Origin of the sequence: Ruegeria spongiae, from assembly GCF_023502395.1 — a bacterium.
Lineage (GTDB): Bacteria > Pseudomonadota > Alphaproteobacteria > Rhodobacterales > Rhodobacteraceae > Ruegeria_C > Ruegeria_C spongiae.
The window spans coordinates 1-57372 of the sequence record NZ_JAMFMB010000009.1 but is presented as its reverse complement, the minus strand read 5'-3'; the positions used below and the strand labels follow the sequence as shown (position 1 = coordinate 57372).

Sequence of the window (57372 nt, the reverse complement as noted above, 5' to 3'; positions counted from 1 at the left end):
CCGCTGAACCCGCGCGGTACCAGACCATGTGCTGCACGACGGGGGCGCGGTGATCCTCGACCACGACCACATCCATCCCGTTCTCCAGAGAGAATGTGGTCACGGCTTCGTCTTCGGCGCTTGCCAAGACCGGCAGCGTCAACGCCATCGCGGCCCCGCCAACAAGGGAACGTATCATCGGGTGTCCTCCATCCGGCATGGACCCTCGGGCGGCACCCGCCCGGACCACGCCTTGTGTTCCAGCTTGCGCACAACCTACGGTGCGATGGTGCAGGTTCAAGCCGCGATGGCAGAAAATTGAGATTTCTTAACGATCTTCAGGCGGCGCCGAGGGGGTTTCACGCCCAGCCCGGCGAAACACATCTTCGGCGGCATAGGGGTCAATCGCCTGCTTGTCATAAACCTCGCCGTAACGATCCACCTTGAACAACCGGATATTGGCCAGACGTCCCTTGCGACGCCGGAAATCGGCATCCTCCTGCGCCAGAACCTCGCGGGTATTGGCAGGCACGCCATAGCGGCTGGCCGTACGCACCAGCGCCGCATCCGAGGATGGCACCGCACCTGGTTGCAGCGCCGAGGCACGACCGCCCAGCGCCTCGACCGCATCGGCCACCGGTGTCGGGTCGGTCAGGTTTGCACCACCCGGCGTGGGCGCGGGCAGTACCGCATAATCCTGAGGTGCGGTCAGTGGCTTGACCGGCAGAACGGCAAACTCATCCGGCCCCGGTCCCGGAGCGTTAATGACGCGCAACCCCTTGTCAGAGCACGCTGCCAGAGCAAATACGCCTGCAATCATTATCGCGCCCAGCGGACCCCGCATGGTCACCTCCTGCCTGTTTGGCCGGTGTTGTAGCCCATTTGCCGCACCGCGTCACGAGGCCTTTTTCTGAGATTTTTTTGTGCCATCGAACAGGATCAGCCCGAATGCCCCGGCAAAGATGAACACATCGGCGATGTTGAAGACAAACGGGTTGTTGATCCCGCAACAGGACATGTTGAGGAAATCCAGCACATAGCCATAGACCAGCCGGTCCACCACGTTGCCCATCGCCCCGCCGATCAGCAGCCCGGCGCTGATCTGGGTGATCCAGTTGCCCGGTGCACGGCGCAGCCAGAACAGCACGCCCGCGCAGATCAGAAACGACAATCCGATCAGCACCCAGCGCGAGGCGTCGCTGTCGCCCTGAAACAGACCGAAATTGATGCCCCGGTTCTCGCCATAGCGGAAATTCAGGATTGGGGGCAGCACATCAATGCCGCCCAGCCGGTCCACCTCCATCACATGCACCACCCAGTATTTGCTGAACTGGTCCAGCAGGAAGGCCGTCAGGGCCGCCCATATGACACGTGCGCCCGGCATCAGTGACGGAAATGCCGCATACCGGTGAACACCATGGCCAGACCGGCCTCGTCAGCGGCCTTGATCACTTCGTCATCGCGCATCGACCCGCCCGGCTGAATCACGCATGTCGCGCCGTTTGCGGCGGCCTCCAGCAACCCGTCGGCAAAGGGAAAGAACGCGTCCGAGGCCACGGCGGACCCTTTGGCGAGGCTTTCCGGCAGTTCCAGTCCCTCGGCCATGCGCTGCGCCTTGACGCCCGCGATCGTGGCACTGTCCAACCGGCTCATCTGGCCCGCACCGACGCCCACGGTCTGGCCGTCTTTCACATAAACGATGGCGTTGGATTTGACATGTTTCGCCACTTTCCAGGCAAAGAGAAGGTCCGCCATCTGGTCCTCGGTCGGGGCGTTTTTGGTCACGACCTTGAGGTCGGCCATGTCGCGATGACCCACATCCTTGTCCTGCACCAGCATGCCGCCAGACACCTGACGGGTGGTGAAGGCGCTGTCCTGCGGGTCGGGCAGGCCCTCGGTCAGCAGCAGGCGCAGGTTTTTCTTGGTGGCAAACACCTCAACCGCCTCCTCCGAGGCGCCCGGCGCGATCACCACCTCGGTAAATATCTGCACGATCTCGCGTGCGGTGTCGGCGTCCAGCGGCATGTTCAGCGCGATGATACCGCCAAAGGCCGAGGTGCGGTCGCAGTCGAACGCCTTCTGATAGGCCTCTTTCAGAGTCGCACCGCGTGCCACGCCGCAAGGGTTGGCATGTTTGATGATCGCAACGGCAGGACCGTCGGCCGGATCGAATTCCGAGACCAATTCAAACGCCGCATCGGTGTCGTTGATGTTGTTGTAGCTCAGTTCCTTACCCTGCACCTGCCGCGCCGTGGCGACGCCGGAACGGTCCGAGCCATCGAGATAAAACGCCGCTTCCTGGTGCGGGTTCTCGCCATAGCGCAGCGTCTGGGCCAGGCGGCCTGCCACCGCCCGGCGGCGCGGGGCCTGCAGGTTCAGCGCGCCCGCCATCCAGTTCGACACCGCGGCGTCATAGGCAGCGGTACGGGCATAGGCGTTCTGCGCCAACCCCTGCCGGAATGCATAAGAAGTCTGACCGTCATTGGCCTCGAGTTCGGCCAGCAGCGCGTCATAATCCTCGACATCGACCACCACGTTCACAAAGGCATGGTTCTTGGCCGCCGCCCGGATCATCGCCGGGCCGCCGATGTCGATATTTTCGATGCAGGTGTCATAATCGGCACCCTTGGCGACGGTTTCCTCGAACGGGTAGAGATTCACCACCAGCAGGTCGATCGCGCCGATGCCGTGCGTCTCCATCGCCGCCAGATGGGCGTCATTGTCGCGCAGCGCCAGCAGCCCGCCATGCACCATCGGATGCAGGGTCTTGACCCGGCCATCCATCATCTCGGGGAAACCGGTGACCTCGGCCACGTCGCGCACATCCAGCCCTGCCTCGCGCAGGGTCTTGGCCGATCCTCCGGTGGACAGCAGTTCCACACCCCGCGCCGACAGCGCCTTTCCCAGATCGACCAACCCGGTCTTGTCGGATACGGACAGCAGCGCGCGGCGCACGGGGTGAAAATCGGTCATGTGGTCTTGGTCCTTTTGCGGATCAGTCGAATTGCGGCTCATCCCGGTTCAGGTCGCGAATGGCAATCGCCGTGTCCTGCGCCTTGCTCAGCGTCCACCGGGTGCGCGTCGCATACCCCATTGCGCGGCCGGATAGAACAATCTGTTTTGTCGCGCGTGGCTTCAGACGACCTTTTTCCAGGTAAACGCTTGGGGCCAAAGCCAATTTATGCTGACCGTCGTGGCGGAATACCCAGATCTCGCCACTTTTCAGCGCCATCGACACCGCCGCACCGCCCAGATCCACCGCCGCATCCACATCCGGATGCAGATGCAGGCGCAGATCAAAGCCGATTCCCGCAAGCTGCGCCGCATCCATTGCCTTGTCGAAACGCCGCTTGGCCGGATCGCTCATCGCCAGCAGCATATCCTCACCCGCCAGCCCGCGCCCATCGAAGGACAGTTCCAGCGTTCGGGCATGGGTCAGGCCGAACACCGCCTCATAGCCGTCATGTCCGCCCTGAAACCGCACCCCGTCGGGCAGGTCCGACATCTCGACCACGACTTCGCGCGGGGCGGCAATCAGCGCCTCGTTGCCGGTGCCCCGTTCGGGGTCGGCAAGACGCGCGCTGGAATAGCCGTCCAGACACAGGGTTGAATGTGACGGCGTCGCCCGCCCGGCGCGCCGCCATTCGGGACCATAACTGTCGCCCGCGCCGCAATTCACGATCAGCGGGCGGCGGCCCGAGGTCAGCTCGAACGCCAGTGTCGAGGCATGGGCCTTGTAAGACGCCCGCCCCGAAGGTGGCGGGCTGGCATCGACGATCACGCTGGTGCGCCCACCTGCAAGACGCGCAAAGCCCATCGCCAGCCGGTCAAAAGGCGTTGGCTTGGTCTGGCTCGCTGCCAGTGCGTGATCCAACCGGCCTTCGATACCGCGCCCGCCACCATGAAACCGGGCCAGACCACCATCGCTATGGCGCAGGGTCCGCAGGCTGGGCGCGATGCGCAGGATGGCCGCCGCGTGATCGGCCCCAACGCCGCGTCCGGCTTCCTGCAGGGCCGCCGCCGCCCAGGTCAGCAGCGTGAATACTTCCAGCAGTTCTTCGGGGTTGCGCGTGGGCACACCGCCCTGCGCATCGATCTGGCTGCGGCACTCCTGCCCTAGCGCCCGGATCGCCGGATCAGCCAGTTCTTCCAGTCCCTCCAGCGCCAGCGAGGCGTAAATCAGGCCCGTCAATGCCTCGAACCGGGGCAGTCCCGGCGGTGCGGCTTTCCAGCGCCGAGACAGAAACCAGGTCTGATGTGACAGCGAGCGGAAGAACGCATCGCTTTGTTCCGGCTCGACACCGCGCAACAGAAAGAGCGCGTGGTTGATCCAGCGAATCACCCGCCGGCCGGTCAGTTCCGGCGTCCAGCCCGGCCCGCGCCCCCGCCCGTGATGGTCGATCCAGCCCCAAAGCCAGGTCTGCGCCTTTGCCCGCGCCCGCACATCGCCCACTGCGGCCAGATCGTCGAGCCAGGCAAAGCCGTGCCGTTCGTCGTCAAAAGACGGGTTGGGCGAGGCGACCTCCCACAACCCGCTGTCACGTGATTCGACCAGATACCCGGCAAATAGCAGATTGCCCGCCAGCAGTTGCCGGCCACGGGCAAACACGCCAACCGTGCGCGGTTCGGGTTGCGAGACGAATCCGGTCACCGCCGCGCGCCGCTGACTCAGCCGCGCGTAGAAACGGTTCTGGAACCGTGCCCAACGGCTCGCCATCGTATCGGAACTGGACATATTCACTGCCTCTCACGCTCTTTGGCGTTTGTCGCAGAGCTTAGCGGTTCGGGCAATGCGAGTCACCGTCGAACTCGCCCTCAGCCCACTTTGCGCAGACAGGCGATATAGAACCCGTCCATACCGCCGCGCTCGGCCCAGTAATCGGGGCGCAGGCGCAGCCCGCCCTCCTGCGTTATCCAGCCGGGCTTGACCCCGGGCAGATCAAGCGCTGCACGGTCCGCGCTCAGGTCCGGGAATTGCTCCAGCACCTCCTCGATCTGCACCTCGCCCTCGTCCGGCAGCAGCGAGCAGGTGCAATAGACCAACCGTCCGCCGGGTTTCAGCAGCGTGTGAGCATGAGCCAGCATCCGCGCCTGCAATTCGATCAATTCACCAAATTCCGACCCGTCCTTGGCATGGGGCAGATCGGGATGCCGCCGGATGGTCCCGGTCGCCGAACAGGGCGCATCGAGCAGGATCGCGTCATAGCTGCCCTGATGCTCCAGCGCGTCACCCACGACCAGTTCCGCGCTCAGCCCGGTGCGGTCGAGGTTTTCGCGTACCCGCCGCATCCGCGACTCAGAGAGGTCCAGCGCAGTGACGACCGCGCCCTGTGCCGCCAGTTGCAGCGTCTTGCCACCGGGAGCAGCGCAGAGATCCAGCACCGCCTCACCCGGCTGTGCGGCCAACACCCTTGCGGGCAAAGCAGCGGCAGCATCCTGCACCCACCAATCGCCCGCTTCATATCCCGGAAGTGCCGTGACCTGCACCGGTCCATCAATCCGGACCGAGCCCGTCGGCAGCATGTTACCTTCCGCCGCAGTGGCCCCGGGTTTCAATGTCAGATCAAGCGGAGCGCCAGCAAAATGTGCCCGTTCCATGCCAGCCACCGCATTGGCACCCCAGGCTTGCGCCAGAGGGGTGCGCAACCATTTTGGCAGCCGCGGCACCCGCAGCAACTCCCAATGCTTGGACGTGTCCACCGCCACTTTGCGCAGCACCGCATTGACCAACCCTTTGAGCCGCCCGTGACGACGCGACCGCGCGGTGATTTCAACCATGGAATTGACCACCCCATGGGCGGCCTCGCCCCCGGCCAGTTCCACAACCCCCAGCCGCAGCGCATTCAGCACCGGCAGCGGCGGTTTCTTCTGCAGATGCTTGTTCAGCATCCGGTCGGCCCGCTCCAGCCCGCGCAAGGTATCAAGCGCCAGACGTTGCGCCCGCGCGCGGTCCTCGGCGGCCAGCTTGTCCAGAGCGCCCGCGGCCAGGCATTCCGACATCAGCCGATGCTCGCCCAATATCTGGTCCAGCAGATAGATCGCGCTCTGTCGCGCTCGTGTCGCGGTATCGTTCATGCCCCTGATCCCGATCTGTGACGCCATGCCCGCATTGCCACGGGCAGAGGCGGGCGTATATCAAGGGCGAGACCGGAAAGGAACCCGAGGTATGAGCGAGACCCACAAAGACCTGCCCCCTGCCGCCCAACGCGCGCTGGCCGAGGCCGAAGAACGCCGCCGTCTGGCCGAAACGGAAGCCAGCCCCGGGCCCAAGGAACTGGGCGGGCGCGACGGCCCGGAACCCGTTCGCTTTGGCGATTGGGAAAAGAAGGGGCTGGCGATCGATTTCTGACAAGGGACTGCGCTGGACAAACCGGGATTCAAAGGCATGGGGTCAAAAGGTGTCGAAGACATCAAAGCCGCCCGTTCATACGCCATCACAAAGCCGACAATAACCATACCACGCCCGATCCTGAGGCCCATGCTCAGTTCGCGTATTGTGGATGTACATCTGATTGCCAAAGTCAAAGTGCCAATATTCAGATGGATAATTTGCAAAGCCAGCATTGGTCATCGCCCAATACAGCAAGCGGCGATTCAAAAGGGCAGCGTTTTCAGGACCAATTCGCCCCGCAACGCGTTCACGCTCAAGGTGGTCGGTATGCGCAACTGCGCTCAATTCGTCGAAACCCGCCCCCATGTCCAGCACCTCATCGGTATCGAGCGCACGAAGAACAACATCAACCGAGGCGCCCGTCGAATGGGTCGGCCAGGTCGTCGCATCCACCGGGTCGAAACGACGCGGGTCGGAACTGTATTGGCTGGTCAGCGCCTCCAGCTCGGATCGAGGAAGCGCCGGATGGTCCGCCGCCACCTTCGCCAACGCCCATTCCCACAGCCCGTGTTGGGTCGTGATCGGACGATAGGCATCATAAACCACAAGCTCGCAGCCACATGCCGCAAGCGCGTCGTTTGCCGATCGCAACATCGGCACCAGGCTTTCCCTGCACCACATGCGCGGCAGGCTTCCGTCTATCCTTCTGCCATAAGGCGGGTTTGAGCCATCCGACAGGTGATAATAGGGCACCACAGCGATTCCATGCGCACCGACATCAACAAGTCTTTCCAGGGCACGTGGGTCCGACTTGTCAAACGCAATATCGTGATATCCACGCGCATCCTGCCCATTGCTGCAAATGGGGATCGGCTGCAAATCGGTGATGTTCACGAAACCAATTCTCCTCGGTTGGGCTGTAATCTGGAAGAGACCCTACGGAACGGGAAAACAAGGGCAAGTCAGGATTGCGAGACCCTGAGTCAGGCAAAGCACCCACAACTGTCTGACCAAAGAAGAGCAAGCACGCTTTCCCGGTCTTGGCTGTGCCGCAAAAATGGGCATAGTCTTGGGCGGCAGCCAGTTTCACCACCGTCCCCTTCCCGCAAACTTTCGCACGAGCATCACATGCGCCACAGCGCCATCCCTTTGCAAACCGTCTCGACCGGCATTGTGGTCGCCATTGTGGGTTTTTTCAGCTCGTTTCCCATCGTTTTGCAGGGTCTGAACGGTATGCGTGCGTCGAAAGCCGAGGCCGCCTCGGGGCTGATGGCCGCCGCCATTGCAATGGGACTGGCGGGTGTGGTGCTTAGCTTGCGCACGAAGATTCCCGTCAGCGTGGCGTGGTCCACGCCGGGCGTGGCGTTGCTGGCGGTTTCGAAGATGCCCGAAGCCGGATTCGCCGAGGCGGTGGGGGCGTTCCTTTTTGCGGGTCTGCTGACCACCATCGCCGGATTCTGGCGGCCCCTGAGCCGATTGATCGCGGCCATCCCCGCGCCGCTGGCGCAGGCGATGCTGTCGGCTGTGTTGCTGTCGATATGCCTGCAACCCTTCAGCGCAATGAGTCAGGCGCCCTGGGTCGCCCTGCCGGTGATCGTCACCTGGTTCATCGCAGGCCAGATCAATCGCATGATCGCGGTTCCCTGCGCCGTGGTCGTAGCGGCGCTGGTCGTGGTGTTTCAACCGGGCTTCGACTTCACGCTGAACGGGTCATCGGTCATTCCCGCGCCGGTTTTCACCGTCCCGGTCTTCTCGCTCCCGTCACTGATCGGCATCGGACTGCCGCTCTTCGTTGTCACCATGGCAACGCAGAACATCCCCGGCCTCGCCATCATCCGCAGTTTCGGCTATCACCCCGCGCCCGCGCCGTTGATTTCGTCGGTGGGCGGGGCCAGCCTGATCTCGGCCCCGTTTGGCGCGCCCGCGACCTGCCTTGCCGCCATCACAGCCGCCATGTGTGCCAATGACGACTCGCATCCCGACCCCGGAAAACGCTACCTCTCGGCGGTGTTCGGAGGGCTGTTTTATTGCCTCTTCGGACTGTTTGCCGGGATCATCACCGCCTTTGCGGGCCTCGCGCCGCCGATGCTGCTGGGCACGCTGGCGGGTGTCGCCCTGCTGCCGGTCTTTGCCACTTCGGCGCTCGCCGCGTTCGAGGACACATCTTATCGTCAAGCCGCGTCGATCACTTTTCTGGTCACCGCCTCGGGTGTGACCATCATCGGCCTCAGCGCTGCTGTCTGGGGCTTGGTGCTGGGCGGGATCGTGCAGGTGATCAACACCCGAATGACGCGGGATACCCATGGCGCTTCGCGAAATACCTGACTCACCCGATGCTGCGTGAATTCGAAAACTTGAACGCGTTGGGTGACGCTGGGCGGTTCAAGTTTCCTTACGAAGTGCCTCAATCAGACCGCAGGCGAAAATCGGCGAAATCGCCCTTGCCCCGATCCGAGGTAAAGCGGATCTTGCCGCCGTGAACGCGCACTTCCTGACAATTATAGCCCAACTCGCTGCCGCCCCAATAAAGATCGCGACAGAAATAGCCGTTCTGCCAGGTCCAAATCCCCTCGACCGGCCAGCGCAATCCTTTCCCGCTGATTGTCCCATCGGGCGACACCTGTAGCTTGATCAGGGGTCGGGTCAGGGTCTTTCCGGCCACAATCTGTTTGAATTGGGCCTCGTTCTTGACCGTCGTGAAGTCGGCAAAAGCAGGCAGCGCGAGGGTGCAGGACAGCGTGAAGAAGATAAGCCGTAAGAACATGACAACACCGGGGGATGTGGCAATGATATCTGGTCTACGCACAGCCCGCCCGACCGGATCATTATTTCTCCATTCGGATGGCCTGATAAAACGCATCGACCAGCTGGTGCTGCTTGCGACTGATGGGCCGGTCTTCGGGCCAGGTCAGCCAATAGCCTTCGCTGGTGATAAATTCCGGCAGTTCAAGCCGATGTAGCGCGCCGCTCTGCAACAGGTCGCGCGCAAGCGGGACCGAGCCCAGTGTGATGCCCATGCCCTGTCGTGCTGCTGCCAGCGCGTGTTCCATCGAATCGACACTGAGCCAGCCGCTGGTCATGGTCTCGCCGGTCTCTGCCGACCAATCCGACCAGCCCGGCCTTGGGCCACGCAACTCGACCAGCGGCGCGCCCCGGGACAGGCCGGGCGCGGCCATCGGGGCCAGCACTTCGCGCGCGACCAGATGCGCCGCGCGCCCCGGCCAGACCCCGTTGCCAAAGCGCAGCTGCAGCCAGGTCTTTTCTTCGTCGAACCCCGACCAGCGGTCCAGCGAATCGATCACCAGCCGCAAATTGGGATGGGCTGCGTGGAACCCGGCCAGACGCGACACCACCAACGCGCCCAGATGGGAATTGAGCCCGGCAACACGCAGCTCGGTCGGGCTTTTGCCGAACAGGTTCTCGGTATTGCGCTCCAGCGCGCGCAGGCTGTCCTGCACCAGCGGCAGATAGCTTTCGCCCTCGACCGTCAGCGACACGCCGCGCGCCTCGCGGATGAAAAGCGACCGGCCAAGCCAGGCCTCCAGATTGGCGATCCGCTGGCTGACCGCCGCCTGGGTCAGCCCGAATTCGCGCGCTGCCGCCGAAAACCCGCCCAGCCTCCCGGCGGCCTCAAAGACCCGCAACCAGTCAAGCGGCGGCAATCCCACTTTGCGTTTACTCATTAGATTTTCCAGGCCTCAGATCGAATAAGGATTAATTGTCTTAATGCCACGTCACCGGTATCCCCTCAAGTGTTCCCGCGTTGCCATCAGGAGAGCCCCACATGCTGCGCACCGCCACTCACTCCGGCCCCGTTGTCACCGTTACCTTTGATGACGGGGCCACCACCCGCTTCCACGCGATCTGGCTGCGCGACAACGCGCTTGACCCCGAGACCCGCGCGCCAGGAAACGGACAGCGGCTGATCACCATCGGCGACATTCCCGCCGACACCACGGTCGGTAACACGCGCGTCGTGGGCGGGGATCTGGAAGTCACGTTCCAGCCTGAAGGCAAGACCGTGATCTTTCCCGCTGGCTGGCTGGCCGATCACGCCTATGACCGTGACCGGCCCAAAGACGCAGGCCGCACCGCGCCGGGCCTCACCACCTGGGACAGCGCGCTTGCGCCACCGGGCGCTGACTGGAACGCCGTCCATGCCGACCCCCGCGCAAAACGCGGCTGGCTGGCGGCGGTGGCCGAATTCGGCTTTGCCCGACTGACCGGCGGCCCGGTTGAGCCCGAGGCGCTGCTGCGTGTCGCCGACCTGTTCGGCTATGTGCGCGAGACCAATTATGGCCGGTATTTCGAAGTTCGGACCGAGGTCAATCCGACCAATCTGGCCTATACCGGGCTGGGGCTTCAGGCCCATACCGACAACCCCTATCGCGATCCGGTGCCGGGGCTGCAGATCCTCTATTGTTTGGAAAACTCCGCCGAGGGCGGCGATTCCATCGTGGTGGACGGGTTTCGCGCCGCCCAGCGCCTGCGCGCAGAGAACCCCGAGGGGTTCGCGCTGCTGGCGGGTCACCCGGCCCGCTTTGAATATAGCGGCTCGGACGGTGTCTGCCTGCGGTCGCGCCGCCCGATGATCGAACTTGCGCCCGACGGCGAGTTGGTGGCGGTCCGCTTCAACAACCGTTCGTCAGCGCCCTTTGTGGACATTCCCTTTGACCGGATGGAAGCGTATTACCAAGCCTATCGACAATTCGCCGCCATCATCGACGATCCCGCCATGGGTGTCGCCTTCAAGCTGGAGCCGGGCGAGAGCTTCATCGTCGACAACACACGTGTGCTGCATGCACGCACCGGCTATTCCGGTGCCGGATCGCGCTGGCTGCAGGGCTGTTACGCCGACCGCGACGGGTTGCTGTCCACGCTGGCCGCGCTCGAGTTGGCCCAGCCGGAGGCGGCGGAATGACCGGCAGACCTGACCTGACCCGCGACACCATCGTGGCCTTCCTGGCCGACATCTTCGACCGGCGCGGCGGTGAGGAATACCTGGGCGAACCCGTCACCATGGCGGAACACATGCTGCAAGGCGCCACCATCGCCGAACAGAACGGCCTGCCCGAAGACATCATCGTCGCGACCCTCTTGCACGATATCGGCCATTTCACCTCCGAGTTCGGCACCTTCAGCATGGACGACACCGAAGACCGCTTTCACGAGGATGCGGGCGCTCAGGTTCTGGCCCCGTTCTTTCCCGGCGTGGTCACCGATTGCGTGCTCTACCATGTGGCCGCCAAGCGCTATCTCTGCGCCACCAAGCCGGAATATTTCAAACGCCTCTCCGAGGCCTCGATCCATTCGCTGAACCTGCAAGGCGGCCCGATGAGCGCCGAGGAAGTGGCCGCGTTCGAACAGAACCCCAACCTCGAAAAGATCATTCAGGTGCGGTATCTGGACGAGGCGGGCAAGCGCGACGATATGGAAACGCCCGATTTCCACCATTTCGCCCCGATGGTGCAGCGCATCGTTGACCAGCATATGAGGGCCGCATGAACGCTCCGGAATATATCTTCGAGGCCAGCACGAAACCGTCTCTGCCCTGGCATGAAGTGCCACTGATCCGCGCCACCGAGGACAGCGTCAAGGGCTATGGCTGTCTGGTCGACGACCCCGAAGGGTTCGAGATCGAGATCACCCGCTGGCCGCAACAGGGCTGGCGGCCCATCGACGAGGGCACCGGCGACGAAGGCGGCTGGGTCGAGGGCACCTTCAAGGGCGACTGGAAGGGCGATGTTCTCTATGGCGAGAACGAGGCGGTGAACGGCCATTACGTTCTGGGCTGGTCCACCGATCCGCAAAAGGCCAGCGCCGAGGCACAGACCGCACCGCGCGATCAGGTGCTGCTGTGGCACATGAACTATCACCCCGATGGCGGGCAGATGTTCTTTCCACTCGACCGCAGGCCGTTTGTCATCCCCGCCGCCCTGCCCGGCGACAACCTGACGCCCGACAAGGTTGTGGCCTTCTGGTGCGATGGCTCGCGCGGGCTCTATATCCATCCCGGCATCTGGCACGAGGGGATCTTTCCGGTCGAAGACAGCCAGCGTTTCCTGGACCGGCAGGGGGCGGTGCATGCGCGCGTCAGCGCCGATATCGGTCAGGAATTCGGCGTCTACCTCGCCTGCCCGCTGCGCGAAGACAGCGTCAAAGCGCTCTGACCGCGCGCGCGAGATGAAGAAAGCGCAAGACAGTCTTCACATCCAATTGAGATGGGTGACGATTTCGGTCTTATATTGGCCGTGACCAATGCGCATTCGGAGGGAGATCAGAGCATGACCATGGACCGACGCGAGGTGATCAAACTGGGCACCGCCGCAACGCTTGGCGCAGTCCTTCCCTCGGTGGCGCGGGCCACGCCGCAAAACGCGGCATTCGAAGCCTCTTATGACGACGTTCTGCAGCGCCTGCGGACAGGTCTCAACGCGCAAGGCCTGCAGGAGGCCGCGCCACTTTCGATTGTATCCGGTGATCCGGCCTATAATGGCGGGCTGCGCCATGATTTCGACCAATCCGCCTTGCCGCAGGGTGGTTTCGTGATCCAGCCTCTCGCCCGCGTCGAAGATATCGGGGAACGCGACCGTGCCGATGTCCTGCCGATCTTTCACGAGGTCGGCTGCCATCCCCCGGACGACCTCGACAAAGCCGCGCAGACCCGCATGCTGATCCGCCTGCTGACCGAAGAGTTCGGGCTTGATCCGGCGCGGCTGGCCTTTGTCAGCGTCCCCGCCTCCGAAGAGATGCGCCCGGTTCTGGATGAGGTCGGGTTGCCGTTCTCGGAAAAGGTGATCCTGCGCGATGCCGAGGAGGCTTTTGAGGCGCGCGACGGATCGGGTTATTTCTTTCCCAACCCGGATGGCGAGGATTTCTTTGTCACGATGGGGGTTTACTACCGCGTGGGCGAGACCGACGAACCCGCGCCCTCCGCATATCCCGCCTCTGCCAACTGGACAGAACTCGGTGAGATCGTGATCGCCGGCGAGACCGCCCCGCTGGGGGTTTCGCTGGGGGCCGAACGGCTTGCACTGGCGGTGTCGGGTCAGTTTCCGACATGGGATGAACGCCTCGGCCAGCTTTTTGCGCAGGTCGAAAGCGATGCGGGAGGCTCTGGCGAGCCCGCCGGGGTCGCGGCGTTCCGATAGGCACAGCAGATGCAGCGGCGCGACTTTCTGGCCAGCCAGGCCCAACTGGGTGCCTTTTGCCTGTTCGGAGGGCCCGCCATGGCGGCATCAGATTCCACCTTCACCGTGCCGCCGGAAGAGGCCGCGCATGAGGCGACCTTCATGCAATGGCCCGCCAGCCCCCGCGTTTACCCCGATCGCGTGTTTCTGGAGCTTCTGCAGCACACCATCACCGACATCGCCAACGCAATCGCTCAGTTCGAACCGGTGATCCTGCTGGCCGCCGCGTCCGATCATCCCAACGCCCGGAAACTGCTGTCGGACCAGGTCACGCTCTGGGACATCCCGACCGAAGATCTGTGGTGTCGCGATTCAGGACCACTTTTTGCGATCACCTCCACCGGAGAACGCGTCGTGAGTCATATACGGTTCAATGGCTGGGGCGACCGTCAGGTCCATAAGCGCGACGGTCGGATCGCAGCCGAGGTTGCACGGCGGCTTGACTTCGACCTGATCCCCAGCGGCGTCATTGGCGAGGCGGGCGGGGTCGAGCAGGACGGCCACGGCCTGCTGATGGCGCATGAAAGCTCCTGGGTGAATGACAACCGCAATCCGGGTCTGACCCGCGACCAGATCGAACAGCGCCTGCTGACAGCTTACGGCGCCGAACGGATGATCTGGGCAGACGGGGTCCGGGGTGAGGATATCACCGACTACCATATCGACAGCCTCGCCCGGTTCACCGGACCAGGCCGCGTGCTGATCAACCTGCCCGATGATCCCGACCCACAGGACCCGTTCCACATGGCTGCGCTGGACACATATGACCAGCTGATCGCCGAGGGGCTGGAGGTCGAAATCATCCCTGAGCCAGACGACCGCCGGGTCAAAACCCTCGATTTCGTGGCCTCTTATGCCAATTACTATGTCTGCAACGGCGCCGTGATCGCCGCGCAGTTCGGCGACCGCGAGACCGACCGGATCGCACAGGACGCCTTGCAACGGCACTATCCCGGTCGCGAAGTCGTCACCCTGAATGTCGATGCGTTGGGCGAGGTTGGCGGCGGCATCCATTGCGCCACGCAACAATTGCCGACCTCCTAATCACGTCTGTAGCTCAGCCCTGCGAGGCAACCCAGCTTGCGACCAGATCGGCCACTTCTGCAATGGCCGCCGCCTCGGCCTGTGCCCCATCCGCGTGCTGAAATCCGTGATCCACACCCTCTATCAGGTGCAGCGCGACGTCGGGCCGGGCCGCATAGGGGTCGAGCAACTCGGGCAGGTTGCAGGGATCTTCCGTGCCCAGCACCATGATCGAGGGCAGGCTCTGCTTTGACAGCGTCTCCGCCAGAGGGGTCTTGAGCAGGCCGGGCGTCAGCCAGACGCCCCGGACATCCGGCACGGCCTGCGCCTGCGCCGCAAGAGCACCGGCCATGGACAGGGTCCCAAGCGATTTGCCGATCAGCCAGACGCGCCGGTACGCACCCAACGTCAGGGCATGGGCCAGAATGTCCTGCCCGTCCGAGAATATCTCGGCGAATTGCGCCTCGTCCTCGGCATCCAGAAACCGGTGATCATCGGCATAGCGAAACTGCAGCCGCAGCACATCGCAGCCCTGCCGCGCGAACACCTCCGCGACGCATTGCAATAGCGGGCGGTCGCAAGTGTATCTGAGCCCCGGATAGATCAGCACCAACTCGCGCCCCTGCCCCCTGCTCAGATCGGCATGGACCGAGCGCGCGCGCCCATAGGACAGCGGTATCTGCATCTGCTCGGCCATCTACAGCCCCAGCACATCCACCATGTCATATTGCCCCGGCTGCTTGCCCTGCCCCCAAAGCGCGGCTTTCAGTGCGCCGCGGGCAAAGATCGCCCGATCGGTGGCCACATGGCGCAGGGTGATACGCTCGCCAGCGGCGGCAAACAGCACATCATGCTCGCCCACGATGTCGCCGCCCCGGATCGCGGTGAAGCCGATATCGCCGCGTTTGCGGGCGCCGGTGATGCCGTCACGACCCCGATCCGAGACATCGGCCAGTGCCACGCCGCGCCCCTCGGCGGCGGCCTCGCCCAGCATCAGCGCGGTGCCAGAGGGCGCATCGACCTTGTGGTGGTGATGCGCCTCGATCACCTCAATGTCGAAATCCTCGTCCAGCGCAGCGGCGACTTTTTTGGTCAATTGTGTCAGCAGGTTGACACCCAGGCTCATGTTGCCCGCCCGCACGATCACCGCATGGCGCGCGGCGGGTTCCAGCGCAGCAATTTCCTCCTCACTCATGCCGGTGGTGCCGATTACATGCACGGCGCGCGCCTGTGCCGCCAGTGCTGCAAATTCCAGCGTCGCGCCGGGCGCGGTGAAATCGATGATCGCCTGCGCGGGCGCAAACGCCTCGAGCGGATCATCACTGACAATCACGCCCAACGGAGCACCGCCCATCGCCTCGCCCACATCGCGCCCGACCCAGTCATGGCCCTTGCGCTCGACCGCGCCCACCAGCCGCGCCTTGTCACTGTCACGCACGGTACGGATCAGCATCTGGCCCATGCGGCCCGATGCTCCGGTGATGGCGATGCCGGGAATGTGGCTCATGTTCGGTATCCTTGCGTCAGATCGGCTTTATGCCTCCTACCCGTTCGGGCAGCGCTTGGCAAAGCCTCTCGTTCGGCTTAGATCGGGAAGTATGGCAAAGAATAAATTCCACGATGGCCCCGGTCCCTCACAGCGTCAGCTTCGCGTCGGCGAGTTGATCCGCCGCACCCTCTCCGAGGTGCTGGCCCGCGGCGACGTGCATGACCCCGCTCTGAACCGCATGTCGATCACCGTGGGTGAGGTCCGCACCTCGCCCGACCTCAAGATCGCCACCGCCTTTGTGCTGCCTTTGGGCGGCAAGGGGCAGGAGGACGTGCTGAAGCTACTGGCCCGCAACAAGAGCGAATTGCGCCGGGTGATCGGCAAGAAAGTCGGGCTAAAGTTCTCGCCTGATCTGCGCTTTCGGCTGGACGAGACCTTTGATCAGATGGACGAAAGCCGCCGCCTGTTCAATCAGGACGAAGTGCGCCGGGATCTGGACGAGTGACACGCCTGCTCGCCGCTCTGCTGATGCTGCTGGCTGCGCCCGCCACGGCGTTGACCTGTTCGGATATGGAGCATGAGGGCAACCGCTTCACGGTCTGCGAGGCCGATGCGGGCACCGAGGATCTGCGCCTGTTCCTGCGCGATGATCAGGGCGAGATTCTGGGCCATTTCCAGACCGTCGACGCCACGCTGGCCGATCAGGGCAAGCAGCTGGCATTCGCGATGAATGCCGGGATGTATCACGACGACCGCTCGCCGGTTGGGCATTACGTCGAAAACGGCACCGAAGAGATGCGGGTGATCCCCAATGCAGGCCCCGGTAATTTCGGCCTGCTGCCCAACGGTGTTTTCTGCATCCGGCAGGGCCGCGCCGATGTGTTCGAGACGCTCAGCTTTCAGGACCAACAGCCACAGTGCCGCGACGCCACCCAATCCGGCCCGATGCTGGTGATCGACGGCGAGTTGCACCCGCGTTTCCTGCCCGATTCCACCTCGCGTTATATCCGCAACGGGGTTGGCACCAGCGCTGACGGGCAGCGGGTGGTCTTTGCGATCTCGCGCAATGCGGTGACTTTTCATCAGTTCGGCAGCTTGTTTCGCGATGTGCTGAACACCCCCAACGCGCTTTATTTCGACGGCAATATCTCGCGCCTTTATGCGCCGCAGATCGGGCGATCAGATGCCGGGTTCTCGCTGGGTCCCATCGTGGGCGTGGTGGTGGATTCCGAGTAGCATGTTTGACAGCGCACGGGCGATCGGCTAGGTCGCGCGCCTCAGACAATTCCCGAGAGACGACATGGCACGTAAACGCAAAGGGCGCGATATATCCGGCTGGCTGGTGGTGGATAAACCCGCTGGCATGACCTCGACATCGGTGGTCAACAAGGTCCGCTGGGCGCTGCAAGCGCGCAAGGCAGGCCATGCGGGCACCCTTGACCCCGAGGCAACCGGCGTGCTGGCCGTGGCGCTGGGTGAGGCAACCAAGACGGTGCCTTATATCACCGACGCGCTAAAGGCCTATGTCTTTACGGTGCGCCTGGGCCAAGCCACCAATACCGACGATGCCGAAGGCGAAGTGATCGCAGCAAGCGACGCGCGGCCCGACGACGCCAAAATCAAGGAAGCGCTGCAGCCCTTCCTCGGCGAGATCATGCAGGTACCGCCAAAGTTTTCAGCGGTTAAAGTCGATGGTCAGCGCGCCTATAAGCTGGCTCGCGATGGCGAAGATGTCGACCTTGCCGCCCGCCCGCTCTGGGTCGAGGAACTGGTGCTGGCCGACCGCCCCGACGCCGATCACGTGGTGCTTGAGATGACCTGCGGCAAGGGCGGCTATGTCCGCTCCATCGCCCGCGATCTGGGCCAGGCGCTGGGCTGCCAGGGCCATGTCAAATCGCTGCGCCGCATCTGGTCGGGGCCATTCGACGCTGAGGACGGACTGAGCATCGAACAGATTGACGAGATGGCCCACAGCCCCGATCTGGATAGCTACCTGCGCCCGCTTGAGGAAGGACTGGCCGACTTGCCAGAGCTCAAATGCACCCCCGAGGGCGCCGCCCGTCTGCGCAACGGCAATCCAGGCATGGTTCTGGCCGCCGATGTGGATTATGGTGACGAGGCCTGGGCCTCTCTCGACGGTCAGGCAGTGGCCGTGGGCATCTACAAGGCGGGCGAATTGCATCCCAGCCGGGTGTTTGTTCATACCCATTGAAATGGTGGGGCCAATCTTCAATCACGACCAACAGGACAAACCGGTCAAATTCACGGGCGTAGCCGCCCGCCAAGCGCAAAGGGACCTGGTGCGCGGAAACCATCAGGGCCAGCAGCGAGGAGCCGCCTCAGCAGGCCGAACACACCGCTGCTTCTGACCACCGCCCTCCAAACCTCAAAAACTTATTTTGCGGGAACCAACCACACAGGGCTTTGCCGCCTCTGTCTTACTGGTCGCGAGTAGGAAGCGTCGCGGTGGTCAGTGCACGAAATGGAGCTTCGAGAATTCCTTGCGCCACGTCGAAACTTCCGAAGCAATGGGCTTGTTATCCAATCCGCGCTTGATCAGCTGTGCCAAGCGGTCGGCGTCTCGTGCCGTCATGCCCCAGCGAACCAATTCGGGGGTGCCAATTCGCAGGCCGTTCATATCCCTGTCGACTGCAGACACCGGCAGGCCAATGCCGCAAGCGAGGAAACCGTTGTTGCGAAGCCGCTTCGATGCCGTTTGTCCACCCCCGAAACGTTCTGCCAGGACCGCGAATTGATGAGAATTGGTGAACCCTTGCGTTCCTGCAAAAACAGGTACCCCCTGTGCATCCAGCGCCGCTGCGAGGGCCTGTGACATCGCGATCATTTCCTGCGCATAGGCCTGGCCGAATACTTTCCAATCCAGCATGGTTACAGCCAGCGCAGCCGTCTTAGCCGCATCGAAATTTGCGGTCATACCGGGAAAAGCGATGGCATCAATGGCCTGGGCAATCTCGGCATCATTTGAAACGATCAAACCGCCCGCCGGGCCGCCGAGGCTTTTGTAGGTGCTCATCGTCATGAAGTGCGCCCCCTCGGCCAGGGGGTTTGACCACGCCCGGCCGGCGATGATCCCACATTGATGGGCCGCATCAAACATAACTTTTGCCCCAATCTCATCGGCGATAGAGCGCACTTCTGCCACCGGATGCTCGAACAGATTCAGGCTGCCCCCGATGGTGATCAGTTTGGGGCGTTCCGACAGTGCCAGTGCTCGCAACTGGTCCAGATCGACGGTGTAGCCATCGGCGTTTACGGGGGCATCAATAGTGCGCAGACCGTAAAGACCCGCACAACCCGCCACATGGTGGGTCACATGACCGCCGATAGAAGCTGGCGGCGCGATGATGGTATCACCGGGATTGCAGGTGGCCATGAAACCATAGAGGTTGGCAATCGCCCCTGACGGTATGCGGACCTCGGCAAATTGCGCATCAAAAACCTCGGCACAGAGCTGTGCCGCAATAACTTCGATCTCTTCAATAGCCTCAAGGCCCATTTCGTATTTGTCGCCGGGATACCCCAATGACGGACGCGACCCGATGCCAGAGGCAAGCAGCGCTTCTGCCTTGGGGTTCATCACATTGGTTGCGGGGTTGAGGTTGAAGCACTCGACCTCGTGAATCAGGCGGTTCTGCTCGGCAAGTTCTGCAATCCGGGCAAGAAGGTTATCGGACGAAGTTGTCGAAGCCTTCAACGCTATGTCCTGAACCCGTGTTTCGCTTGTGCCGGGCACCCAATCTCTTGGTGCAAGGGTCATCTTATTTGTCCTCCATCGTTGCTCTGATCTTGAAAGCAAGTGAGTGACAGTGCAAAGCAGATTTGCTATTTCTTGCCGTAGGAAAACTAAGGCAAGATGATGAGCGTCGCGCCCAAGCGCCCCAAGGGGCCGCCCCTGAATGCCATGCGTGCCTTTGAAGCGGCGGCGCGTCACATCAGCTTTGTCGCGGCGGCGGAAGAACTGAATGTCACCGCCGGGGCAATTTCCCAGCACATCAAAACGTTGGAAGGCTGGGCAGGAATGCCCCTCTTTCGCAGAAATGCCCAAGGGGTTGAACTGACCCGAGAGGGACAAGCTCTGCTGGCTGATTTCACCAAGGCGTTTGATGCCCTTGCGGACGCCACGCGTGCCCTGCGAGACCTCAAGCCAAACGCCGATTTTCAAATTGCCGCGCTCCCGTCGATTGCTCAGCTTTGGCTGCCCAAACGGCTTGGTAAAATCAGAGAGTGTTATCCGCAGATCAACTTCTCGGTCACGGCCATGGAAACCCCGCCAAGCCTGTCGCGGGAACTGTTCGATTTGTCGATTTTCTTTTCGGTCCCAGATGGCTCCCCGAACCAGATCTGCATTTGCCAGGACAAGATTATCCCCGTTTGCGCGCCGTCACTTCTGAATCGCAAGCAGGGCGATCAGGGTTTTGAAGGCATATCATTCTTGCGGGATCAAACTTGGGCAAACGATTGGCCCATGTGGTCACAGAATTCTGGCGTTCAGATTCGAAACAGTGAAAACGGGCCTCAGTTTTCGCTTTACAGCCTTGCCGTGGAAGAGGCCAAGGCGGGCGCGGGCGTGCTTATGGGGCACCTGTGTCTGATCGAAGACGCGCTTACCGCCGGGGCGCTGACAGTTATGCATGACGTGTCGTGCAGCACAGGAAATTCACTCGTTATTCAAGTGCCTCGAATGCCGCGACAGCGATCCGAAACGAAACGGATCGTCCAGTTGCTCGCCAATTGAAGCCATGCTCGTTCCCTGCCAATCATGGGCAGCGCTGCAGCATCACCGCCGCTGGGTGATGGTCTGAGCGCTGAGGGCTGCCCATTAAGCCGTTCGAACAACTTGCCAGTTCTGCGGTGCAGCGCACGTATGCTGTCTTTCGCAACGGAGCACTGGTGCACATTGTATATGCCTACAGCCCGCCCGACTTTGTCGGCTCGAACACCCGCACAATCGGAAGCCGACTGAAGGGGCGTAAACTACACTGTTGATTGCGATCTTCCTACTGCTAAGGTGATCCTGTCGACCGAACGCCCTTACTGTTTCAGATTATTCACTTTTTTGGAGGTTTGCTTTATGGCCACCCGTTTGATTGCCCTCGGAGCGATCATCGCTCTGATCCCGCTGCCCGGGATTGCTCAGGATGCACCAGAAATGAAAGAGCCGCTGGGATATCCGGGCTTTAACGGGAAAATTGATCTGGATGTGCGCGATTCATCGCCGGACTGGACCCCATTTACCCCCAAAGCCGCGCCGGAAGGTTCGCCAAACATCCTGTTCGTTCTTTACGACGATACCGGGCTTGGCGCCTGGTCCCCTTACGGCGGCAAGATCAATATGCCGACAATGGACGATCTCGCGGCTGAAGGTCTGACTTTTACTCAATGGCACACGACCGCGCTGTGTTCGCCGACGCGCTCGACCCTGTTGACGGGGCGCAACCATCACCTCAACGGGATGGCCGCCATTACTGAAACCGCAGACGGGTTCCCTGGCGCAAGCGGGCGGATACCTCCGCAAGTGACCACGATTGCCGAAGTGCTGCAGGCAAATGGCTACAGCACTTTTTGGATCGGCAAGAACCACAATGTCCCGGAGCAAGACGTTGCGTCGGGTGCAAGCCGCACAGAATGGCCTCTGAATCAGGGATTTGACCGCTTCTATGGCTTCCTGGGTGGTGAGACCAACCAATGGTATCCCGATCTTGTCGAAGACAACCGGTTCATTGAACAACCTTATGGTCCTGAAGACGGTTACCACCTGTCCAAAGATCTGGCTGATCAGGCAATCTCAATGTTGCGCGACCAGAAGGCAACGAACCCGTCCAAACCCTGGTACATGTGGTTCAACCCCGGCGCCAACCACGCACCGCATCATGCATCGCCTGAATGGTCCGACAAGTACAAGGGCGTCTTTGATGAAGGCTACGATGTCTATCGGCAAGAAATCACACAGGCAATGATCGATAAGGGCATCATGCCCGAGGGCACGGTCAATACCGAGTTGAATTTCTTACCAGAAGATATTGCCAACCCCGCTGATGCCGTTCGGCCCTGGGACAGTCTGAACGACGACGAAAAGAAACTGTTTGCCCGCATGGCCGAAGTGTACGCCGGGTTCTCGGAATACACCGATAGCGAGGTAGGTCGCATAATCGATTACCTCAAAGAGACAGGGCAATACGAAAACACCCTTATCATCTACGCGGCCGACAACGGAGCGTCAGGTGAGGGCTCACCGAACGGGTCGGTCAACGAAAACAAGTTCTTCAACGGCTTTCCGGATGAGCTGGAAGAGAACATGAAATACCTCGACACTCTTGGTAGCGCGGATACCTATAACCACTACCCGACCGGCTGGGCTGCCGCGTTCTCAGCTCCGTTCAAGATGTTCAAGCGGTATTCGAACTATGCTGGTGGCACCAATGACCCGTTGGTCATGTCCTGGCCCAACGGCATCAAGAACGGCGGCGAGATCCGGCATCAGTATCACCACTCGGTCGACATCGTACCAACGATACTGGAGATTACGGGACTGGAGATGCCTACGACCAATAACGGCGTCGATCAGTACCCGCTGTCGGGTGTGTCCATGGCCTACACCTTTGATGCCGCGCCAGATGATCCCACCCAAAAAGATGTTCAATACTACACCATGCTTGGCACCCGGGGCATCTGGAAAGATGGCTGGAAGGCGGTCGCTGTGCACGCGCCTCTGACCGGAACAAGCAATTTCGACAAGGATGTATGGGAGTTGTATCACGTTGATGTGGACCGCTCCGAGTCCAACAACCTCGCTGACCAGGAGCCTGAAAAACTCAATGAGCTGATTCAGGTCTGGTTTGACGAGGCGGCCAAAAACAACGTCCTTCCCCTGGATGATCGCAGCGCAGTGGAAATCCTGACAATAGAACGCCCAACATCGGAACCGGCCCGCGACACCTATGTCTACTATCCGCACACCGCTTGTGTGCCGGAAGGCGTAGCAGTCAACATACGCGGCCGGGACTACAAAATTCTCGCCAATATCGAGATCGAGGACGAAAACACATCTGGTGTGGTCTTTGCCCATGGGTCGCGGTTCGGTGGTCATTCACTCTTCATCAAGGACAAGAAGCTTTACTATGCCTATAATTTCCTCGGCATTCAGCCCGAGCAGGTGTTTGAATCGGATGTCGAACTTCAGCCAGGTGCGTATACCGTAGGTATGGAATTTGACGCGACCGGCACCGGCGACAGCGGAGAGGTTCTGGGTTCGATGAAGCTATATGTGGATGACCAGGAGGTTGCTTCGGGTGATATGCGGGCGCAATCGGGCAAGTTCACCCTTTCAGGTGACGGCCTGTGCATCGGCTACGATAGCGGCGATGCTGTCAGCCAGATGTACACCACGCCAGGAGAATTCACCGGTGGCACAATCCAGAAAGTAGCCGTGTCTGTTTCGGGCGACAGCTATGAGAGCATGGAAGCTGCGGCCAAGCGAATGCTGAAGCGCCAATAAGAGAGAGCCTTGTGAGATACAGGGCGCTGCCTGGGGCAGCGCCCTCAGAATAAAGGGCTGGCAATCGCAACTTTGCATTGCAGTCGGAACCGTCGTTTATTTTCCAGCGTAAGGACTATCTGACCCCAGGTGTTCAAACACCTAAACATAACGGTGGGCCCATTCAGATGGGGAGGGCCACTTGTTGGGAAAGATGCATCGCGCGACTGGCTGGAGGGGTTCAGCCCTCGGGAATGGTAAAAATCAGGTGACGGATTTTTTTGCCACGGCGTCGCATTAGGTTGGCGCGATGGTTGAACAGGCCGTTCTGTTCGCGCTAGCATCGCCACGAACAAGCAAGCACTGGATCACCCCTTGGCCGCAGATACCGCCCGCCCCCTCACGCTCCGCGATGTGTCCGAGGCATCCGGCGTATCGGAAATGACAGTCAGCCGCGTGTTACGCAATCGCGGCGACGTATCGGACGCCACCCGGGCCCGTGTTCTGGCCGCCGCCAAGGAGTTGGGCTACGTCCCCAACAAGATCGCGGGCGCCCTGGCGTCGAGCCGGGTCAATCTGGTAGCGGTGATCATTCCGTCGCTGTCGAACATGGTGTTCCCCGAGGTACTGACCGGCATCAACCAGGTTCTGGAAGATACCGAGCTGCAGCCGGTCGTGGGTGTCACCGATTATCTGCCCGAGAAAGAAGAGAAGGTCCTCTATGAGATGCTCTCGTGGCGGCCTTCGGGGGTGATCATTGCCGGGCTGGAACATACCGAGGCGGCGCGCGCGATGCTGGACGCGGCGGGTATTCCCGTGGTCGAGATCATGGATACCGACGGCAAGCCGGTGGATGCGATGGTCGGTATCTCGCACCGCCGCGCCGGGCGCGAGATGGCCAAGGCGATCCTGAAGGCGGGCTATGAACATATCGGGTTCATGGGCACCAAGATGCCGCTGGATCACCGGGCGCGGAAACGCTTCGAGGGGTTCACCGAGGTTCTGGCCAAGAACGGCGTCGAGATCGAGGATCGCGATTTCTATTCCGGCGGCTCGGCCTTGGCCAAGGGTCGCGAAATGACGCAGACCATGCTGGAACGCTCGCCCGAGCTCGATTTTCTGTACTACTCCAACGATATGATCGGTGCGGGTGGGTTGCTCTACCTGCTGGAACAAGGGGTCGACATTCCGGGGCAGATCGGTCTGGCAGGGTTCAACGATGTCGAGTTGTTGCAGGGCCTGCCACGGCAATTGGCGACGATGGATGCCTGCCGATTGGAGATCGGGCGCGCAGCGGCCCAGATCATCTCGGCACGGCTGGAAGACCCCGAACAGGAGGTCGAGACGCGGATCACCCTGACCCCCAAGATCAGTTACGGCGACACGCTCAAGCGGCGCTGAAGCGTTGGCATTGCGCCGATTGGACAACCGCACCGCGCGGTATGTGTTTCTGGACCGCCATGCGCTGGCCGAGACACCCGCTGGTCCGGGCAAGGGCGATGACCTGAGTGCTCTGATCCAGCGCCTGGGTTTTGTGCAAGTGGACAGCATCAACACGCTCGCCCGCGCCCATGACATGATCCTTTATTCCCGTCGCCCGGCCTATCGGCCTGCCCATCTGAAACGGCTTTACGAACGCGACCGGAAATTGTTCGAACACTGGACCCATGACGCGGCGGTCATTCCGATGGAATTCTATCCGCACTGGCACCTGAAATTCCGCCGTGATGCGGAAACGTTGAAATCTCGCTGGCAAGCCGCGCGGCGCGAAGGCTATGAGCGGCAGTTCCAAGAGGTTCTGTCCCATATCCGCGATCACGGTCCGGCCTGCTCCTCTGATGTGGGCAAGGATGAGCGCAAGGGGTCGGGCGGCTGGTGGGACTGGCACCCATCGAAAACCGCGCTGGAATATCTCTGGCGGTCGGGCGTGTTGACGGTGATCGGGCGCGACGGGTTCCGGAAACGCTATGACCTGACCGAGCGGGTGATTGAGGCGCATCTTTGCCCTGGTGCGATGGACTGCGACGCGGCTGCCACCGTCGACTGGCTGTGCAACGCCGCGTTGGACCGGCTGGGCTTTGCCACTTCTGGCGAGCTGGCCGCGTTCTGGGACATCGCAACGCCGGTCGAAGCAAAAGACTGGTGCGCCCGGACTGAGCAGGCCGGCGAAATCGAGACGCTCGAAGTCGAGGGTGCGGACGGCGCGTTGCGGCGTGTCTTTGCACGGCCCGGGACGGGGGTGGCCGCACCCGATGCACTGCCAGGACGGATGCGCGTCCTGTCCCCGTTCGACCCGGCGTTGCGCGACCGTAAGCGGGCCGAGCGGCTGTTCGGATTTCACTACCGGATCGAGGTCTTTGTCCCCGCTGCTAAGCGCAAATATGGCTACTATGTCTTTCCGCTTCTTGAAGGCGACCAACTGGTTGGGCGGATCGATATGAAGGCGGCCCGTGATCGCGGCAATCTCGAGATACGTGCCCTCTGGCCCGAACGCGATTTCCGTTGGACCAAGGGGCGGATGCGCAAGCTTGAGGCCGAGATGGACCGCCTGCGTCGCTTTGCGGGATTGGATCGGGTGACATTTCAGGATGGCTGGCTGAGGGAGAGATGAGCTTTTCCGCATTCCTTCGTCGTGCATTCTCGCAAGGCAGCTGACAGGCTGTCGAGTACTTTAGCCCAGTTTGCCGGCCAGCTTCGACATAGCGCTGATAAGACTGTCGCTTTCCTTTGAAACATCGGTGTAGTCGGCCATGATCTTGTTCCAGCCGCTACGTCGGGCGGTAGCTTCTGAGGCGGCCGCTTCCACAGCGCCGATCGCGTCGGCGATGCGTTTCTCAAGACTTGCTTGCGCCACGATCGTCTTGTGCAGGGCTTCGACCTTGAAAAACTGATTGTCCACACCCGCTCGGAGTTTCTTGATATATTCCCCTTCCTTGACGGCTTTTTCCGTCTTGGCGCGCGTCTCCAGTTTTTCCAGTTCCTGACGCATTTTTTCCAATTCCAATTGAGCGGTAACCATCTGAGCGGCAGTTTTGGACTGGGCACCGCCAAGCATCTTCAGATGTGGTTCGAGCTTGTTCAGCGCGCTTTGGGCGGTACTCAGCCCGTCTTTGATATTGTTAAGGTTGGTTTGCACGTCCACTGACTGTTTCTGCGCGATTTTCCATGCGCTGCGGTACCCCTTGCCCAGCAGTAATACTGCCGACAGGCCTGCGCCGATCCAACCCAAGGGGGTGGTTGCGGCACCGAATACGGCCGCGCCGATCAGCGATCCCCAGATACCAAGGCGACTTTCCTTGAGGTCCTCGGACCAGAATTTGATCTTGGATTTGCCGATTTTTTCACCGGCCTTCTTTGCTTCATTTTTGGCCAGCGCCTCCACAATCGACAGAGCAGTGGGCTTGGCGATTTTCTGGTTGTATTCGTTCCAGTTGGCGGTGATCTGCTTTTCTGCGGCTTTGACCAGAGCCTGCGCCTTTTGTTCCGTCATGTTTTTGTGTTCGAGCGCCGTGCCTGTGTCCTTCCAGATCTTGATGTTGCGGTCATCCCATTGCTTGCGACGCGAGTTCAGATCGTTGTCCAGCACTTTGGGAAAGGCTTTGAGTATGGCTTGACCAACGGCCGTTTTAGGGCCTTGTCCGGCCAGTTCAATTTCGATCTTGTAAGTGTCTTTGAGCGCTTTTTCCGCAAGTTTTCCGGATTTCGGCAAGGTCAGGGTGCGCATGACGGTCGCGGTTACGCCGCTCATAGTCGTCTTAAACATAATAAGTCCCGGTTCAAAAAAGTTGGTCATATGATACTGGCATTGCGTCTTCGGATCGGTCAACGGACTCTGAGCGTGGTCAGACTGTTTCCGATGATCGACGGCCTTTCATCATTGCCAAAACCGAAGGCGTGGCACGTTTAGACGATTTCCGACGCAATGCTCTCTATCCCCGGAACGGGCTCATTCTGAACGTTCCGGCGATCCTGAACAGATGGCCGCATTGACGCTGAACGGCTTGCGCTATAGGGCGATGTCGACAAATTCGCAAGGAGAGCCCTGATGTCCAACCCTTCGCTTCTCATACTGCCCGGTGACGGGATTGGCCCCGAAGTCATGACCGAAGTGCGCAAGATCATCGGCTGGTTCGGTGACAATCGCGGTCTGGCATTTGACGTCAGCGAGGATCTGGTCGGCGGCGCAGCCTATGATGCCCATGGCATGCCGCTGCACGATGACACGATGGCAAAGGCGCAGGAGGTGGATGCGGTTCTGCTGGGTGCCGTGGGTGGTCCGAAATACGACGATCTGGATTTCAGCGTGAAGCCCGAGCGCGGGCTGCTGCGTCTGCGCAAAGAGATGGACCTGTTCGCCAACCTGCGCCCGGCGCAGTGTTTCGATGCACTGGCGGATTTCTCGTCGCTGAAGAAAGACATTGTCGCTGGCCTTGATATCATGATCGTGCGCGAGCTGACGTCGGGCGTCTATTTCGGTGAACCGCGTGGCATCATCGAAGAAGGCAACGAGCGGGTCGGCATCAACACCCAGCGTTACACCGAATCGGAAATCGAGCGCGTCGCCCGTGCCGCGTTCGAACTGGCCACACGCCGCAACAAGAAGCTCTGCTCGATGGAAAAAGCCAATGTGATGGAATCAGGCATCCTTTGGCGTTCGGTAGTGTCTCGCGTCGCCGCCGATTATCCCGAGGTCGAGCTGAGCCATATGTATGCCGACAATGGCGCGATGCAGCTGGTGCGCGCACCCAAGCAGTTCGACGTGATCGTAACCGACAACCTGTTTGGCGATATTCTGTCCGATTGCGCCGCGATGCTGACCGGATCGCTCGGGATGCTGCCCTCGGCCAGCCTGGGTGCCCCGATGGCCAATGGCCGCCCCAAGGCGATGTACGAGCCCGTCCACGGCTCGGCCCCCGATATCACCGGCCAGGGCAAAGCAAACCCGATCGCCTGTATCCTCAGCTTTGCCATGGCACTGCGCTACAGCTTCGATCAGGGCGCCGAGGCTGACCGTCTGGAAACGGCAGTTGAAAATGTGCTGGGCGATGGCGTGCGCACTGCCGATCTGCTGGGCGAAGAGGGCGTTCAGCCGGTGTCGACCTCGCAGATGGGCGACAAGATCGTCGAGGCACTGAACGCCAGCCTCTGAAGGCGCGGCATCGCGACAACAACAAGCGCGGGCATATGCCCGCGTTTTTTTGTTCGGATGGTCTTTACCCTGATCGCGCATTACCCGATGATAGCGCCAACATCCCTCTCTTAGAAAAGCCATATTACCATGCCGCAGCTGGGCAGAAATCTTCAGGGCAGCCTGTTCGGGCTGCTGGCCTTCGGGATTTTTTCGACCCATGATGTGTTCGTCAAATTCCTTGGCGGCAGTTACTCTCCAGTCCAGTTGCTGTTCTTCTCCGGCCTGCTGGGATTCCCGCTGGTCGTGCTGATGATGATGGGCGATGCCTCTGAAGGTCATCTGCGACCGGTGCATCCCTGGTGGATCGCCGGGCGCTGCGCGTCGATGATCTGCAGCGCGCTTGGAGCATTCTATGCCTTTACCATCCTGCCACTGGCACAGGTCTATGCGATCCTTTTCGCGGCCCCACTTATCATCACGGTTCTGGCCATCCCCGTTCTGGGCGAAAAGGTGGGCTTTCACCGCTGGGCGGCGGTGATGGTGGGTCTGATCGGTGTGATCATTGTGCTCCGCCCCGGCGACGCGCACTTGTCACTTGGCCACTTGGCGGCACTGATCTCTGCCATCGGCGGGGCAACCAATTCGGTCATCGTGCGCAAAATCGGACGGGAAGAACGCAGCGTAGTGCTGCTGATCTATCCGATGATGACAAGTTTCCTCCTACTGGGCGGCGCGCTATTTTTTGTCTATGAGCCGATGCCCGCAGCAGATTTCGGCAGGATGGCCCTGATCGCTGCACTGGCCTTTCTGGCGATGCTTGGCTTGATCCGGGCCTATCGGTTCGGAGAGGCGGCTATCGTCGCGCCAATGCAGTATTCACAGATCCTTTGGGCCACCGGATATGGCTACCTGATCTTTGACGAAACCATCGACCGGACCACGGCGCTTGGAGCCTCGGTCATCATTGCCAGCGGTCTCTACATCATATTCCGCGAAAGCCGCGGGCCGACCTCTAACACAACGCCTGTCCTGCGCACCCGGACCCGTGGCGGCACCGGCAATTCCTTGCGCGCGGGTGCAATCCTGCGCCGCATGCAGAGCCGCGAGGAGGACAGCGACCCGGAGGCGTGAGGGGCCATCAGGCGCGCATCGAGTGTTTGCCGAAAGGCGCCTTTTTTCAGAACAGATGGTCTTGCCAATCAACTCACATGGCTATATTGCCCAGCGAACGGTCGGAGTGTAGCTCAGTCTGGTAGAGCACTGTCTTCGGGAGGCAGGGGTCGTGAGTTCGAATCTCGCCTCTCCGACCAATAAAATCAAGAACTTACGCGAAAACTGAAACTTGCAACTGATGCAATCTTGCATGAGTTGCGCAGAATCGCGAGGATGTTCTCATGAAGAACCCTGTCCCCTATGTCCGCCAACGACCTGATTCTTACTGGGAAATCGTCTATGACGATCCCACTACGGGTAAGAAGAAACGCAAGGCTACAGGTAGCAAGGACCAAGCTGAGGCGGAGAAAAAGCTATCCGAGTTTGACCCGGTCGTAACCGCTGACGCGGTCGATCCCGAAGCGCCGCGCCTGCGTAGACGGAAGGACGGATACTGGGAAACTGTCTGGGTTGAAGATGGAAAGACCCGGCGCAAATCACACGGAACGCGGTTGGAAGTAGAAGCAAACCCAGCCCACGATATCTTTGTCAAAGAACTGTCGAAACCAGAGATACCAAGCCGTCCGACAATCGCTTGGGTGGTAGACCAGTATTACGACTACATCTGCCGTGAGAAACCGGAGAAAACATCTGGCCCAATGGCTGCAAACGTCGGACCGCTTAAAGAGCATCTTGGGCACTTGCATTGGGATGAAATCGTGCAAGACACGGTGGACGAATACGTTGAATGGCGTATGGAAAAACCTCGCTGGAAAGCGCACCAAGACTTCAACGGGCAGTACGGCAAAACTAGCAGAAACACCGCTTGCAAGGACCTTCGGACTCTACGTGCTGCACTGAACCGGGCGCGAAAGAACCGATACACAAGCTATCCGCCGGACTTCGCCATCAAGGAAGGCGAACCGGTCCGTGAAACCAAGGTATGGCTGACTGCGGAAGAACTGGAACGGATGATTGCCGCATGCGAACCCAAGCCGATCTTCGTCAACGGAAAGAAAGTTGACCGGGAACGCGACCGGTCCCACTTGGAAGCGTTTCTGCTGATCGCGCATGCGACGGGCGCAAGGAAAGAAGCCATTCTTTCATTGACGTGGGATCAGGTCTACATCCCCGAGCCGGTGTTGAAAAAGGCCAGTGAAATTCGCAGTACCATTGCCCATGACGCGGACGGCAACGAGGCAATACCTCACAAGTCCGCGCTACTGGAGTACGAGAATTCGCCGTTAAACTATGAGACGGGCGAAAACGTCAGAGGGGCTTACATCGACTTCGGGGCGGGCAGCGGGAATAAGCGGCGACCTCAAATTCCGATTAGTCAGAACTGGCGCTTGATGAACTACTTGCTTTCCGGCGGCGACAGAGAACAGCCCTACGTAATTTCCTACAAAGGCAAGCCGGTAAAGAGCTTGAAGAAGGGTCTGGCAGAGGTAGCCAGAGAGGCGGGCGTAGACAAACCGGTTTCACACCACACAATGAAACGCACCGCGATCACGCACATGGTCCGCGCAGGGGTGCCGTTCAACATCATTGCAGAGGCGGTCAACACTACGGAAGAGGTGTTGAAGAAGCACTACAGCATGCATCGCCCTGACATTGAGGAAGCACTAGGGGATGCTTTGTCGATCAGGTGAACTGGTTAGGGCGGGCGTTAGCCCGCCTAACTCATGGCTCTGACTGACTTACATGCAGCGGTACATCTCGGCATCAATCAGCATGTCACCTAGAAGACTTGTGGCCCGTGTTTCAAGCAAAACCAAATTCGCTCCACGTGAGGCAGCTTGGCGCTTGATTTCGTTGATAGCACGCGTCTGAGAATACTTGTTCGATCCAACCTGCGGTATCAGCCCGATTTCTTGCGCGTTTGTGCAGTTAGGCGTAGCGGCGAAGGAAACTTTAACTTGCTCCGGCGCGACAGCGGGGTAGCTTGCCCCGGTTTGAATAACTGGTTCAGTGCATGCTGCCACCGTTGCAGTCAGCAGAATTGCTGCGATTGCTTTTTTCACTTAAGCCTCCAAAAATAAATGGTATTTCTGGTGACTAGGAGCGAATTGAGGCTCTACTTTGACGCGAAGGTGGCGTTTTGCGTGTAACCCGCGTTAGCGGGTCTCGCCTTCGTCAGTTTCATCCCGTTCAGGTTCCGGCCTGATAGGTTGCCCGTCTTCAAGACCCCGTTGTTTTCTTATTTTGTCAAACGCGGGCTTGTGCAGCCCCGTTGGATGCGGGCGACCTTTGTAGACATATTCTGACATTGTGTTGCTCCTAGATCAGCGAATTTTTTTCATCGCGCGTTGTGTCGCGACGCCCGCATCGGCAGCAATCTGGCGCTGGCTGCGGCGGAAGGAATCCGGGTTGTCAGACTGAACGTTGAAATTCTGGATGACGCTCACGCTGGTCCCTCCTGCACCTTCGGTGGGCATTTCGACAGGGATTTTGCGCCCTTTGCTCAGCGGAATTACCGCTTCGTTGGGGTGGAGGATAGACGGGATGCCCGAAGTGTTCGGCGTGCCCGACGAGAAGTGCGGCGCGTGGCGGAATGCGGCAGGTGATACCATCGGCCCTGCGTTCACCGGCGACGGGTTACTGGTCAAGCCGCCTTCGGCTGCGAAGAATGAACCGATGACCGCGCCGAAGTTGAAGCCACCACTGCCACCGGAACCCGCGACATTGCCGCCAAGCATCCCGATCATCTCCTTCACCGCCATATCTGCAATAACCCTTGTGGCAGTTGAAAGGATGGACTGCCCGAGGCTTTCAAAGTCAACTTTGCCAGTCATGGCGAAATTCGCGATTGCGTTGGACAGAGAGTCGAATACTTGCGTTTCAATCTGGCGTCCGGCCTCTGTCCAAGACGGCACGGACGCAATCCAATCCTTCACCGGGTCGCGCGCGAGGCGTTTCAACTCTTCATTCAAAACCTGCGCGGCTTCGAACTGACGGATCATTGCGTAGGTCTGCCCATCGATAGCCCCGCCGCCCAAGGACATTGCCGCCGCCATCAGTTCGGCAGACTCGCGGGTTGATGCCTGTCCGGTAGCCAACAGGTCCAATGCGGCGTTTTCCTGCCCCAACTTGAACACACGGTCGTTGACCTGCTTCGACAGCTTTTCAAGCTGGCGGGATTCGCCGCCCTTGCGTTCGGATTTGGACAGGTCAGAAATCAGTTTTTCCACTGACGTGTAACTTTGGTCTGCCTGATAATTCGAAGCGGATAGGCGTCCACCGTCACCGAACAGCCGGGGGTCTTGGCCACGCCCGCCGTATTCTTTAGCTGACTGTGCGTTGCCCAACGAAACAGCCGCCTCAAGCGCGACTCCCAGATTGCGCGCGAGGGTGGCAGCGGCCTGCGATGCGCTTGAGATGTTGCCTGCCATGTTGGACGCCGCAACACCGTTTGCCGTCTCCCATGCATCCATAAGCTCCGCCTTCATGGATTCCAACACATCCAATGTCTTGGTGCTTTCGGCAAACACTGCGCGCTCAGCGTGAATGCGGGCTTCGGCGACTTGCACGGAGTCGCGGCCATAGGTGGCGATGAGCTTATTCGTGTCCGCCTGCTGACGCAGGCTCGCAAGCATTTCATTCGCGGTGGAAGTTGCCAGTGCGGATTGGGTGCGGGTCTGGGCATAGAGTTTCGCCGCCGCGCCGATCTTCTTGTTTACGTCTGACTGAACCTCGCCGATTTCGGCGACCTGCAAAGCCACAAGAAGGGCCTCACGCTGAACATTCAGAAGTTCTTCCGGGATCGCTTCGACCGATCCGAACACCCGAACAAAGGACTCGTTGAGCGCGTTCGCAGCGTCCACCTTGGCCTGCATTGAGTCCGCCGTGGCCAAGCCTTCCAGCGACCGGACCACTGCCGCAGCCTGTACATCAGTGATGGCAAGCGTGTCCTTGAGGTTCAGGAAAGTGGCTTCGATCTGTGGCATGACAGCGTCGGCATAAGTCAGTGCCGACCGGGACAGCCCCCCGAACCGCTCTGTGAGGGCAGCAACGGCGGAATCTGCCGAGCGGATAGCATCCAACCGTCCGATAGTCGCGAGTGCCGCACTTGCCGACCCGGCCTGCGTCCCGAACGCCCCGAACTTGGCGATAAGTTCACTGGTGGACTGCGATGCAGTGTCAGCGTAACCGCGATAGGTGGTTACAGCCGTCGAAAGGTCTTTAAGCCGATCTTCGAAGGATTTGGTTTCCTTGCCTGCCTTAAGCGCAGACGCCCCCCAAGACACGGCGGCAGCCGTCAGACCGATGACCCCTGCCACAACGAGGTTAGTGGGCGTCAGCAGGTTCAAAAGTGCGGTACGGACAGAATTCAACGCCTGAGCCTTACCCCCTGCGATATCCATGGCCTGTGAGACCTGAAAAATCTGGGAGGCGACTACTTGCATTGGGCTAGCACCAAGCGCGGCCATCGTGAATACATCGTTGATCTGGTAGCCCATCTGCTGCGCCGCCATGCCTGCGTGGCGCGAGGAAGCCGCAAAGGCAGTATTCGCCGCTGACGTGGACAACAGCGCTTGAGAAGCCCGTTCACGGGCCTGCCCAGCCGTTGTGCTGGACAGTATCCCAGCTTTTTCTAGAGTTTCGATTTCCTTGAGGCTGGTAGCGTAGCGCATCGAATTGGCCCGGATCGGGTCATATTTCTGAGCCAAATTTTCAAGCTGGGCTTTGTGGGTGTTGGCCGCGTCAGCAGCTTGACGGTGCGCCCGCGCCTCTGCTTCCAGATCGTTGGCAAGCCGTTTCAACTCACTGGACGTGTCAGAAAACCCACTGCGAGCGGATCGCACATCGAGGCCAGATCGCGCACCGGTGAGATTGGATTTCAATTCGATCAGTTCACGGTTCAGCCGGTCAATCGCGTCAGTTTTATCAAGCGCAGCGAAACGTTCTGTAAGGCGCTGAACCTCGTTCTGGCTGGTCCTGTATGACGATGACGCCGACAAGGCCGTGCGCTTCATCTGATCGGCAAGGCGCTTGGTTTCGCGCTCTACAGCAGTCGTGGCCTTGGCTGTATTCGTGGCTTCCCGCGTCACGGTCTTAAGGCCGGATGCATCGACTCGGCGCAGCTTGGTGAATGCGCCGGAACTGTCGCGATCCAACTCGCGAACCGCACGCTTTATCGATTCAACGGCACCGGTAAATTTCTTCGCGCCGGATTCCGCACCAGTCGCGTTTATCTTCAACCTAAGTTCGTGGGTCTCAGCCATATCAGTCCTTTTTGTGTGGAAAAGTGGCTGGGTGGTTCGCACCCACACGTGCAAAGACACCCAGCCTAAGTTGGCAACATCGAAGGGGCGAGCATCCCCATTTCGATGGCTCCATTATGCCACAGGTATGGGTGGTCACCTAATTTCCAGTTGAGAACGGTTCCTAACTGGAAACCGGGGATCGCTGCGCGTACTGCAACCCTATTTGGGAAAATTTGGAAATTTTTTGGGGCCAAATTTTGGGAAAAATTCGAAAAACGGTCGGGGGCAAAAAACGCTTTCGATATGCAACGGAACCCCGTTAAAGGCACTTAACAAAGTTGCATAGCGGTCTGGACCCAGTACCCGCGCGCAAAATTTGACCCCACCCCTAGTGCCCCTTTGGGTCCCCGGCACCATATATATGGTCTGAAATGCTGTTCTGCCGCTGACGCGGTGGCGACTTCTCACTTGAATGTCGAGTTAAGTCCTATTCGGTGGTATCCTGACCTGCGGAAATCAGGCAAAAGCAGCCTATAACGCTCATTATGTTAAATTCGTGGAATCGTGAATTAGCCTTGTTTATATGGCAGAATCGTTAGATTCGTGGATTTTTGAGATGCGCGCGAAATTCGCGCAATATTATTACTCGGGCGATATCCATCTAACATGCTGAAATTGCTGTATTTTTGAGATTCATCGCAGATAGCGTGGTGAATTGGTCGTGCCCGCGTCAGCGGGGGCGGCTGGTTAGTTATGTCTATACATAATATGCAACTTTTTGGATGTTGGTGCTCGCCGCGTTAGCGGCGGCTGTAGTACCTAAGGATGGTGTGCAGTCGAAAGAAGCTACTGAGTCAACTTCAGCACTGACTCGTGAGCGTAGCAGCCTTCGAGTTCGATCATGATACGATAGTCTCCTTCAGGGAGATTGTGTTTGGTGAAGTAATCTTGGTTAGGGCGCAGAGCCTGCGAAACCAGTTCCACTGAGTGGCCCGAAAAGTCATCGATCACGGTGATACTCGTCTGAATGTCACCCGGATAACGCGTTTCTCTCAGCTTGAATTTGATCCTTCCGGGTGCGGCGTCAACAAATTGCACCGCTGCATATTCGTGCAGGAAGACAGCATTGTCCTGAGACCTTCTTACCAACGGAATGAATTTCTCCAAGCCCTCTTGCATCAAGCGATACTTGATTGTCGCGACATCTGCATCCGTTCTCACGACTATCGCCCTAAGCGTAGATGCGAGATTAAGAGGGCTACTTGCGAGTACCTCCGCACAGCGCTGGCTTTTCTCTTCATCGGAAGGATAGGCTTCGTCGTGATATATGCCTCTAAAATCCAGCTTTTCGAACCCAGTATCGCCGTCAAGAATTTCCGACAGGTGCGATTGCATGTTGCGGTTAGAAAACCGGGTATCCCCCAGCGTTAGTACGCTTTCTCGATTGAAAGCGAGCATAACAAGAAAACCGGCGTGCTTGCCCCTGTAGAAGTCTGCCTCTTTGCGAATGCCTTCTATGTGGTATTGAGTGGGGGTTTTAGGGCGGAAATAGAGGCGAACATACTCATGAGCATCGTTCCGATGCTGAATAATGTCGTCGGGGGCAATGTCAATTCGCAGCGCGTTTCTTGCGACCGCATCCTTCCGAGAAAGCAGTTCTCCACTCTTTAGAATATCAATAGCTGCGTCGATATTTGCGTGATGGAAGAGGTGCTTTAGCCACTTTCTTTTGTAGTTGGAGAATTTCCCTAACCACTCGACAACATGCGCTTGATGACGCGCAGCGCTGATTCCCATAAGCGATGAACCTATTAGTGAAGCCCGACAGACACGGGCGCTGAAGTGCTATTGCGAATACACTCAACCGCCAAATTGACGCGACCATGGCGGTCTGCGATATTCACCGGCCTCACATAAGGCAGATGCGACAGGACTGAGAATACCTTAAGCGCAGAGCTTTGTACTGTTTCGGGAAGATCGAAACGAGACACTGGGCTAACTGACAACAGACTCCATATCCGAAACAGGTCTTCTTCTGCCGCTAGTAGTTGATCACAGCCTTTCGCTCCCCTGAGTTCGCATTTTTCGTTCAGAGCCACATAAAACGGCGCTGACATCATCAAAGGTCGGATTTCTCCATCGTGGCTTTGAATAAGTTCCCGAATGTCTTCGTAGAATCCTTCAAAAGAGATGGGCTTGCGCGACTGCAATAGAGGAAGTTCGTGTTCCAACTTCCCGAGTTTCTTTTCAAAGTCGTGAATGTAAACGGTTATGGGCAGATCATGTAGCAGATCGACCATTAGTGGACGTACCACTTCCCAATCCAGTCCCCCGTTTCCACAGCCCAACCGGGGAAACGCTATTTCACGGATTCCCATAGCCTCATAGGTCCTGCGGAACTCAACTAGACCGTCGTGAATGTATTCAATCTTGGATGGGTTGCGCCAGTGCTTCTTAGTTGCAAAATTTAACACCCACTGATCAACGCCCTTCCAGAGCCAGGAAGACCCCGGAGCTAGCTCGCCCTGCTTACAGAGTATTTTGTACTCTGCGAACATGTCTGGATAGCGTTCCTTGAAAGCTGCCGCGAGGCCCTTGCCCATCACACCTACGGTGTTAACGGTGTTGACGACGGTTTGCGCGGAAGAAGTCATCAGGCTGGTTCTGTGAAACTGCAACATGCCTTAGTCCTCCCTATTTTTGTCGTCTTGGGGTCAGAACACGTTACACAAAAGAACAAAAAGAGAACACCCCAAGAATCAAGTTCTTTCCTATCAACATATGGTTGGTTCGCCCCCGGCGTCTACCTTTTGTATGCTAAAATCGCAAATACGGACTCACAATTCCAACAGGGCTTGATGCGTTAGGCGAGCGGATGCCCTGATGCGAGGCCTACGTCTCAGCCTCCAAGCCTCCAACCAATCTCCAAGGCCTTGGAGGCGGTTTGGGCCATAAGAATAAGGGGGTGAACGTACCTGCCTCCAAACCTCCAATGAAATATACCTCAAGAAATTTAGAATTAGACACACACACCAAGAATTTCGGGTGTGTCCGTCCCCGTCTGTATTCCGTCAGGTCTGATGCGCGTTGGAGGTTTGGAGGCAGAGAGTGTTTAGCCCAATGAAATAAGGCGCTCCTGCGCCTCCAAGCCGCCTCCACTGCATCACGGCTTGGAGGCTGTACGGCTCACGCGGCCCCCAACAGGACCCTATCTACATTCTTGCCCAAAATCTCAGGCGGAAAGACCCAAAAGCGCATATCGCTGTTGTCGCCGACCTTCCCACGCTTTTCGGTGATCTCGACTCCAAACAAGCGCCGAACCATTGCTACCACGTCCACGTCGTCAGCATCGTGCTTGTTCGCCATCGCCTCAATATACGTACGGAAGGCAGCCTTCGGGAGCCGCAAACCGTCCTGACCGGGAACAAACGTCTCGTCGTATCCTCCCACCCTCAGCGTCACTTCACGATCACGCAATACGGTCAGCAGACGCCGCTGTGCAGGACGCATCGAGTGCCAACCCATGACCTTCCGCTCGGGCGTCTCGGGTGCAGTACGCACATCTGCCCAGCTCTTACCCGCTGACGCGGGGTCGTACCTCTCCAGATAGTCCAGAAGATACGCCATTTCGTCGCCTTCTATGGCCTTGGTCAGGTCTTCAAAGTACCCCGTATCGCCATGCTTCTCGGGATTGAACTTCAACACGAAGTAGCGACGCTCGGAACCGTTGTTTTCGATCAGGACGGGCACGGCGTCGTTTGAGTCGAAGTAGAAGCGCGTGAACGATGGAACAGTGACGAGACTCAACCCCTTCGCCTCCACCTGAATGGACACGGCGTCGACAAGAGCTTTAGGGGTGCTGGATACCTTTCGACTCGCACCAAAGACGGCTTCGTTGACCACCACCAGCACACACTTGCTGAGGTGTTCACCCGCAAATTGCCCGACCACATGACCTTCGTTTTCGAGTTGCTTGAAATTGGGCGCTGCCAGCCTACCCAAAAGCGCACCGAACCGCCCTTTACCAATCCCACCTTCTCCAACGGCGATCACGGAGGTTCCCGGCTTCTCGCCGGGGCGCTGGACCATGTGGGCCATCCAAAGCAACATCCAACTCAGTTTTTCGGCATCGCCATCACAAACAATCCGAAGCATGAAGTCATGCAGGAACGGAAAATCCTGTGCGTCGCCAAACTCTCCAGTTTTGGCTTTCAGCTTTCGACCCTGATACATGTTAAAATCGTTCTCGCCCGGTACCGTCGGCGGCGGAGCGAACACCAAACCACTCTTTCGCTTTGCCGTTTCAAGAAAGACCTTCGCCGGGTTAACCAACTGCTCGCCTTCAACGATCTGTCGATCAAGGTGCAGGTTCAGGAAGTCTTCTTTACGGTAAACGGCAATTGTTGAGTCAAAGTCGGAATTAAACGCGTCATAGTCCGGCTTGCGAACTACCCCGAACCGCCCGCCCAAGTCGCAGACGGCGTAGCGATAGCCAAGCGTTGCCAATGCGCTATTCAGATCGTCGCCCAATGGTTCTGCTGGGTCCAGCGATATATTCGCAGGTGTTTCACTCAGGGCTGCAACATTCTCCTCCCTTCGCTTTTCCGCTTTCTCCGCCGCGTACTCCGCCTTCTTTGCGTCCAGCAGTTCGCGCCCGTGCTTCTCCGCACTCTTCCGTCCATTTGCGTCAAGATGGGGCTTTACCAGTTCGTTCCATTTCTCGACGGCCTTCTGTCTTTCACCGCCTTGGAGAATCCCGGCATAGATCGCGGCCAAATGGTCCTTTCCAGCGTTAGCGGACAGTGCCGCAAAAGCCCGCTTCACAGCGGCGGGCGTCTTGAGCCACTCAATCTTGATTTCTTCATCCACGTAGTCCGCACGGTCTACCGCAATCGTTTCACCGTCCAGCTCATCTGGGTAGAACATCGGGTCGCACAGCAGAGTGGAGAACGATTGCCCATCCGGCATTTCCGTCTGCTCTTCAATCAGGCGCAGAAAATCGCAGGTGTAAAGGCCATCACAATGGTCGTGGTGGCAGTAGATGATCGCGCGCTCATCTGCGCCGTCGCCTTCTGCTGCCCAAGCCATGTCTTCACCGGACGTATGCGCGTCGGCATTCGGGCAGAGAATATCGATGCCCCGACCAGCCTCGCCCCGCACGTCCCAACCGATCATTTCAAGGAAGTCGGGCAACAGGAAGTATTCACCGTGATCCTGCCACCATGCCAGCAGGTCGAAGCCATCGGACAGATACGCTGGCTCGCCACCAACGGCACCGCTGCCACCCTTAGCGCCTGACGGCGCGCGGCGAGTATACTTGCTGACGTCTCCAGCGGGCATGTCATCCAGTTTCAGTCCGCGACCCGCAAGAATGTAGTGTTTGAAATCTGCACCCGATGGTCGCGCCGGGGCGTGCATCATCTGGGAGGGCAAAGCGCCCTTTGCATCAATCTCACCGCCATCCGGGATCAGCTTTTCAAGGAAGCCGAAATACCGACTCTTCCATTCCCCTCTTTGGGCTTCCCAAGCATCCGGGTCATCCTCACGAATACCAAGTTCAAACGGCTCAGCCAGCGGGATGACAATTCGAAAACGATCACTGCCCACCCCACCTTTGCTGCTGTGAGAGTGCGTCGTGTAAATTATCGCAAACAATCCAAGCGCACGCAGTCGCGGGATAACCTGTTCAACAGTACACCCGCCGTCGATATCCGCAGAAAGAGCGTAGACCCTCAGGATTTTCTTTTCGAGCTTGTAGCAGTATTCAACGCGATTTCTCCGCTTCCCTGTCTTCTGACCTTCGGCAAAGAAGAACGCGTTTCCACCTTTCTCGGCCTGTTCCGGGTGGCGGGTCAGAAACGAGAGGATTGCATCTCCCAAGGGCTGTTCATGATGTTCCCACTTTTCACCGAACGTAGTGGGTGCAGTGTCAGTAGTTCCAACAACGACCGTTTGAGCCAGCAGCGCGTCGCACTTCTCAAGGTCGCCGATGATAGTAGCGTCGTTGATCTTCGAGGTTTGAGGCCGTTTGAACTTGACCACATTCTCTTCGCGATAGTGATCATACATCCAGAGAGGTGGTTCAGATCGGTTAGGATGATCATGCAGCAGGCCATCTCGCCACATCCGCGCGAACTGGAGCACATTCAGCCCAGCGACTTGGAAAGGGTTTTTGTCCTCCATGCCATTTGTTGTGGAATGGTTGTCTTTCATTTTGCTCGTTTTCTCCTTGTGTTGACGGCCCGCTAACGCGGGCCTGCCAAATTTATTGTGCCGCCTGTTCCAGCAAGGCGGTCAGTTCGTCGCGAAGCCGCACCAACTCGTTGGCATTACCTTCCAAGAACCCTTTCAACCCCGTCTGCGCCAATTGATCCGTCACTTGGACCAGTTCTTTCTCCATTTCGTACATTCGTATGTTTCCTGTTTTAAATTTGTCGGTCGGAACCATTCCGCCGACGCCTCAATAAATGCGGTGGTCGAGGTCATGAGTCAACGGTTTTGTGCATTAACTTCAAGTAGTTACGCATCGACTTGAAGTGAATCTATCGACTTCAAGTGAAATCTTTTCGCACAGTTGAAATTCTGGAATCGAAACAATAGGAAGGCCGCTTTTCATTCAAAGATGGCATTCGGTCATCTCAAAACGGTAATTCGACAGATATTTCACTTTCATTGTTTCGATATTGGAATTTCAACTGTGCGAAAAGATTTATGGCATGATGCCCAGATTCACGCAGTTTGGCGGTCAAATTTTTTCTACCGAGGTCGGTAAAAACGGCTACGCAGCCTCTGATCCGCTGTCAGATGCGACCGAATCGTCTGGTCCGTACATCGCCACGATGGCGCGAAGCAGGGGAAAAAAACGATGCCCCGGTTCCCATTTCGACACAGGCTCTCCGCCATGTATCGTCCGACCACCAGTCACCCAATTCCCCGGATTGCGGCGGGGGTCACCGGTTATGTCACGATAAAAACCCGCATCTTGCATGATCTCAGAGAAGTTGCTGCTCATAAGTCTGGCGGAGTCGCCGTCAACGATGTCTTCAATCTTCTTTGCGACAGTTCGTGGCACCTTGTAGGCTGACCGGCCTCTGTCGGCATCCTGTGCCAGCGTGAAACACCGGATCAGGCGCGAGCACTCGCGCCGGAGTTTGGTCCGTTCGGCATATTTCATTTTCAGTTTCTCGTTTTGTTTGGAGCTTGTTTGTGCGCCCCCGGCGTCCCGATAACGCCGGGGGCACTGTCGCTTGCACGCGGCTCGGGGAAGCACGCGCAAGCGGGTGTCTCTATTTTTCGCCGAATTCCGCCGCCAAGGTTTTCGATACCCTGCGCTCGACCTCATGCAGTGAAGCCTCAAACTGCGCCCTACCAAGGCGCATACGCTCGGCAAACCACAACTGAGAGCGGCGCTGTGCCTTTTTCATGGCACGTTTGCCCATCGCGTCACGCTGCCGCGCGTTCAAGCCATTCCGATACTTCTTTTTCAAGGCGAATGCTTTCCTCTTCGAACTGTTTTTTTGACCATGACTCGCGAACCGTGAGTCCTGCGCGGATGCGCGTGTCGCGCTCGCGCTTCCGCTCGGCCTGTTCCTTGCTCAACCGGGTCGATCCAGCAGGAAAATCATCGAAGAAGCTCATCGCCCGCGCCTCCGCTTTCTATCTGCGAGTTCGTCGGCGCGCTGCATCGAGCGCATCGCTTTGTCACGCTGTCGCCTACGCTCATCCGACATCGCGTAGGTAGGTTGCTCGGGCGCGGCATCCTGTACTCTGTTGGTAGCAACGGTTGGCTCTTCCGGCGTCGGTTCGTGTCCTTCCAGCCAGATTCCACGCCGCGCCAGTTCATCCACAACTTCCTGCTCTTGCGGCAGGTCTGGGAAACGTTTCAGAACTTCAACAAATTCGCGATCTGAAATCGCAACGCCGCGAAGCATGACCGACTCCCAGCCGATATCCACCGGCGTAAAAAAGCGCCACGCATTGCCGCCGAACTGTCTGATTTCGGTGCAGAGCTTATCCAAATCAACGCGCATTGGTCAGCGCCCCCGCATACGGCGTTCGCGCCGATCTGAAACAGGTGCGCGTCCGATTCCAAACGCATTAGCAATCCGCAGGCGCTCAACCGGATTTTCGATCTGCAGCACTACTGCGAGTGCTTGAGATTCGGAAAGTTCATCTACCGCGCTCAACTGTCCACGTGTCTGTGCAGCCCGCACGGCGTTCATACGCTCTGTTGGTGTCGTGTCCGCCAATGTCTGCTCATCGCCAGCTTGAAGAGCTTCGAAATGTGCAACCTCTTCTTTCTGCTTGGCGACGGGGACAAGCTCTGACAATTCGTCATGGTAGTCGCCAAGCTTACCGTCTCCGAGCGCTGCACAGCGGGCGGCTCTGACGGAAAGGACGTCCGTTTCATCCAAATCAACGCCGTGGATGTTCTTTGCATCCGCCGCAACCTGCTGGGCTATATTTGCCCAACGCTCTGCCACGGCTTCCGATCCGCTGAGGATGTTCAAAAAGTTTGAGTAGTCTTCATTCGCCGTCATCAGGCAGCAATCCTTTCTTCTACAAGATTTTCATGAGACGTGTTGCAGATAGCCCAAGGCACGCAGAATCCGGGCCAGTTGGGTAGTTCACGGGGATCGCCCATCATGGTGTATCGAAGCACGCCATGGTGCAGCGGCAGCTTGAGGCGCAAGACGTCGATGTAGCGAAACAATTCGGAGCTTCGCAGAGACGATGAGAGAGCGCTTGTCAGGCTCACTTCGCATTCAAACAAGCGCGTACTTTCCTCTGGCGTCAGGGCTTCCCTGAACCGTTGGCAGATCAGCGTGACATCATCGCCAACCCAAATCGTGTCATCCGTGGTGGCGACGTCGAACAGATGCTTTACAGCGTCACCACCGCGCTCACGCGCGGTCAGCGTCGGGAGTACCGCCGCCAAGTGATACTGGCGGTTGCGTTCACCGCCCGTATACTGAACGTCGCGCAGTCGGCGTGACACCGTGTCAGCGTGGACTCCGACTGCGCGCGCGTATTCTTTCTGTGTTACCGTGATCGGCAAAATTGGCCTCCATTTGGGGGGAAGTTAAAATAAGTATTGACTTTCTATAACATTTCGCGGGTTCGAGAGTCAAATTTCCGAATCACAACGGGTCAAATGATTAGGCTGGGCGCAAACGGGTCAAGGAATTGAACACAGAACGACCCCGCTAACGCGGGAGACGCATGATATGTCGGAGCGTCAACGATACCTTAGATTGAGGAAGATCAGGCCTGCGAACCAATCAACCCTTCCTTGCGCGCCACCCCAAATAGTGCTTGAGAGCGGTGATTGCACCACATATAGTCCACCGCATGGCAAGATGCACAGCACCAGTACGCGGACATCGATCAGCAGCCGCCGCAGCGGCATGCCCCGCATGTGGTGGCCGCTATCGCGGCTACGGTGGCTACGGGTCGTATTCCACCCCATCATACACCCCGTCCTACACCTCTTCAGCGAGCAGCGGCGGCGGACGGAGCAGCGGAGGGTCTAGCAGCAGTAGGCCTAGGTGGTCGCCAGCGAATTCATCCGTAACCTACACGCCTTCCGAGGTGCGGGCACTATATCCAGTCCGCCGAAAAGTAGAGACTCGTACCCCGCCACCTGACCCGCGAGATGTGTTTCTCTGCCACGCTTGGGATGACCGGGGCGGAGCGGCCAAGGATCTGCACGATCAATTGGAGTCACTTGGTGTCTCGGTCTGGTTCAGCGAAAAGGACGTCCTCCTCGGTTCGCCGTTGCTACGCGAGATCGATAAGGGATTGGCGAAGTCGCGAGTCGGGATCGTGTTGGTGACGCCCGCATTTTTGAGCCGCATACGTGGAGAAGGTATCGCCGACAAAGAGCTTTCGGTGCTTCTTGCGCGTGACTTGCTCGTCCCCATTGTTCACAATACGACGTACGACGCCCTTCGCGATGTCAGCCCCCTGCTCGGCTCGCGCACTGGCCTGAGTACAGCGGAAGAGCCGATGGCAGATGTAGCAACCAAGCTAGCCGAGTTGGTTTCACTCTAACTACCAACTAAAAGGCTAGGCCGGGTCGACCTGTTTCAAGCTATCAAACAGGTATCGCATTCCCGCACCGTCGCCATAACCGCCTTCAACGGCATCCCCTATTGGCGTGACCTGTCAGGTAACGGCGGTGGGGGTCGGAAATGTTGGCGTTGTCGCACGCGCCCTGAAAGCTTAGGCAGCGGAACTACTAGTTCCCTATGCGGGCGAATTGGAATTGCTAGGCAGCGGAGTCGATCTAAAGTCGGAGCCAAGTGCAGTGTGACTTACTCAGTCTTGTCGACTGATGAACGCTCTTGCATCGTTGTGCAAGTCATGCAAGAAGAATCCATGCAATCCGTGCAGGATTGCACAAGATTGCGTATGTTCTACAGGTGTTTGCGAGATGTTCCGTGCAGGATTGGACGAAATGTCCTTTATATAAAGGATAACCCCTGTCTTCGGGAGGCAGGGGTCGTGAGTTCGAATCTCGCCTCTCCGACCAATATAGTAAGGACATTCAGCCATTTCGGCGTAGTGCCAAATTGCTGGTTTCTGTGAGCCCTCACACTTTCAGCAATGAAGTGGCATGTATCCGCTGCCAGTTTGGCGATTGGATGCATCCGCGTCGCAAGATGCTGAACTGCAAGCAGAAGCGTAAGAAACCCAATAGAATTTTACCGGTTTCGGTGACTGAATTTTCCGAAATCACCGATTTACGGACGGGGCGTATATATATAGCACCCGCGATTCATTCTACGTACCCAGTCAAAAGGGTTTCGCACTCAACACTATCTGACGCACCACCTGTTGAAGCGCCAGAAAGCAGCATCTGCGCACTAGGCTCTGGACCCATTAATATGGTTGCCGCGATCTTGTTTGCATGATTCAAGCCCCTGAGTTTTTGAGGGGTGCATGGTGAGTAATCTATTCTGGTTGACCGACGAGCAGATGGTTCGCCTTCGGCCCTATTTTCCGAAGAGCCATGGCAAACCGAGGGTCGATGATCGACGTGTACTAAGCGGGATTATTTTCATCAATCGCAATGGGTTGCGGTGGTCCGATGCGCCTCGCGAATATGGACCGCCGAAGACGCTCTACAAAGTCCACCTCAGACGGACCGGTGCACGCACCTTCATGGACGTGTTCGATGCCCTTGCCGAAATCTGCGATCTCTTCTCACCAGAAGAGTGCTGGAACTACTTCAAAGCTGCCGGATAGGCCACCGCGGAGGCTGCCCGTGCTACCTTCGACCAGTTGCCGCGTATCGGCGCACCGCATCATAGCTGAAGTCATAGCCGCGGTTACGCAGGTCCTCGCAAATCCGGACGAGCGTCAGGCGTTCACGCTTCGGCCGACGGGCATCTTCAGCCAGCAAATCGCCAAGCACCGACCGCCAAGGGTCGATCTTTGGGCAGGGCTGCGTCGCGCGGTCATAGGTGAACTCGGTGGCACCTGATCGGATCACCTTGCGCACCGTGTTCCGCGACACCCGAAGCTCGCGGCAAATCTGCTTGATCGGCTTGCCGTCGATGAAATGCGCACGCCTGATCTTCGCAATCGTCTCCACAACCAACATCCCCTGACTGCTCCCTCATGCTTTTGAGGAAGCATCTGATCACAACTATCAGGGGGATCACTTTTGGACGCCGATCACCCCAATACCGGGGTCAGTTTTGCATGCCGATCCACACTCAAATAACCTGTTCGAAATTTTTCGACCAGTACAAACCTCAGATCACGCAGGCTCATCAACTAGACCCCAGAGATTGCGACACATCCACACTTGCTAGGTATAGTGACGGATCACTTCGACTGGGGCGCATTCACGATGGCGTATTGTATTGCCCTGGCTCGTATCTTTCGCATAACGACCCTAACTGAACGCGAAATTGCGTCCAACATTTGCATTCTTTGCAGACATGGATAGTCGTTGGCCCATAGCTCAAAGCAATCAACGAGGTTATCATGAAACTTGAGATAGTAACGAAATCCAAGGAAGTCAGAGAATTCTTCACGGAGCACTAGGCTAACCTCATCGATCAAGGCCGCGAGCAAGTCTGAAACTGACAACGAGAGATTTTTGGCCCAGCTTTGGTCGACCATAAATCTTGAGAGCGAGCAGTGCGCCGTAATCGATATTACGTCGAAGAAGTTAGGCGCAGCTGTCGACCGCAAGAAACCATGCGGCTGCAAGCTACCAAAGTGTGGCACCAGAGCGTCCCAAGCTCCGAAAATGGTTTCGGCTGGAAAATCCAGTACTTCGACCAAATCAGTACGTGAGAAAAAAGAAGACCAAAGGTCGAACTCACACATTTGTCATCCTCTTACCTTCGGGTAGCAAACTGTGCTAAAATAGTTGGCTTTCCGTTGCGAATTGTAGGTTGTTCAAGGTTCAGTCGAAGTCGCCTTGGACTGGTCCAACCGCTGTACCTTGATCGCATTGCCTAGGGATGAACGCCTTCTAAGCGTCCTTGAATTTTGTTGCTTTCATGTGTTTCGCCGCCATCGTGGACACATCCCTGTCAGGCTTGTGGGCGGGATTGGGAATCGGATAGGATCGCTGATATCAGGAGGTATCTCTGCATGGCCGCCGACGATGAACCGCCATATTGGTACGACTTGGTTGCCTTGGCGCAGCAGGTCGTGGAACATTCTGGCTTCCGGACGCATTTCTATGGCTGCCCTAGCGGCTAACGCTGATTTCAGGCCCTTTCTAAGCCTAAAAAGTAGGGCCAGAGATTGTGAAAGCTCAGCCCATGGTGCCAAGGCAACTCTTGGCAGCTTCTGAAGCTGGTTCTAAGTGAGAAACAAGGTTTCTTAAGGCCATAGCATCTCTTGGTCCGGACGAAACTAAGTCTAAGGCTAGCACCAAGTTGTCATAAATCTCATCCCAGGCTTGGGAACTGATCGACCCTTCGCGACTACATGCCTGCATGGTAAACTCCTGATTATGGCAGTCAGTTTCTAAACAGACCTGGTTAATTTCTGGTTAGCTCAAAGATCTGGTTCCGGTTCTTGAGCCGTTTAACACTGTTGAGCCTCCCCAACTGAACTGGTCCGCCCCTATGTTTAGGAAACGGAGGACCAGAAATGGCAAACAAGCGACCGAAGCCGGAAGAGATAGTTTCTAAGTTACGGCAAGTTGAGGTGTTGATGGGGCAAGGTATGTCCCGCCTGTCTGCAATCAGACAGATTGGTGTTGTTGAACAAACCTATTATCGCTGGCGTAAGTGCGGGGAGCATACCGTTGTGACGAACGATGTTGTCTCAGCACGCGACAGGCCCTGCGCTCCGACACTTTGAACTGACTGCGCACGTGATCAATGCAAGCCCGGCGACGAGCGGGGCTCAGAAGTTTCCCTTCGCTGCTTCCTTCAGGATCAATTTGTCCAACGTCAGATCAGACACAGCTCTTCTGAGCCTGTCATTTTCCTTTTGAAGCCGCTTCAGTTCTTTCAATTGATCTACGCCCATTCCACCGTACTTCTCGCCCGGATGAAGACAGGCTGGTGGCCGATATGATCGAACTGGCTCGTCAGTTTGGTCGATACGGGTATCGTCGAATTGCCGCCTTGCCAAACACTCTCGGCTGTATTCGTCGATGATGTTGAGCGTGCGGAGCGCCCTTCCGTCATCAGTCCGGCAATGCACGAAGTCATAAGACCAGACATGGTTACGATGCTCCGGTCGAAGCCGAACGCACGATCCGTCATTCAGCCAGAGCCGCCCCTTCTTTGGTTGTTTCGTTGGCACTTTCAGCCCCTCTCGTCGCCACAGCCTTTCGACCCGCTTGTCGTTCACATGCCAGCCAACATCTCTCAGCAGCGCAGCGATCCGACGATAGGCGTGCCGCATGTAACTGTTAACCTTCATCGCTGAAGCAATTCTTACGCATCGAAGCAACCGTCTCGCGCCGGAAACTGACCCAAAAGTTCGCACTCATTTCGGATCAGCTTCACGACTTTCGCCATCATAATCACGACGGAGGACAGCTTCTGTGGGGTGGACGCAAAGTCACCTAATCAGTTTCGGCCAGTGTATCTGCATCGCCGTTTTGCGTTTCGGCTGCAAGTAGCGCACACTGCACGTGCGCCTCCAACTCAGGCATGCCATTTAACTTTGCAAATTCCGCGATATCCAAAAGAACCTCATTAATCCAGTGTGTATGCATTGACCGTTCCCATTTGTTGGCTGGAAAGAGGGTTCATCGATATGATTTCTAAATGATAAAGCATCAGTGCGTTGCGCCCTGAAGGGTGCCTGTTCCCATCTATTCGCCATAGGAGCCGCCGAAGCGAGGCAAAGTGCAAAGAGGTCTAGTCGATGGTGTGTATGCCTATTCCTGGTGGCATAGCAATGTGTCGACGCGATGTTGGCAGAAGCCATCACAAAAGGAGAAAGCAATCACTCCAACAACAAATTTTATTAAATTGGCAAGATCTAGTAGTGTTTTCACTCAGTCTTGTTAAATTTGAATACTTATTTAATGTTATTCATCCCGCGGTTAAGACTCCTTAAATCTCTCACGCCCCAAAATATAAATAGTTGTGAGAGTGAAGTAATGAAAATACATCAGGTATATAGTTCGGTGGAGTCCGGGCATTTTGGGTTAAACCACGTATTCAACTATGAACGAATAGGGGATCGTGGCTGGGAAAAGTACGATGAGGTTGTTGAAGCCTTAGGCGCTAAAAACTTGCGATATCCCGGCGGCATAGAGAGCGAAACAGTATTTGATATCAGGAATCCAAATGCTGCTACTGGCTTAGACTCCTCAGGGCAAGAATATAGGCTTACTCCTTTAAACGAATTCATAAGATTTGCTCGAAGTGTTGAGTCGAATATTACGGTTGTAATCCCAACAGCACAATTTCTGACGTCTGAAAAGGAAGCAGGACATCGTGAGTTCGACTACTCAAAAAAAGCTGATCTAGAGACGTTTATTCGAAACTCACTGATCGAAGGGTCTGACGTGATAACAGCCTTAGAGGTGGGTAATGAATACCAGACATTTATGACGTCCACAGAATACGGTTTGGTTTTAAACGAGATCGCAAAACTGACACAGGGTGTGATTGATGACTTGATTTCGGAGGGACTTCTACCCAAAGGCTTTGTGGAGCCGAAGATACTTGCTCAAATCTGGGGCCAAAGCGCAAACGGAGGCATGAGCTACGACAGCTTGGCGCAGCGGAACTCTGTCGTTTTAAGTCAGTTAGACGCAGAGGCAATCGATGCCATCGACGGCGCGGCGATGCACTTTATCTACAAGGAACACAAGGACAACGGCGATGACCTAATTGCGCGCTTTGAAGACATTGAGAGTGCTGTGCATTCGGGTCTACGTTTTGTAGAAGCTTGGGAAGCTGTGAAGGGTGAAGAGTTAGCCATTCACGTTACGGAATGGAACGTGAATCACCTCCAAGACGCGATCTTCGGCCAAAAGCAGGCTCACTTTGCTATGGAGATGTTTGTGTCGTTTGTGAAAGCAGGAGCAGACGAACTGAATTTCTGGTCCGCGATGTATCATAGCACGAGTATTGCAACTGCCAACGGAACGCTAACACCGCTAGGCGAGTTCCTGGTTAATCTTCAAGAAACGGCACTAGGAAAGGAATATGTGGAAGTTGAAACTGGAGTTTCCAATGTTGCCGCTTACGGTTTCGTCGGAGACACTTCACTGGACATATTTTTTATGAACCAAGGCGCGTCTTCCGCTGATTACGATTTTAGCGAATGGCTGATGCAAAATGACTACTATGTTATTTCTTCTTTGAGCTTCGAAGTGGATGAATCATCCACTGATGGATTCTTTAAAAATATGACCGGACTTCCGCCATGGCTTGAACCTGATGCAGCAGTAGCTGTCGCCCGCAACCAAACAAAAGGGCTTGAGGGTGACCTCGGCTCTTTTGGCTACGATATTGTCAGGTTGGGACGTATGATTGAAGGGACTGATGACGCCGACGAGTATTCAAGTGTTGTCAATACTGACTGGGTGGACGGAGGTGCGGGTTTTGACCATGTTAGTTTTTTGGATATGGCAGATGGTGTCGCCGTCGACTTGGGTAGTGGTTCATTTGGAGTCGGATCAGGAAAGTTGATATCCATAGAGTCCGTCTCTGGGACGTCAGCTGGGGACTTACTGGTGGGAAGTCGCGGATCCAATGGTTTGTTTGGTCGCGGCGGAGATGACATCGTCCATGGCGGGAGTGGTGATGATAAGCTAGGCGGGGGAAGTGGACAGGACACCATCGGAGGTGGCGATGGGAATGATACAATTTGGGGAGGAACAGAGAACGATCAGCTTTGGGGCCTCAATGGTGATGACGTCGTCCGTGGCGGGAGTGGTGATGATAAGCTGGGCGGGGGAAGTGGGCAGGACACCATCGGAGGTGGCGATGGGAATGATACAATTTGGGGAGGAACAGAGAACGATCAGCTTTGGGGCCTCAATGGTGATGACATCGTCCGTGGTGGGAGTGGCGATGATAAGCTGGGCGGGGGAAGTGGACGGGACACCATCGGAGGTGGCGATGGGAATGATACAATTTGGGGAGGAACAGAGAACGATCATCTCTGGGGCCTCGACGGTGATGACATCGTCCGTGGCGGGAGTGGCGATGATAAGCTGGGCGGGGGAAGTGGACGGGACACCATCGGAGGTGGCGGTGGGAATGATACAATTTGGGGAGGAACAGAGAACGATCATCTCTGGGGCCTCGACGGTGATGACATCGTCCGTGGCGGGAGTGGCGATGATAAGCTGGGCGGGGGAAGTGGGCGTGACACCATAGCGGGAGGCAACGGTAACGATGTCTTGGCCGGTGGTTCAGGCACCGATGTGTTTGTGTTTTCAGCTGGTTTTGACGTCGTGCTCGACTTCGAATCTGAAGATGTGATTGATCTGTCTGCTGTTGCGGCGGTCAGCAATCTTACTGTCTTTCAACGTTTTCACCTGTCGGCTGATCCGAATGGAAACACGGTCATCGCCGATGGGCTGGGCAATTCTCTGACGCTAAACGGTGTAGACTTCTCAGGGCTGGAAGCGGATAACTTTCTTTTCTGACCTTGAACCTGTTTGCAACGCTCACAATCGCGCTAGTTCTTTGACCCAAACCGAGGCGCTCTCCCCCAAGTTGTGGAAAGAGGTGCCCGGTTCGGTTCAACTACGGATGACTGCCGTTGAAGCCTTGCGAAGGGGCGATTGTACATTGAGTCTTCGCGCCTTAAGCTGACCTGCGAGCGGCATAGCCCGGTATGATCCGTTTGTGCTTCCAGCCAGGCGAACGCGGCTCCAACTATATACACTGCGGGTCGAGGTCATCGTTTGATGAGCAAAGTAGCTTCAAAAATATTGGATATGACGGGTAATGGGGCACTCAAAGTAATTTGCCCCGGCGAGGGCTTCCCCAATTTAAAGTTGATGCACTTGGAAGAATTGGCATCGCGCCTGGTCGAGCCTCGCCAAGCTGATATTGCTAGTCAAGCGGTTACAGAGAGCTACGACAATACTCATGCGCAAAAGGTCGTAGCCCCTCTCATTTTGCTCAAATCCTCCACCACGGAGTTCAAAAGTGCTGTTGAACGGTATAGTCCCCTGATTGTCGAAGAACCTCGCAGAAGCAATATCGATTTCCCGGAAGTTGGAGAAATCCATCTAGCTGGCAAACAAGTGGTGGAAGTACAATAGAATGCCCAACATTGCATTTCATCTGGGGGCGCATCGAACAGGCACCTCATCTTTACAGTCGTTCCTGAAGCACAGTAAAGATACTTTGCACCATGCAAATATTGAGTTGTTCACGCTACCCGACACCAGATCTCTAGATACCGCACAATTCACGCCCGACGCTCCACGCCTAATACTAAGCGAAGAAAACCTGATTGGAACCATGGAAGAAAACATACTGCTTGGCTCCCTGTATCCAAGAATTGCTTCCAATCTAAAAAAGAGAGCCCCTTCCAATCTTCAACCCGATGTTGTTGCCCTATCCATTCGAGAATACTCCGAATGGTGGGCATCTTCTCTTCTATATCTCTTATTCCGGCAAAAGAAAGACTATTTGAAAGAGTTAGGTAATATAAAGTTTTTTGAAAGAACCTGGGTAGATGTAATTGATAGCATACGCGCCACTTACCCCGGCGCGATGATCGTTGTCAGAGAATTCCGTTGGAAGCCGGACAATCCCAAACGATTTGTTTTAGAATTTACAAAGTGGACAGAAGTTAAATCCCTAAAGTCTTTCCGAAAGCGGCGAAATGCAATACCCTCCCAGCTTGGAGTAGCGTCATCCCTGATGGAATTAGGATACACTGATTTAGGTAATAGCGTCGCTAGTTGTGGAAAGTACTCGCTTCTCCCAAAAAAGATCATAGACGAACTTAAAGAGCAATATGAGGCCGACCTAAGGCACATCAAAAGACTAAAGAACACAAAACTACTCTTGGGTCAGCAAGAATGAGAGCGTTGAGATAAACAAAATGCAGAGAGTAAGAAAACTGCCGACGCTCTGTTTGTTACATGTTGGCAAAACAGGTGGCACATACCTAAGGAATCTAGCGCGAGAAGATGCCTACAAACAAAGGAACATCGTGCGGTGCATACATGGTGATACGTTAGAAACAACAGCACAGCAATATGGCGACAATCGCAAGCTTGCTTTTTCGTTCAGAGATCCTGCGGAACGTTTCGTATCTGCGTTCTATTCGCGACAAAGACAAGGCCGCCCCAGGTATCAGGCAACCTGGACGCCGGGAGAAGCGATTGCTTTCAAGTATTTTGAAACACCGCAACAGATACTATCGGATCTGAAATCGTGCTCGGAAGTTGCCAAATCAGCCGCACACTTTGCGCTGGCGCATATACAGCACATCAAGCTTGGGTACGTTCATTACTTTCACAGCGCTACTCGTTTACTACTAGAACATCAATCGGGAAACATTTTACTTTGCATCGAAACCCCAAAAATATCGATGAATCTGTTGCAAATATCAACAGCCCTTCGGGATCTACCGATCAACCCTTCATCGGATAATTTACATGCAAACCCGCTTGACGTTGAGCAACTGGACGAATCTGCTCACTCTACCATGAGAGACCACTTTGGGCAAGAGTACAAGATTTTTGAAGCCGCGCGACAAGTAGCTAAGGATATCGGATTCGCGTGAAATTATGGACCTAAAAAGTTATCATCTTCACATAGGTGCGCCGGGGGTATTCGTAAATGTCGTGCGAACTTTATTCAAAGACGCTGGCAACCTCAGAAATCCTAGCGTTGCGTTTCGTTTTGCGAAAGTCATTGAAAAGTGGAATATCATTCGTAACTCTAGTAACTACGCCGTTACTCCCAAAGATCTAGACTTCGATGGACCGATGTTTATGTCAATTCCTCAACTGGCATTTAAAAACCTACCAGTGGATGAAAACTATACGATTGATGTAGCTCGTGAGCACCTTAGTCAACTGGTTATCCCGGCTTCAGATTTCCCAATACAGGTCTACTTCTTTATTTGTAACCCACTGTTTCTGATTGATGCCTCGGAGAGTTCTAAGGTCAGTGAATTGAACATTCTCGACTTTAGTTGGTTTAGTTACGTAAATCTGATCGAAAATTCTTTGGGGAACAAGTACAACCTAATGGTTTTCGATGTTCATGATTGCATCCGAAATACAGATATTATAGATGGCTGTTTCTTTGAAACGGAGGTTGTTAGCGATCCAAACAATCCTTTGCGCATGAAGCTTCAAACGCTATTGCGCCGCGCTACTGATAAACGCATGCGTTCTCTTAGGCAGACTATCGAAGACTTCGACGATGTCAGCGCGAGAGTCAGTAGCAAGTATGCTTTGGAAAAAAGGCTGCTTTGGGAGACCGGATTCCTTCTCACAGGTTATTGATCTGCTTTCCAAGGTCGGTATTCCCGGTTGGAGAATCCTCGACTTTGTGAACTTATTCCTGACGCTGGACCTCTGCCCCGAGAATCTTCTCACTTTCTTAGTTATCGGCGGGCAGACCACGTCGATTGCCCGTAATTACGAACTGTCAAGCGGCGATGGTTTGCGTCAACCTTTGCATTCACGCTGAGAGGCAGAAAGGTGGATTGGCGCGACAGGTCCTTCGCTCCGCGAAATACCTCTGCTAGCAACATTGATCGGATTTAGAGCATGTTAGGGCAGTGCCCCTTACCTCGTTCTTAGAACACAGAAGGGAAGCTAGAGCTTTCTGGATTGCGCTCATTGAGGAACGGCCGTTGGCCCTCCTTGCGAGTATTTGGGTAAACTTGACGAGCGCGCGAAAGGCTCATTTTCCAGAGGGTAAGGTCATGCGATATGACACCGGCAAACACTGCGTTTTCTATCATCGCTACCACATCGTCTGGTCGACCAAGTATCGCTGCAAGGTGCTGACCGGGGCGTTGCGCCTGCGGGTGCGGGACATCCTTCGCCAGGTCTGCCGCGAGAACGAGGTCGACATCCTGCGCGGGGTACTGTCATCAGACCATGTACATATGTTCGTATCGGTGCCGCCGAAGATCGCCATTTCCGATCTGGTGCGCAGGATGAAGGGCCGTTCGTCTCACAAGGTACAACGGGAATTCCCCGCGATCCGTAGGCGCTACTGGGGCCGCAGGTTCTGGGGCAGGGGATACTTCTCCACCACCAACGGCGCAATCACCGAAGACATCGTGCTGCAATACCTCGAAAACCACATCGCTGATCCTACCGACGCCAGTCGGTAGTCGTTCAGTCGCACGAGAGGAACTAGCGTTACTGATTCTTCACACGCTGAGCGAGCTCAGGTCACAGCACATACTTTTGACTAATAGCCAGTCGTGGATTGTTGCTAAGATTGAATATATTTGGTTCGAGAACCGCCACGGTAAGGAGCACTCGGCGGGCACTGGAATTGATAGTGCTTATAGTGCACGTGGCCAGCTAGGGTGATGTTTTGAATTGACCAGCGCGGACGTGCAGTCGCGTGCGGCGGTTAGAGCGATTCCACAACATACATGCAGACTACTATCCGCTATACCACTGCCGATTAATCGCAAGCTAAGGTGCCTTATCAGGCAATGGACACAATCTATAGGTGTGCAAGGACGAACATAGGCAAGATTTGGCCAATTGGAGGTTCCAGTTAACCGATTTTTAAGGAGACCGGTCGAGGTTAACCGCCAGTAAAAGCGTGGGGACGTTCTGCATGGATAAAGAGACTATCACACAAGCAAAATTGGCCATACATAGACTTAGGCAAGAGGGCCTTGATGCTACAGCAAATGCGTTGCAAGACCTGCTCGATGATTTTCAGCCAAGGGCTCAAAGTGAAACGAAGCTACAACACCCTCATTGGTGGCCCAAGTCAGCAAATACGCGTTAGTCAACTATTAACCAATCTGCCCCTTTGATCCCCACAATGCAACGAGGGGATCAACAATGCAGAAAGACCATTGGTTTACGGAAAAGTTGGTAATGATTGCCAGCAATGTGAGTAACGAGTTCCCAAATGCAAGCATGGAAAAGGTTCGCGCGATGGTTGACGTGTTTGCGGAAGAGGCTTCACTAACTCTCCGGCAGAAAGCAGCGCTTTTGAAAAGGGCCGGATTGAGAGGCGACTTCAGAAGATGCGCGACCTCGCCATGTGATGAAGGTTATGACGTCAGTCAACCAAATCGTTCGGCGTGAGCCTCCCCAACTGAACTGGTCCACCGTTATGTTTAGGAAACGGAGGACCACGAATGGCAAACAAGCGACCGAAGCCCGAAGAGATTGTCTCGAAGGGCTGTGTTGCAAAGTTTCTTGCTAGCCAACGAGATTACGGCGTGTCTTCAAGTTAAGCGGCCAGTTCAGCGAATTGTTGAAAGGGACAGAGTCCAGGCGTGAATTGGCCCTTGCGGATCATGTTCGCGACTTCGATTCCAGCGAGGGTTGCTGCAGCAGAATCGAGAGCTTTGAACCCCAGCATTGGCCGAGCGCGTCTCTTGATGAATCGGTGATCCTGCTCAACGATGTTGTTTAGGAACTTCTGCCTCACCATCTCGATTGGATACGGACATCCAAAGCCCTTCAGCATTTTGTTGACCCCACTCAACAAATCCAGCGGTGGCAAGGAACGTCTGGGCAAGATCACGAAGCAAGGTGATCGCTACATTCGCAAGCTGTTGGTCGTAGGCATGACATCGCGCGCGGTGAAGCTCGTTGATTTCCTACCTTGAGGAGATAACGAAATCCTTTTGCAGGATCACCACATTGAAATACTATGTTCGAACATACGCGACTGGCATGAGCGAACCGGACAGTCGTAGGCGCTTAGTTTCTTGACCTGAAGCCCATATTCATCCC

At 57.1% G+C, this 57372-nt stretch carries 52 protein-coding genes, 1 tRNA gene and 7 pseudogenes (1 of these 60 only partly in view); 29 read left to right on the top strand and 31 right to left on the bottom strand.

Annotation, left to right across the window (positions count from 1 at the left end):
- The 6 genes from M3P21_RS08980 to M3P21_RS08955 form a co-directional block, all read right to left on the bottom strand.
- Positions 1 to 148: the 5' portion of a M16 family metallopeptidase gene (locus M3P21_RS08980; protein WP_373319987.1), read on the bottom strand. It extends 1163 nt beyond the left edge of the window; 148 of the gene's 1311 nt are visible here — the first part of the coding sequence; it begins with the start codon at positions 146 to 148; its stop codon lies off the left edge, out of view.
- Positions 149 to 307: 159 nt separating this feature from the next.
- Positions 308 to 823: a DUF3035 domain-containing protein gene (locus M3P21_RS08975; protein ID WP_249709044.1), complete on the bottom strand. Its 516-nt coding sequence runs from the start codon at positions 821 to 823 to the stop codon at positions 308 to 310.
- A 51-nt stretch (positions 824 to 874) separates the two neighbouring features.
- A complete protein-coding gene (gene lspA, locus M3P21_RS08970) occupies positions 875 to 1363 on the bottom strand; it encodes a signal peptidase II (RefSeq protein ID WP_249709043.1) in 489 nt (162 codons plus the stop codon).
- Entirely contained in the window at positions 1363 to 2952 is a 1590-nt protein-coding gene (gene purH / locus M3P21_RS08965) for a bifunctional phosphoribosylaminoimidazolecarboxamide formyltransferase/IMP cyclohydrolase (RefSeq protein ID WP_249709042.1), read from the bottom strand. The genes lspA and purH overlap by 1 nt, the downstream gene beginning before the upstream one ends.
- 22 nt (positions 2953 to 2974) lie before the next feature.
- The gene (locus M3P21_RS08960; protein ID WP_249709041.1) at positions 2975 to 4714 is read right to left on the bottom strand and encodes a heparinase II/III family protein; all 1740 of its coding nucleotides are present in this window, start codon (positions 4712 to 4714) and stop codon (positions 2975 to 2977) included.
- 80 nt (positions 4715 to 4794) lie between these two features.
- Positions 4795 to 6054 (bottom strand): RsmB/NOP family class I SAM-dependent RNA methyltransferase, encoded by a 1260-nt coding sequence (locus M3P21_RS08955; RefSeq protein WP_249709040.1) that lies wholly within the window; start codon positions 6052 to 6054, stop codon positions 4795 to 4797.
- A gap of 91 nt (positions 6055 to 6145) precedes the next feature.
- On the opposite strand from M3P21_RS08955, the gene M3P21_RS08950 reads away from it, so the two are divergent.
- Positions 6146 to 6328, top strand: a complete 183-nt coding sequence (locus M3P21_RS08950; protein ID WP_249709039.1) for a DUF1674 domain-containing protein — start codon at positions 6146 to 6148, stop codon at positions 6326 to 6328.
- A 75-nt stretch (positions 6329 to 6403) separates the two neighbouring features.
- Here M3P21_RS08950 and M3P21_RS08945 read toward each other — a convergent pair whose 3' ends face one another.
- Positions 6404 to 7204, bottom strand: a complete 801-nt coding sequence (locus M3P21_RS08945; protein WP_249709038.1) for a M15 family metallopeptidase — start codon at positions 7202 to 7204, stop codon at positions 6404 to 6406.
- Here M3P21_RS08945 and M3P21_RS08940 point away from each other — a divergent pair.
- A complete protein-coding gene (locus M3P21_RS08940; protein WP_308445933.1) occupies positions 7139 to 8635 on the top strand; it encodes a benzoate/H(+) symporter BenE family transporter in 1497 nt (498 codons plus the stop codon). The genes M3P21_RS08945 and M3P21_RS08940 overlap by 66 nt on opposite strands.
- A 79-nt stretch (positions 8636 to 8714) precedes the next feature.
- On the opposite strand, the gene M3P21_RS08935 is transcribed toward M3P21_RS08940, so the two are convergent.
- Both M3P21_RS08935 and M3P21_RS08930 read right to left on the bottom strand, forming a co-directional pair.
- A complete protein-coding gene (locus M3P21_RS08935; protein WP_249709036.1) occupies positions 8715 to 9074 on the bottom strand; it encodes a dihydrodipicolinate reductase in 360 nt (119 codons plus the stop codon).
- 61 nt (positions 9075 to 9135) lie between these two features.
- Positions 9136 to 9993, bottom strand: coding sequence for a LysR family transcriptional regulator (locus M3P21_RS08930; RefSeq protein WP_249709035.1), 858 nt, complete (start codon positions 9991 to 9993; stop codon positions 9136 to 9138).
- A gap of 101 nt (positions 9994 to 10094) precedes the next feature.
- Between M3P21_RS08930 and tmpA the strand changes: the two genes are divergently transcribed.
- The 5 genes from tmpA to M3P21_RS08905 all read left to right on the top strand — a co-directional run bounded on the left by tmpA (position 10095) and on the right by M3P21_RS08905 (position 14544).
- Positions 10095 to 11231 (top strand): 2-trimethylaminoethylphosphonate dioxygenase, encoded by a 1137-nt coding sequence (tmpA, locus tag M3P21_RS08925; protein WP_249709033.1) that lies wholly within the window; start codon positions 10095 to 10097, stop codon positions 11229 to 11231.
- The gene (gene tmpB, locus M3P21_RS08920) at positions 11228 to 11815 is read left to right on the top strand and encodes a (R)-1-hydroxy-2-trimethylaminoethylphosphonate oxygenase (protein ID WP_249709032.1); all 588 of its coding nucleotides are present in this window, start codon (positions 11228 to 11230) and stop codon (positions 11813 to 11815) included. The genes tmpA and tmpB overlap by 4 nt, the downstream gene beginning before the upstream one ends.
- Positions 11812 to 12480 (top strand): ureidoglycolate lyase, encoded by a 669-nt coding sequence (locus tag M3P21_RS08915; RefSeq protein ID WP_249709031.1) that lies wholly within the window; start codon positions 11812 to 11814, stop codon positions 12478 to 12480. Before tmpB ends, M3P21_RS08915 begins: the two co-directional genes overlap by 4 nt.
- Before the next feature lie 114 nt (positions 12481 to 12594).
- Positions 12595 to 13461 (top strand): hypothetical protein, encoded by an 867-nt coding sequence (locus tag M3P21_RS08910; protein WP_249709030.1) that lies wholly within the window; start codon positions 12595 to 12597, stop codon positions 13459 to 13461.
- Between the two features lie 9 nt (positions 13462 to 13470).
- Complete coding sequence (locus M3P21_RS08905) at positions 13471 to 14544, top strand: agmatine deiminase family protein (protein WP_249709029.1); 1074 nt, start codon at positions 13471 to 13473, stop codon at positions 14542 to 14544.
- A gap of 13 nt (positions 14545 to 14557) precedes the next feature.
- Here M3P21_RS08905 and M3P21_RS08900 read toward each other — a convergent pair whose 3' ends face one another.
- Together M3P21_RS08900 and dapB are read right to left on the bottom strand one after the other, a co-directional pair.
- Positions 14558 to 15220, bottom strand: coding sequence for an alpha/beta family hydrolase (locus tag M3P21_RS08900; RefSeq protein ID WP_249709028.1), 663 nt, complete (start codon positions 15218 to 15220; stop codon positions 14558 to 14560).
- A complete protein-coding gene (gene dapB, locus M3P21_RS08895) occupies positions 15221 to 16030 on the bottom strand; it encodes a 4-hydroxy-tetrahydrodipicolinate reductase (protein WP_249709027.1) in 810 nt (269 codons plus the stop codon).
- 91 nt (positions 16031 to 16121) lie between these two features.
- On the opposite strand from dapB, the gene rbfA reads away from it, so the two are divergent.
- The 3 genes from rbfA (at position 16122) to truB (ending at position 18224) form a co-directional block, all read left to right on the top strand.
- Entirely contained in the window at positions 16122 to 16517 is a 396-nt protein-coding gene (gene rbfA, locus M3P21_RS08890; RefSeq protein ID WP_249709026.1) for a 30S ribosome-binding factor RbfA, read from the top strand.
- Positions 16514 to 17248, top strand: coding sequence for a phosphodiester glycosidase family protein (locus tag M3P21_RS08885; protein ID WP_373319982.1), 735 nt, complete (start codon positions 16514 to 16516; stop codon positions 17246 to 17248). Before rbfA ends, M3P21_RS08885 begins: the two co-directional genes overlap by 4 nt.
- 64 nt (positions 17249 to 17312) lie before the next feature.
- On the top strand, positions 17313 to 18224 hold the full coding sequence (gene truB / locus M3P21_RS08880; protein ID WP_249709025.1) for a tRNA pseudouridine(55) synthase TruB: 912 nt from the start codon (positions 17313 to 17315) through the stop codon (positions 18222 to 18224).
- Positions 18225 to 18482: 258 nt separating this feature from the next.
- On the opposite strand, the gene glyA is transcribed toward truB, so the two are convergent.
- On the bottom strand, positions 18483 to 19790 hold the full coding sequence (glyA, locus tag M3P21_RS08875; protein WP_249709023.1) for a serine hydroxymethyltransferase: 1308 nt from the start codon (positions 19788 to 19790) through the stop codon (positions 18483 to 18485).
- 99 nt (positions 19791 to 19889) lie between these two features.
- Between glyA and M3P21_RS08870 the strand changes: the two genes are divergently transcribed.
- From M3P21_RS08870 to M3P21_RS08855, 4 genes are all read left to right on the top strand, one after another.
- A complete protein-coding gene (locus M3P21_RS08870; RefSeq protein ID WP_249709022.1) occupies positions 19890 to 20768 on the top strand; it encodes a LysR family transcriptional regulator in 879 nt (292 codons plus the stop codon).
- Positions 20769 to 21104: 336 nt separating this feature from the next.
- Positions 21105 to 23528, top strand: a complete 2424-nt coding sequence (locus tag M3P21_RS08865; RefSeq protein WP_249709021.1) for an arylsulfatase — start codon at positions 21105 to 21107, stop codon at positions 23526 to 23528.
- A 354-nt stretch (positions 23529 to 23882) separates the two neighbouring features.
- On the top strand, positions 23883 to 24908 hold the full coding sequence (locus M3P21_RS08860; protein ID WP_283780902.1) for a LacI family DNA-binding transcriptional regulator: 1026 nt from the start codon (positions 23883 to 23885) through the stop codon (positions 24906 to 24908).
- Between the two features lie 4 nt (positions 24909 to 24912).
- Positions 24913 to 26118, top strand: coding sequence for a winged helix-turn-helix domain-containing protein (locus M3P21_RS08855; protein WP_249709020.1), 1206 nt, complete (start codon positions 24913 to 24915; stop codon positions 26116 to 26118).
- A 60-nt stretch (positions 26119 to 26178) separates the two neighbouring features.
- Here the strand turns inward: M3P21_RS08855 and M3P21_RS08850 are convergent, their stop codons facing one another.
- Positions 26179 to 27255, bottom strand: a complete 1077-nt coding sequence (locus M3P21_RS08850) for a hypothetical protein (protein ID WP_249709019.1) — start codon at positions 27253 to 27255, stop codon at positions 26179 to 26181.
- 297 nt (positions 27256 to 27552) lie between these two features.
- On the opposite strand from M3P21_RS08850, the gene leuB reads away from it, so the two are divergent.
- From leuB to M3P21_RS08830, 4 genes are all read left to right on the top strand, one after another.
- Positions 27553 to 28656 carry a 3-isopropylmalate dehydrogenase gene (leuB, locus tag M3P21_RS08845; protein ID WP_249709018.1) on the top strand — a complete coding sequence of 368 codons (1104 nt, stop codon included), beginning with the start codon at positions 27553 to 27555 and terminating at the stop codon, positions 28654 to 28656.
- Between the two features lie 138 nt (positions 28657 to 28794).
- Entirely contained in the window at positions 28795 to 29769 is a 975-nt protein-coding gene (locus M3P21_RS08840; RefSeq protein ID WP_249709419.1) for a DMT family transporter, read from the top strand.
- Between the two features lie 102 nt (positions 29770 to 29871).
- Positions 29872 to 29948: transfer RNA gene (locus M3P21_RS08835), tRNA-Pro, on the top strand.
- Between the two features lie 84 nt (positions 29949 to 30032).
- Positions 30033 to 31442, top strand: a complete 1410-nt coding sequence (locus M3P21_RS08830) for a tyrosine-type recombinase/integrase (protein ID WP_249709016.1) — start codon at positions 30033 to 30035, stop codon at positions 31440 to 31442.
- 48 nt (positions 31443 to 31490) lie between these two features.
- On the opposite strand, the gene M3P21_RS08825 is transcribed toward M3P21_RS08830, so the two are convergent.
- From M3P21_RS08825 to M3P21_RS08770, 12 genes are all read right to left on the bottom strand, one after another.
- Positions 31491 to 31814: a hypothetical protein gene (locus M3P21_RS08825; RefSeq protein WP_249709015.1), complete on the bottom strand. Its 324-nt coding sequence runs from the start codon at positions 31812 to 31814 to the stop codon at positions 31491 to 31493.
- A 261-nt stretch (positions 31815 to 32075) separates the two neighbouring features.
- Entirely contained in the window at positions 32076 to 35015 is a 2940-nt protein-coding gene (locus M3P21_RS08820) for a phage tail length tape measure family protein (protein WP_249709014.1), read from the bottom strand.
- 828 nt (positions 35016 to 35843) lie between these two features.
- Positions 35844 to 36794: a DarT ssDNA thymidine ADP-ribosyltransferase family protein gene (locus tag M3P21_RS08815; protein ID WP_249709013.1), complete on the bottom strand. Its 951-nt coding sequence runs from the start codon at positions 36792 to 36794 to the stop codon at positions 35844 to 35846.
- Positions 36795 to 36808: 14 nt separating this feature from the next.
- Positions 36809 to 37678 (bottom strand): macro domain-containing protein, encoded by an 870-nt coding sequence (locus M3P21_RS08810; protein ID WP_249709012.1) that lies wholly within the window; start codon positions 37676 to 37678, stop codon positions 36809 to 36811.
- 505 nt (positions 37679 to 38183) lie between these two features.
- Entirely contained in the window at positions 38184 to 41210 is a 3027-nt protein-coding gene (locus M3P21_RS08805; protein WP_249709011.1) for a primase-helicase family protein, read from the bottom strand.
- A 52-nt stretch (positions 41211 to 41262) separates the two neighbouring features.
- Positions 41263 to 41445 carry a hypothetical protein gene (locus M3P21_RS08800; RefSeq protein ID WP_249709009.1) on the bottom strand — a complete coding sequence of 61 codons (183 nt, stop codon included), beginning with the start codon at positions 41443 to 41445 and terminating at the stop codon, positions 41263 to 41265.
- Positions 41446 to 41775: 330 nt separating this feature from the next.
- A complete protein-coding gene (locus M3P21_RS08795; protein WP_249709007.1) occupies positions 41776 to 42171 on the bottom strand; it encodes a hypothetical protein in 396 nt (131 codons plus the stop codon).
- Positions 42172 to 42283: 112 nt separating this feature from the next.
- Complete coding sequence (locus M3P21_RS08790; RefSeq protein ID WP_249709006.1) at positions 42284 to 42484, bottom strand: hypothetical protein; 201 nt, start codon at positions 42482 to 42484, stop codon at positions 42284 to 42286.
- Positions 42441 to 42635: a hypothetical protein gene (locus M3P21_RS08785; protein WP_249709005.1), complete on the bottom strand. Its 195-nt coding sequence runs from the start codon at positions 42633 to 42635 to the stop codon at positions 42441 to 42443. The genes M3P21_RS08790 and M3P21_RS08785 overlap by 44 nt, the downstream gene beginning before the upstream one ends.
- On the bottom strand, positions 42632 to 43027 hold the full coding sequence (locus M3P21_RS08780) for a hypothetical protein (RefSeq protein ID WP_249709004.1): 396 nt from the start codon (positions 43025 to 43027) through the stop codon (positions 42632 to 42634). The genes M3P21_RS08785 and M3P21_RS08780 overlap by 4 nt, the downstream gene beginning before the upstream one ends.
- Positions 43028 to 43030: 3 nt before the next feature.
- Positions 43031 to 43537: a hypothetical protein gene (locus tag M3P21_RS08775; RefSeq protein ID WP_249709003.1), complete on the bottom strand. Its 507-nt coding sequence runs from the start codon at positions 43535 to 43537 to the stop codon at positions 43031 to 43033.
- Positions 43537 to 44055, bottom strand: a complete 519-nt coding sequence (locus M3P21_RS08770) for a hypothetical protein (RefSeq protein ID WP_249709002.1) — start codon at positions 44053 to 44055, stop codon at positions 43537 to 43539. The genes M3P21_RS08775 and M3P21_RS08770 overlap by 1 nt, the downstream gene beginning before the upstream one ends.
- A gap of 599 nt (positions 44056 to 44654) precedes the next feature.
- Between M3P21_RS08770 and M3P21_RS22645 the strand changes: the two genes are divergently transcribed.
- Positions 44655 to 45050 carry a toll/interleukin-1 receptor domain-containing protein gene (locus tag M3P21_RS22645; protein WP_249709001.1) on the top strand — a complete coding sequence of 132 codons (396 nt, stop codon included), beginning with the start codon at positions 44655 to 44657 and terminating at the stop codon, positions 45048 to 45050.
- An 894-nt stretch (positions 45051 to 45944) separates the two neighbouring features.
- Positions 45945 to 46187 (top strand): annotated as a pseudogene (locus M3P21_RS22540) (transposase); the annotation flags it as partial.
- A gap of 56 nt (positions 46188 to 46243) precedes the next feature.
- Here M3P21_RS22540 and M3P21_RS08750 read toward each other — a convergent pair.
- Positions 46244 to 46605: pseudogene (locus tag M3P21_RS08750) on the bottom strand (IS21 family transposase); the annotation flags it as partial.
- Between the two features lie 227 nt (positions 46606 to 46832).
- Entirely contained in the window at positions 46833 to 47342 is a 510-nt protein-coding gene (locus tag M3P21_RS08745) for a hypothetical protein (RefSeq protein WP_249709000.1), read from the bottom strand.
- A 777-nt stretch (positions 47343 to 48119) separates the two neighbouring features.
- Here M3P21_RS08745 and M3P21_RS08740 point away from each other — a divergent pair.
- Positions 48120 to 48270, top strand: a pseudogene (locus tag M3P21_RS08740) (IS3 family transposase); the annotation flags it as partial.
- On the opposite strand, the pseudogene M3P21_RS08735 reads toward M3P21_RS08740, so the two are convergent.
- From M3P21_RS08735 to M3P21_RS08725, 3 genes and pseudogenes are all read right to left on the bottom strand, one after another.
- Positions 48262 to 48518, bottom strand: a pseudogene (locus M3P21_RS08735) (IS3 family transposase); the annotation flags it as partial. The pseudogenes M3P21_RS08740 and M3P21_RS08735 sit on opposite strands and share 9 nt — an antisense overlap.
- A gap of 78 nt (positions 48519 to 48596) precedes the next feature.
- A pseudogene (locus tag M3P21_RS08730) lies at positions 48597 to 48887 on the bottom strand (IS3 family transposase); the annotation flags it as partial.
- Positions 48888 to 49047: 160 nt separating this feature from the next.
- Positions 49048 to 49200: a hypothetical protein gene (locus M3P21_RS08725; protein WP_249708999.1), complete on the bottom strand. Its 153-nt coding sequence runs from the start codon at positions 49198 to 49200 to the stop codon at positions 49048 to 49050.
- A gap of 390 nt (positions 49201 to 49590) precedes the next feature.
- On the opposite strand from M3P21_RS08725, the gene M3P21_RS08720 reads away from it, so the two are divergent.
- The 7 genes from M3P21_RS08720 to M3P21_RS08690 all read left to right on the top strand — a co-directional run bounded on the left by M3P21_RS08720 (position 49591) and on the right by M3P21_RS08690 (position 56715).
- Positions 49591 to 52098, top strand: coding sequence for a calcium-binding protein (locus M3P21_RS08720; RefSeq protein ID WP_249708998.1), 2508 nt, complete (start codon positions 49591 to 49593; stop codon positions 52096 to 52098).
- A 264-nt stretch (positions 52099 to 52362) separates the two neighbouring features.
- Positions 52363 to 52722: a hypothetical protein gene (locus M3P21_RS08715; RefSeq protein WP_249708997.1), complete on the top strand. Its 360-nt coding sequence runs from the start codon at positions 52363 to 52365 to the stop codon at positions 52720 to 52722.
- A gap of 1 nt (position 52723) precedes the next feature.
- The gene (locus M3P21_RS08710; protein WP_249708996.1) at positions 52724 to 53494 is read left to right on the top strand and encodes a hypothetical protein; all 771 of its coding nucleotides are present in this window, start codon (positions 52724 to 52726) and stop codon (positions 53492 to 53494) included.
- 19 nt (positions 53495 to 53513) lie between these two features.
- Positions 53514 to 54200 (top strand): hypothetical protein, encoded by a 687-nt coding sequence (locus tag M3P21_RS08705; protein ID WP_249708995.1) that lies wholly within the window; start codon positions 53514 to 53516, stop codon positions 54198 to 54200.
- Positions 54201 to 54204: 4 nt separating this feature from the next.
- Positions 54205 to 54930 carry a hypothetical protein gene (locus tag M3P21_RS08700; protein WP_249708994.1) on the top strand — a complete coding sequence of 242 codons (726 nt, stop codon included), beginning with the start codon at positions 54205 to 54207 and terminating at the stop codon, positions 54928 to 54930.
- 425 nt (positions 54931 to 55355) lie between these two features.
- A complete protein-coding gene (gene tnpA / locus M3P21_RS08695) occupies positions 55356 to 55772 on the top strand; it encodes an IS200/IS605 family transposase (RefSeq protein WP_249708993.1) in 417 nt (138 codons plus the stop codon).
- A gap of 694 nt (positions 55773 to 56466) precedes the next feature.
- Positions 56467 to 56715: a hypothetical protein gene (locus tag M3P21_RS08690; protein WP_249708992.1), complete on the top strand. Its 249-nt coding sequence runs from the start codon at positions 56467 to 56469 to the stop codon at positions 56713 to 56715.
- Between the two features lie 148 nt (positions 56716 to 56863).
- Here the strand turns inward: M3P21_RS08690 and M3P21_RS08685 are convergent.
- Positions 56864 to 57109 (bottom strand): annotated as a pseudogene (locus M3P21_RS08685) (DDE-type integrase/transposase/recombinase); the annotation flags it as partial.
- Between M3P21_RS08685 and M3P21_RS08680 the strand changes: the two are divergent.
- Positions 57108 to 57212: pseudogene (locus M3P21_RS08680) on the top strand (transposase); the annotation flags it as partial. The pseudogenes M3P21_RS08685 and M3P21_RS08680 overlap by 2 nt on opposite strands.
- Positions 57213 to 57372 lie beyond the last annotated feature (160 nt).

Coding starts and splice junctions, on each gene's coding strand:
- M3P21_RS08710 (WP_249708996.1), top strand. CDS start 52,724: ATGCCCAACATTGCATTTCATCTGGGGGCGCATCGAACAGGCACCTCA.
- M3P21_RS08725 (WP_249708999.1), bottom strand. CDS start 49,200: ATGCATACACACTGGATTAATGAGGTTCTTTTGGATATCGCGGAATTT.
- M3P21_RS08865 (WP_249709021.1), top strand. CDS start 21,105: ATGGCCACCCGTTTGATTGCCCTCGGAGCGATCATCGCTCTGATCCCG.
- dapB (WP_249709027.1), bottom strand. CDS start 16,030: ATGAGCCACATTCCCGGCATCGCCATCACCGGAGCATCGGGCCGCATG.
- M3P21_RS08690 (WP_249708992.1), top strand. CDS start 56,467: ATGCAGAAAGACCATTGGTTTACGGAAAAGTTGGTAATGATTGCCAGC.
- rbfA (WP_249709026.1), top strand. CDS start 16,122: ATGGCAAAGAATAAATTCCACGATGGCCCCGGTCCCTCACAGCGTCAG.
- M3P21_RS08720 (WP_249708998.1), top strand. CDS start 49,591: ATGAAAATACATCAGGTATATAGTTCGGTGGAGTCCGGGCATTTTGGG.
- M3P21_RS08780 (WP_249709004.1), bottom strand. CDS start 43,027: ATGCGCGTTGATTTGGATAAGCTCTGCACCGAAATCAGACAGTTCGGC.
- M3P21_RS08745 (WP_249709000.1), bottom strand. CDS start 47,342: ATGTGTGAGTTCGACCTTTGGTCTTCTTTTTTCTCACGTACTGATTTG.
- M3P21_RS08700 (WP_249708994.1), top strand. CDS start 54,205: ATGGACCTAAAAAGTTATCATCTTCACATAGGTGCGCCGGGGGTATTC.
- M3P21_RS08800 (WP_249709009.1), bottom strand. CDS start 41,445: ATGGTTCCGACCGACAAATTTAAAACAGGAAACATACGAATGTACGAA.
- M3P21_RS08905 (WP_249709029.1), top strand. CDS start 13,471: ATGCAGCGGCGCGACTTTCTGGCCAGCCAGGCCCAACTGGGTGCCTTT.
- M3P21_RS08810 (WP_249709012.1), bottom strand. CDS start 37,678: ATGTTGCAGTTTCACAGAACCAGCCTGATGACTTCTTCCGCGCAAACC.
- M3P21_RS08930 (WP_249709035.1), bottom strand. CDS start 9,993: ATGAGTAAACGCAAAGTGGGATTGCCGCCGCTTGACTGGTTGCGGGTC.
- leuB (WP_249709018.1), top strand. CDS start 27,553: ATGTCCAACCCTTCGCTTCTCATACTGCCCGGTGACGGGATTGGCCCC.
- M3P21_RS08850 (WP_249709019.1), bottom strand. CDS start 27,255: ATGAGCGGCGTAACCGCGACCGTCATGCGCACCCTGACCTTGCCGAAA.
- M3P21_RS08960 (WP_249709041.1), bottom strand. CDS start 4,714: ATGTCCAGTTCCGATACGATGGCGAGCCGTTGGGCACGGTTCCAGAAC.
- M3P21_RS08870 (WP_249709022.1), top strand. CDS start 19,890: ATGAGCGTCGCGCCCAAGCGCCCCAAGGGGCCGCCCCTGAATGCCATG.
- lspA (WP_249709043.1), bottom strand. CDS start 1,363: ATGCCGGGCGCACGTGTCATATGGGCGGCCCTGACGGCCTTCCTGCTG.
- M3P21_RS08775 (WP_249709003.1), bottom strand. CDS start 43,537: ATGACGGCGAATGAAGACTACTCAAACTTTTTGAACATCCTCAGCGGA.
- M3P21_RS08805 (WP_249709011.1), bottom strand. CDS start 41,210: ATGAAAGACAACCATTCCACAACAAATGGCATGGAGGACAAAAACCCT.
- M3P21_RS08705 (WP_249708995.1), top strand. CDS start 53,514: ATGCAGAGAGTAAGAAAACTGCCGACGCTCTGTTTGTTACATGTTGGC.
- M3P21_RS08815 (WP_249709013.1), bottom strand. CDS start 36,794: ATGGGAATCAGCGCTGCGCGTCATCAAGCGCATGTTGTCGAGTGGTTA.
- M3P21_RS08785 (WP_249709005.1), bottom strand. CDS start 42,635: ATGAGCTTCTTCGATGATTTTCCTGCTGGATCGACCCGGTTGAGCAAG.
- glyA (WP_249709023.1), bottom strand. CDS start 19,790: ATGACCCTTGCACCAAGAGATTGGGTGCCCGGCACAAGCGAAACACGG.
- M3P21_RS08795 (WP_249709007.1), bottom strand. CDS start 42,171: ATGAAATATGCCGAACGGACCAAACTCCGGCGCGAGTGCTCGCGCCTG.
- M3P21_RS08975 (WP_249709044.1), bottom strand. CDS start 823: ATGCGGGGTCCGCTGGGCGCGATAATGATTGCAGGCGTATTTGCTCTG.
- M3P21_RS08935 (WP_249709036.1), bottom strand. CDS start 9,074: ATGTTCTTACGGCTTATCTTCTTCACGCTGTCCTGCACCCTCGCGCTG.
- tnpA (WP_249708993.1), top strand. CDS start 55,356: ATGCGATATGACACCGGCAAACACTGCGTTTTCTATCATCGCTACCAC.
- M3P21_RS08915 (WP_249709031.1), top strand. CDS start 11,812: ATGAACGCTCCGGAATATATCTTCGAGGCCAGCACGAAACCGTCTCTG.
- M3P21_RS08955 (WP_249709040.1), bottom strand. CDS start 6,054: ATGAACGATACCGCGACACGAGCGCGACAGAGCGCGATCTATCTGCTG.
- tmpA (WP_249709033.1), top strand. CDS start 10,095: ATGCTGCGCACCGCCACTCACTCCGGCCCCGTTGTCACCGTTACCTTT.
- M3P21_RS08820 (WP_249709014.1), bottom strand. CDS start 35,015: ATGGCTGAGACCCACGAACTTAGGTTGAAGATAAACGCGACTGGTGCG.
- truB (WP_249709025.1), top strand. CDS start 17,313: ATGGCACGTAAACGCAAAGGGCGCGATATATCCGGCTGGCTGGTGGTG.
- M3P21_RS08950 (WP_249709039.1), top strand. CDS start 6,146: ATGAGCGAGACCCACAAAGACCTGCCCCCTGCCGCCCAACGCGCGCTG.
- tmpB (WP_249709032.1), top strand. CDS start 11,228: ATGACCGGCAGACCTGACCTGACCCGCGACACCATCGTGGCCTTCCTG.
- purH (WP_249709042.1), bottom strand. CDS start 2,952: ATGACCGATTTTCACCCCGTGCGCCGCGCGCTGCTGTCCGTATCCGAC.
- M3P21_RS08900 (WP_249709028.1), bottom strand. CDS start 15,220: ATGGCCGAGCAGATGCAGATACCGCTGTCCTATGGGCGCGCGCGCTCG.
- M3P21_RS08830 (WP_249709016.1), top strand. CDS start 30,033: ATGAAGAACCCTGTCCCCTATGTCCGCCAACGACCTGATTCTTACTGG.
- M3P21_RS08715 (WP_249708997.1), top strand. CDS start 52,363: ATGAGCAAAGTAGCTTCAAAAATATTGGATATGACGGGTAATGGGGCA.
- M3P21_RS08910 (WP_249709030.1), top strand. CDS start 12,595: ATGACCATGGACCGACGCGAGGTGATCAAACTGGGCACCGCCGCAACG.